55 protein-coding genes (2 of these 55 only partly in view) are annotated in these 56,300 nt (G+C 55.7%); 20 read left to right on the forward strand and 35 right to left on the reverse strand.

All coding sequences use genetic code 11. The features are described from left to right. A protein-coding gene (locus QHL1GM_RS10300) for an efflux RND transporter permease subunit (protein ID WP_071694399.1) crosses the window boundary here: on the reverse strand, positions 1 to 1,847 show its 5' portion. The gene continues 1,198 nt to the left of window position 1, outside the view; the window shows 1,847 of its 3,045 coding nt (coding positions 1-1,847); the start codon lies at positions 1,845 to 1,847; its stop codon lies beyond the left edge, outside the window. A gap of 1 nt (position 1,848) precedes the next feature. Then, positions 1,849 to 2,943 (reverse strand): efflux RND transporter periplasmic adaptor subunit, encoded by a 1,095-nt coding sequence (locus QHL1GM_RS10305; RefSeq protein WP_083571000.1) that lies wholly within the window; start codon positions 2,941 to 2,943, stop codon positions 1,849 to 1,851. A gap of 179 nt (positions 2,944 to 3,122) precedes the next feature. Here QHL1GM_RS10305 and QHL1GM_RS10310 point away from each other — a divergent pair, with 179 nt between their 5' ends. After that, positions 3,123 to 3,746, forward strand: coding sequence for a TetR family transcriptional regulator (locus QHL1GM_RS10310; protein ID WP_071694400.1), 624 nt, complete (start codon positions 3,123 to 3,125; stop codon positions 3,744 to 3,746). 14 nt (positions 3,747 to 3,760) lie between these two features. Here QHL1GM_RS10310 and QHL1GM_RS10315 read toward each other — a convergent pair whose 3' ends face one another. From QHL1GM_RS10315 to QHL1GM_RS10325, 3 genes are all read right to left on the reverse strand, one after another. Continuing rightward, positions 3,761 to 4,621, reverse strand: coding sequence for an amino acid ABC transporter substrate-binding protein (locus QHL1GM_RS10315; RefSeq protein ID WP_071694401.1), 861 nt, complete (start codon positions 4,619 to 4,621; stop codon positions 3,761 to 3,763). Between the two features lie 63 nt (positions 4,622 to 4,684). After that, complete coding sequence (locus QHL1GM_RS10320; RefSeq protein ID WP_071694402.1) at positions 4,685 to 5,599, reverse strand: amino acid ABC transporter substrate-binding protein; 915 nt, start codon at positions 5,597 to 5,599, stop codon at positions 4,685 to 4,687. Positions 5,600 to 5,602: 3 nt separating this feature from the next. After that, positions 5,603 to 7,051, reverse strand: coding sequence for a diguanylate cyclase (locus QHL1GM_RS10325; protein WP_071694403.1), 1,449 nt, complete (start codon positions 7,049 to 7,051; stop codon positions 5,603 to 5,605). A gap of 296 nt (positions 7,052 to 7,347) precedes the next feature. Between QHL1GM_RS10325 and codB the strand changes: the two genes are divergently transcribed. Then, positions 7,348 to 8,613, forward strand: a complete 1,266-nt coding sequence (gene codB, locus QHL1GM_RS10330) for a cytosine permease (protein ID WP_071694404.1) — start codon at positions 7,348 to 7,350, stop codon at positions 8,611 to 8,613. A 16-nt stretch (positions 8,614 to 8,629) separates the two neighbouring features. Next, positions 8,630 to 9,883: a cytosine deaminase gene (gene codA / locus QHL1GM_RS10335; RefSeq protein ID WP_071694405.1), complete on the forward strand. Its 1,254-nt coding sequence runs from the start codon at positions 8,630 to 8,632 to the stop codon at positions 9,881 to 9,883. 18 nt (positions 9,884 to 9,901) lie between these two features. Here the strand turns inward: codA and QHL1GM_RS10340 are convergent, their stop codons facing one another. Further along, entirely contained in the window at positions 9,902 to 10,351 is a 450-nt protein-coding gene (locus QHL1GM_RS10340) for a GNAT family N-acetyltransferase (RefSeq protein ID WP_071694406.1), read from the reverse strand. A 114-nt stretch (positions 10,352 to 10,465) separates the two neighbouring features. On the opposite strand from QHL1GM_RS10340, the gene QHL1GM_RS10345 reads away from it, so the two are divergent. After that, entirely contained in the window at positions 10,466 to 11,071 is a 606-nt protein-coding gene (locus QHL1GM_RS10345; RefSeq protein WP_071694407.1) for a DNA-3-methyladenine glycosylase I, read from the forward strand. Positions 11,072 to 11,241: 170 nt separating this feature from the next. Next, complete coding sequence (gene pcsA, locus QHL1GM_RS10350) at positions 11,242 to 11,964, forward strand: phosphatidylcholine synthase (protein WP_302847857.1); 723 nt, start codon at positions 11,242 to 11,244, stop codon at positions 11,962 to 11,964. Between the two features lie 21 nt (positions 11,965 to 11,985). Here the strand turns inward: pcsA and QHL1GM_RS10355 are convergent, their stop codons facing one another. Continuing rightward, a complete protein-coding gene (locus QHL1GM_RS10355; protein ID WP_071694408.1) occupies positions 11,986 to 13,428 on the reverse strand; it encodes a PLP-dependent aminotransferase family protein in 1,443 nt (480 codons plus the stop codon). 167 nt (positions 13,429 to 13,595) lie between these two features. On the opposite strand from QHL1GM_RS10355, the gene QHL1GM_RS10365 reads away from it, so the two are divergent. Next, a complete protein-coding gene (locus QHL1GM_RS10365; protein ID WP_071694410.1) occupies positions 13,596 to 13,808 on the forward strand; it encodes a DUF1127 domain-containing protein in 213 nt (70 codons plus the stop codon). 115 nt (positions 13,809 to 13,923) lie between these two features. Here the strand turns inward: QHL1GM_RS10365 and QHL1GM_RS10370 are convergent, their stop codons facing one another. The 7 genes from QHL1GM_RS10370 to QHL1GM_RS10395 form a co-directional block, all read right to left on the reverse strand. Beyond that, positions 13,924 to 14,328 (reverse strand): Hsp20/alpha crystallin family protein, encoded by a 405-nt coding sequence (locus QHL1GM_RS10370; protein ID WP_071694411.1) that lies wholly within the window; start codon positions 14,326 to 14,328, stop codon positions 13,924 to 13,926. 36 nt (positions 14,329 to 14,364) lie between these two features. Next, the gene (locus QHL1GM_RS10375) at positions 14,365 to 14,826 is read right to left on the reverse strand and encodes an Hsp20/alpha crystallin family protein (protein ID WP_071694412.1); all 462 of its coding nucleotides are present in this window, start codon (positions 14,824 to 14,826) and stop codon (positions 14,365 to 14,367) included. Further along, on the reverse strand, positions 14,819 to 14,944 hold the full coding sequence (locus QHL1GM_RS19825; RefSeq protein WP_302847858.1) for a hypothetical protein: 126 nt from the start codon (positions 14,942 to 14,944) through the stop codon (positions 14,819 to 14,821). Before QHL1GM_RS19825 ends, QHL1GM_RS10375 begins: the two co-directional genes overlap by 8 nt. A 70-nt stretch (positions 14,945 to 15,014) precedes the next feature. Beyond that, complete coding sequence (locus QHL1GM_RS10380) at positions 15,015 to 16,067, reverse strand: class I fructose-bisphosphate aldolase (protein WP_071694413.1); 1,053 nt, start codon at positions 16,065 to 16,067, stop codon at positions 15,015 to 15,017. A 193-nt stretch (positions 16,068 to 16,260) separates the two neighbouring features. Further along, complete coding sequence (locus QHL1GM_RS10385) at positions 16,261 to 16,881, reverse strand: TetR/AcrR family transcriptional regulator (protein WP_071694414.1); 621 nt, start codon at positions 16,879 to 16,881, stop codon at positions 16,261 to 16,263. A 95-nt stretch (positions 16,882 to 16,976) separates the two neighbouring features. Continuing rightward, positions 16,977 to 18,473: a CoA-acylating methylmalonate-semialdehyde dehydrogenase gene (locus tag QHL1GM_RS10390; protein ID WP_071694415.1), complete on the reverse strand. Its 1,497-nt coding sequence runs from the start codon at positions 18,471 to 18,473 to the stop codon at positions 16,977 to 16,979. A 16-nt stretch (positions 18,474 to 18,489) separates the two neighbouring features. After that, complete coding sequence (locus QHL1GM_RS10395) at positions 18,490 to 19,863, reverse strand: aspartate aminotransferase family protein (protein WP_071694416.1); 1,374 nt, start codon at positions 19,861 to 19,863, stop codon at positions 18,490 to 18,492. 194 nt (positions 19,864 to 20,057) lie between these two features. On the opposite strand from QHL1GM_RS10395, the gene QHL1GM_RS10400 reads away from it, so the two are divergent. After that, complete coding sequence (locus QHL1GM_RS10400; protein WP_071694417.1) at positions 20,058 to 21,326, forward strand: Zn-dependent hydrolase; 1,269 nt, start codon at positions 20,058 to 20,060, stop codon at positions 21,324 to 21,326. A 27-nt stretch (positions 21,327 to 21,353) separates the two neighbouring features. Here the strand turns inward: QHL1GM_RS10400 and QHL1GM_RS10405 are convergent, their stop codons facing one another. Genes QHL1GM_RS10405 through frdA form a run of 7 tightly spaced genes read right to left on the reverse strand, consistent with a single transcriptional unit; the run spans position 21,354 to position 27,957 of the window. Then, positions 21,354 to 22,751 (reverse strand): AMP-binding protein, encoded by a 1,398-nt coding sequence (locus QHL1GM_RS10405; protein ID WP_071694418.1) that lies wholly within the window; start codon positions 22,749 to 22,751, stop codon positions 21,354 to 21,356. Further along, positions 22,748 to 23,692, reverse strand: coding sequence for an o-succinylbenzoate synthase (gene menC / locus QHL1GM_RS10410; protein ID WP_071694419.1), 945 nt, complete (start codon positions 23,690 to 23,692; stop codon positions 22,748 to 22,750). The genes QHL1GM_RS10405 and menC overlap by 4 nt, the downstream gene beginning before the upstream one ends. Continuing rightward, positions 23,692 to 24,552 carry a 1,4-dihydroxy-2-naphthoyl-CoA synthase gene (gene menB / locus QHL1GM_RS10415; protein ID WP_071694420.1) on the reverse strand — a complete coding sequence of 287 codons (861 nt, stop codon included), beginning with the start codon at positions 24,550 to 24,552 and terminating at the stop codon, positions 23,692 to 23,694. The genes menC and menB overlap by 1 nt, the downstream gene beginning before the upstream one ends. A 47-nt stretch (positions 24,553 to 24,599) precedes the next feature. Further along, positions 24,600 to 24,995, reverse strand: coding sequence for a fumarate reductase subunit FrdD (gene frdD / locus QHL1GM_RS10420; protein WP_083571001.1), 396 nt, complete (start codon positions 24,993 to 24,995; stop codon positions 24,600 to 24,602). A gap of 2 nt (positions 24,996 to 24,997) precedes the next feature. After that, the gene (locus QHL1GM_RS10425) at positions 24,998 to 25,393 is read right to left on the reverse strand and encodes a fumarate reductase subunit C (RefSeq protein ID WP_071694421.1); all 396 of its coding nucleotides are present in this window, start codon (positions 25,391 to 25,393) and stop codon (positions 24,998 to 25,000) included. A gap of 12 nt (positions 25,394 to 25,405) precedes the next feature. After that, positions 25,406 to 26,173 carry a succinate dehydrogenase/fumarate reductase iron-sulfur subunit gene (locus QHL1GM_RS10430; RefSeq protein WP_217648537.1) on the reverse strand — a complete coding sequence of 256 codons (768 nt, stop codon included), beginning with the start codon at positions 26,171 to 26,173 and terminating at the stop codon, positions 25,406 to 25,408. Then, a complete protein-coding gene (frdA, locus tag QHL1GM_RS10435; RefSeq protein ID WP_071694422.1) occupies positions 26,170 to 27,957 on the reverse strand; it encodes a fumarate reductase (quinol) flavoprotein subunit in 1,788 nt (595 codons plus the stop codon). The genes QHL1GM_RS10430 and frdA overlap by 4 nt, the downstream gene beginning before the upstream one ends. Before the next feature lie 270 nt (positions 27,958 to 28,227). On the opposite strand from frdA, the gene QHL1GM_RS10440 reads away from it, so the two are divergent. Next, on the forward strand, positions 28,228 to 29,697 hold the full coding sequence (locus QHL1GM_RS10440) for an anion permease (protein WP_071694423.1): 1,470 nt from the start codon (positions 28,228 to 28,230) through the stop codon (positions 29,695 to 29,697). Positions 29,698 to 29,705: 8 nt separating this feature from the next. Here the strand turns inward: QHL1GM_RS10440 and menH are convergent, their stop codons facing one another. The 3 genes from menH to QHL1GM_RS10455 are packed head-to-tail and all read right to left on the reverse strand — an operon-like array spanning position 29,706 to position 33,536. Continuing rightward, a complete protein-coding gene (gene menH, locus QHL1GM_RS10445; protein WP_071694424.1) occupies positions 29,706 to 30,467 on the reverse strand; it encodes a 2-succinyl-6-hydroxy-2,4-cyclohexadiene-1-carboxylate synthase in 762 nt (253 codons plus the stop codon). Beyond that, entirely contained in the window at positions 30,457 to 32,205 is a 1,749-nt protein-coding gene (menD, locus tag QHL1GM_RS10450; protein ID WP_071695971.1) for a 2-succinyl-5-enolpyruvyl-6-hydroxy-3-cyclohexene-1-carboxylic-acid synthase, read from the reverse strand. Before menD ends, menH begins: the two co-directional genes overlap by 11 nt. Positions 32,206 to 32,210: 5 nt before the next feature. Then, entirely contained in the window at positions 32,211 to 33,536 is a 1,326-nt protein-coding gene (locus QHL1GM_RS10455) for an isochorismate synthase MenF (RefSeq protein WP_071694425.1), read from the reverse strand. A gap of 226 nt (positions 33,537 to 33,762) precedes the next feature. Here QHL1GM_RS10455 and QHL1GM_RS10460 point away from each other — a divergent pair, with 226 nt between their 5' ends. Next, entirely contained in the window at positions 33,763 to 34,689 is a 927-nt protein-coding gene (locus QHL1GM_RS10460; protein ID WP_071694426.1) for a 1,4-dihydroxy-2-naphthoate polyprenyltransferase, read from the forward strand. Positions 34,690 to 34,750: 61 nt separating this feature from the next. Here QHL1GM_RS10460 and QHL1GM_RS10465 read toward each other — a convergent pair whose 3' ends face one another. Then, complete coding sequence (locus tag QHL1GM_RS10465) at positions 34,751 to 35,053, reverse strand: antibiotic biosynthesis monooxygenase (protein ID WP_035560873.1); 303 nt, start codon at positions 35,051 to 35,053, stop codon at positions 34,751 to 34,753. 138 nt (positions 35,054 to 35,191) lie between these two features. Between QHL1GM_RS10465 and QHL1GM_RS10470 the strand changes: the two genes are divergently transcribed. Continuing rightward, the gene (locus QHL1GM_RS10470; RefSeq protein ID WP_071694427.1) at positions 35,192 to 36,772 is read left to right on the forward strand and encodes a cryptochrome/deoxyribodipyrimidine photo-lyase family protein; all 1,581 of its coding nucleotides are present in this window, start codon (positions 35,192 to 35,194) and stop codon (positions 36,770 to 36,772) included. A gap of 266 nt (positions 36,773 to 37,038) precedes the next feature. Here QHL1GM_RS10470 and QHL1GM_RS10475 read toward each other — a convergent pair whose 3' ends face one another. From QHL1GM_RS10475 to QHL1GM_RS10495, 5 genes are all read right to left on the reverse strand, one after another. Next, a complete protein-coding gene (locus QHL1GM_RS10475) occupies positions 37,039 to 37,512 on the reverse strand; it encodes a hypothetical protein (RefSeq protein WP_071694428.1) in 474 nt (157 codons plus the stop codon). Between the two features lie 93 nt (positions 37,513 to 37,605). Further along, positions 37,606 to 37,983, reverse strand: coding sequence for a DUF4160 domain-containing protein (locus QHL1GM_RS10480; protein ID WP_071694429.1), 378 nt, complete (start codon positions 37,981 to 37,983; stop codon positions 37,606 to 37,608). Positions 37,984 to 38,341: 358 nt separating this feature from the next. Then, the gene (gene gabT, locus QHL1GM_RS10485; RefSeq protein ID WP_071694430.1) at positions 38,342 to 39,613 is read right to left on the reverse strand and encodes a 4-aminobutyrate--2-oxoglutarate transaminase; all 1,272 of its coding nucleotides are present in this window, start codon (positions 39,611 to 39,613) and stop codon (positions 38,342 to 38,344) included. Between the two features lie 11 nt (positions 39,614 to 39,624). Then, on the reverse strand, positions 39,625 to 41,076 hold the full coding sequence (locus QHL1GM_RS10490) for an NAD-dependent succinate-semialdehyde dehydrogenase (protein WP_071694431.1): 1,452 nt from the start codon (positions 41,074 to 41,076) through the stop codon (positions 39,625 to 39,627). 37 nt (positions 41,077 to 41,113) lie between these two features. Then, complete coding sequence (locus QHL1GM_RS10495) at positions 41,114 to 42,526, reverse strand: APC family permease (RefSeq protein WP_071694432.1); 1,413 nt, start codon at positions 42,524 to 42,526, stop codon at positions 41,114 to 41,116. Positions 42,527 to 42,804: 278 nt separating this feature from the next. Between QHL1GM_RS10495 and QHL1GM_RS10500 the strand changes: the two genes are divergently transcribed. The 8 genes from QHL1GM_RS10500 (at position 42,805) to QHL1GM_RS10535 (ending at position 50,060) form a co-directional block, all read left to right on the forward strand. Then, positions 42,805 to 44,223 (forward strand): PLP-dependent aminotransferase family protein, encoded by a 1,419-nt coding sequence (locus tag QHL1GM_RS10500; RefSeq protein WP_071694433.1) that lies wholly within the window; start codon positions 42,805 to 42,807, stop codon positions 44,221 to 44,223. 125 nt (positions 44,224 to 44,348) lie between these two features. Beyond that, entirely contained in the window at positions 44,349 to 45,029 is a 681-nt protein-coding gene (locus QHL1GM_RS10505; RefSeq protein ID WP_071694434.1) for a lysozyme-like domain containing protein, read from the forward strand. A 10-nt stretch (positions 45,030 to 45,039) separates the two neighbouring features. Further along, positions 45,040 to 45,780 (forward strand): sulfite exporter TauE/SafE family protein, encoded by a 741-nt coding sequence (locus tag QHL1GM_RS10510; RefSeq protein ID WP_071694435.1) that lies wholly within the window; start codon positions 45,040 to 45,042, stop codon positions 45,778 to 45,780. Positions 45,781 to 45,849: 69 nt separating this feature from the next. Further along, the gene (locus tag QHL1GM_RS10515) at positions 45,850 to 47,037 is read left to right on the forward strand and encodes a Xaa-Pro peptidase family protein (protein WP_071694436.1); all 1,188 of its coding nucleotides are present in this window, start codon (positions 45,850 to 45,852) and stop codon (positions 47,035 to 47,037) included. 133 nt (positions 47,038 to 47,170) lie between these two features. Continuing rightward, a complete protein-coding gene (locus QHL1GM_RS10520) occupies positions 47,171 to 47,542 on the forward strand; it encodes a hypothetical protein (protein WP_071694437.1) in 372 nt (123 codons plus the stop codon). A gap of 166 nt (positions 47,543 to 47,708) precedes the next feature. Beyond that, positions 47,709 to 48,827, forward strand: coding sequence for an alkene reductase (locus QHL1GM_RS10525; protein WP_071694438.1), 1,119 nt, complete (start codon positions 47,709 to 47,711; stop codon positions 48,825 to 48,827). Positions 48,828 to 48,960: 133 nt separating this feature from the next. Further along, on the forward strand, positions 48,961 to 49,428 hold the full coding sequence (locus tag QHL1GM_RS10530) for a TspO/MBR family protein (RefSeq protein WP_071694439.1): 468 nt from the start codon (positions 48,961 to 48,963) through the stop codon (positions 49,426 to 49,428). A gap of 32 nt (positions 49,429 to 49,460) precedes the next feature. Next, positions 49,461 to 50,060 carry a cell division protein ZipA C-terminal FtsZ-binding domain-containing protein gene (locus QHL1GM_RS10535; RefSeq protein ID WP_071694440.1) on the forward strand — a complete coding sequence of 200 codons (600 nt, stop codon included), beginning with the start codon at positions 49,461 to 49,463 and terminating at the stop codon, positions 50,058 to 50,060. Between the two features lie 14 nt (positions 50,061 to 50,074). Here the strand turns inward: QHL1GM_RS10535 and QHL1GM_RS10540 are convergent, their stop codons facing one another. Both QHL1GM_RS10540 and QHL1GM_RS10545 read right to left on the reverse strand, forming a co-directional pair. Next, on the reverse strand, positions 50,075 to 51,661 hold the full coding sequence (locus QHL1GM_RS10540; RefSeq protein ID WP_071694441.1) for an ABC-F family ATPase: 1,587 nt from the start codon (positions 51,659 to 51,661) through the stop codon (positions 50,075 to 50,077). Positions 51,662 to 51,772: 111 nt separating this feature from the next. Then, positions 51,773 to 52,627 (reverse strand): sirohydrochlorin chelatase, encoded by an 855-nt coding sequence (locus QHL1GM_RS10545; protein WP_071694442.1) that lies wholly within the window; start codon positions 52,625 to 52,627, stop codon positions 51,773 to 51,775. A 137-nt stretch (positions 52,628 to 52,764) separates the two neighbouring features. On the opposite strand from QHL1GM_RS10545, the gene QHL1GM_RS10550 reads away from it, so the two are divergent. Further along, positions 52,765 to 53,337, forward strand: a complete 573-nt coding sequence (locus QHL1GM_RS10550; RefSeq protein WP_071694443.1) for a gamma-glutamylcyclotransferase — start codon at positions 52,765 to 52,767, stop codon at positions 53,335 to 53,337. A gap of 2 nt (positions 53,338 to 53,339) precedes the next feature. Here QHL1GM_RS10550 and QHL1GM_RS10555 read toward each other — a convergent pair whose 3' ends face one another. From QHL1GM_RS10555 to QHL1GM_RS10565, 3 genes are all read right to left on the reverse strand, one after another. Beyond that, the gene (locus QHL1GM_RS10555; RefSeq protein WP_022521653.1) at positions 53,340 to 53,867 is read right to left on the reverse strand and encodes an HPP family protein; all 528 of its coding nucleotides are present in this window, start codon (positions 53,865 to 53,867) and stop codon (positions 53,340 to 53,342) included. 207 nt (positions 53,868 to 54,074) lie between these two features. After that, entirely contained in the window at positions 54,075 to 54,371 is a 297-nt protein-coding gene (locus tag QHL1GM_RS10560; protein WP_071694444.1) for a YciI family protein, read from the reverse strand. Between the two features lie 21 nt (positions 54,372 to 54,392). After that, positions 54,393 to 54,686 (reverse strand): hypothetical protein, encoded by a 294-nt coding sequence (locus QHL1GM_RS10565; RefSeq protein ID WP_071695972.1) that lies wholly within the window; start codon positions 54,684 to 54,686, stop codon positions 54,393 to 54,395. A gap of 213 nt (positions 54,687 to 54,899) precedes the next feature. On the opposite strand from QHL1GM_RS10565, the gene QHL1GM_RS10570 reads away from it, so the two are divergent. Continuing rightward, on the forward strand, positions 54,900 to 56,300 hold the 5' portion of the coding sequence (locus QHL1GM_RS10570) for an isovaleryl-CoA dehydrogenase (protein ID WP_071694445.1). It continues 273 nt past the right edge of the window; only the first 1,401 of its 1,674 coding nucleotides appear in the window; the start codon lies at positions 54,900 to 54,902; the stop codon falls past the right edge of the window.

The following is a 56,300-nucleotide window of genomic DNA, read 5'->3' on the forward strand; positions in this document are numbered from 1 at the left end:
AACTGCGCATAGCTTGCGTAGCGGTCTTCCGGTGAGTAGGTGAGAGTAAAGCGCTGCGCCCCACCGCCCACGGTGGTGGTCAGGTGGCGAACGCCGTCCATCGCCATCACGCTTTCTTCTAGTTCGCTAACGCGCTGCTGGGTTTCGAGAATATCGGTCCCTTCCGGCGTGCGGTAATCGACAAAAAAGATCGGCGTATTCGAGGCTGGGAAAAAGGCATTTTTGACCGAACCAAAGCCGACCACCGCGCAGGCCAATATTGCCACCATCAGCGCCAAGGTTAACCAGCGCCAACGAATACCGGCGATAATGACACGGCCTACAAAACGGTAAACCACGCCTTTGTAGGGGTCTTCCTGTCCATCGCCGGGGGCCACGTTGCGGAAAAACAGCTTGAAGTAGAACGGCGTTAACGTCAGCGCCGTGATCCAGCTCAACAGCAGCGAGTAGAGCAGCACGAAAAATAGCGAGCCGATAAACTCACCGGTGGTATCTGGCGATAAACCGATGGGAGCAAAGGCGGCGATCGCAATCAGCGTGGCTGCCAGCAACGGCCAGGCGTTTTGGCGAATCACTTGGTGCGCAGAATCACGAATAGTGCCACCGCGTTTTAACCCCACCAGCATGCCTTCGGTGACCACAATGGCGTTATCCACCAACATGCCAAGGGCAATAATCAGCGCTCCCAGCGAGATTTTCTCCAGCTGCAAACCGTGAAAGCGCATCAGCATAAAGGTGCCGATAATGGTGATCAGCAGGATAAAACCCATTAACAGACCGCTGCGCCAACCCATAAACAGCATCAGCACCACGATCACGATGGCTACCGCTTGGATCAAGCTGACCAGGAAACCAGATACCGCGTCATCGACCACCTGGGGCTGGTTATAAACGACGTTCAACTCCATACCCAGTGGCGTGCGGGTTTGCAGTTCATCCAGACGCTGCTGTAGCCGTTCGCCCACTTCGACCACATTCACACCGCTTTCAAAGGAGACACCCAGTGAGATGGCTGGCCTGCCCATATCGCGGTAAAGCTGCTGGGGTTGCTCCGCCAGTTCGCGGCTCACATCGGCAATATCGCTCAGCCGCACTAGCTCGCCGTCGCCCTCGCTGACAATGAGGGCGCGCAGATCGTCAATATCTGCCGCACTGCCCGTCGGCGTGATGCGGAAGCGTTGACCATCCTGTTTAAGATGCCCAGAATCCGCCACCGCATTTTGGGTATCCAGCAGCTGCTGTAGCCGGGTTAATGGAATATTGAGTGCGCGCAGGCGTTCGCGATCAACTTCGATATAGATGCGCTCTTCGTGCTCACCGCTTAGCGACACCTTCGCGACGCCCTTCACCAAGGCGAGCTCGCGCTTGAGAAAATCAGCATGGTCAGCCAGGTCTGGCATGCTGTAGCCATCGCCCGTCAGGTTGACCATAAAACCAAATACATCGCCAAAGTCGTCATTAACGCGGGATTGACTCGCCCCTGGCGGAAGCGCGGCCTGGGCATCCTGTACTTTACGCCGCAGCGAATCCCATAATTGCTCCAACTCCTCGTTCTGCACCGTACTTTCGAGCTCAACGGTGATCTGCGATAGACCATCAGAACTCACCGAGCTTACCCGCTTGATCGATGGCATCGCCTGGATCGACTCTTCCAGTGTCGAAGTGACTTCCTGCTCTACCTCTTCAGGCGTCGCACCTGGGTACTGCGTGGTGATCAGTGCATTGCGGATGGTAAATTCGGGGAACTCCAGCTGGCCCATGCCTAAAAAAGACAGCGCGCCGCCCGCCAGCAGCACCACGGTCATTAAATAGCTGGCCGCTCGATGGCGTAGAAAGTAGTCGACCATTTTAAAGCCCCTGCTCTTTTTCCCACGGCGTCACCCTGGTTTCCGCTGTTAAACGGTGGGCTCCGGCAGCCACAATGCGGTCACCCGCCGCCAGCTCTCCACTGACTTCCAGGCCATTCGAGGTTAATCGACCCACATCTACCGGTACCGCTTCAACATTTCCCGGTTCGACGAATCGCCATACCTGGGCCTGTTCAGGATCATCACCGGCATAGCTCACCGCGTTAGCGGGCAGTATCCACAGCGGAGCGCTATTTTCGGTTTGCAGCGAGCTCAAATCCAACCCCACGTTGGCACTCATGCCGTCTAAAAGGGTGATATCGTCCGGCTGGGGTAGCGTTAGCGTGACTTCATACGCCAAACTCTGCGCGCTGGCTTGGGTGGTGTAAGAGGCTAGCTGGGCGAGGTAAGGTTTATCGCTATTGCCAAAGCGCACTTCAAACGCCAACGCATCTCCGAAGGGCGTTCCATTGCTTCGCGGTATGCGCTGCACGATCTGCTCAGGCAGATGAAACACCACGTCTAGCTGCCCTGGTTGCTGAATAACCGCAACCGTTTCCTGCACCTGAACAATCTGGCGGTTATCCACCGGTACTTGGGCAATCACACCATCGTAAGGGGCGCGCAGTTGGGTGTGCTCTACCTGTTCTTGGGCCTGCTCAAAGGTGGCCCGGGCGGCCCGCCACTCGCTTTCCGACTGATCAAACTGGGATTGGCTGACCGCCCCACGCTGCAGGGTATAGCGCATGCGTTCTAGCGTTGCCTCGGCTAGCTCCAAGCGCGAACGAGCGCTGTCCAGCTCGCTTTGCACATTGCGATCATCAATCCGCGCGATCACCTCGCCCTCGCTCACCTGCTGGCCGGGGCTGACATTAAGCGCCAATAATTCCCCGGCCATACGAAATGACAAATTGCTGCGCGTAGAGGCTTCCACCCGGGCAGGAAACTGCCGTAAGGCCGTAGCATTTGCCGACTCCAGTGCCATCAATTTCACCGGCCGTGTGGCCTCAGATGACTGCGCCTGGGGTTGCTCACAGCCTGTTAGCACGAGCAGGGCCAGTAAGATGGGCAGTGAACGGAGAAGAGTAACGGCCACGAGAGGCTCCTTTATAGCGGACAGCGCGGATTTCAAACCTGCATTCACAACATGAAGTGAGTAACATGGAAATTTCACTGACATTCATGAATGTCAGTGAAGCGTATAATAATCACCATGCGGCGACTTTGCTATCTATCAGTGCCAAAATACCGCTAATTCTATTAATAGGAGCCGCCATGTCCCGTCGTAAAGCTGACGCTGAACGTACCCGAGAAGCGATTCTCGACGCTGCGGAAACTACCTTTCTTGCTCAAGGCGTTTCGCGCACCACTCTGGCGCATATTGCTCAGGAGGCGGGAGTAACAAGGGGGGCCATTTATTGGCACTTTGAAGATAAAGCAGCGGTATTCGATGCGCTGCTGGAGCGTGTAAGACTCCCATTGGATGGCATTGTCGATGATGCAGTTCAGCGGCTCGGCACCACGCCGGTTGAATGCCTTCGCGATATAGCCCAACGCTCACTGGCAGGAATTTGTCATGATCTTCCGCTACAGCGGGCAGCCACTATTGTGCTCCACCGCTGTGAAAAACTGGAAGATGAGCACCCTCGAATTTGCATGATCACCCAGCTCCCCAAACATGCTGAAGCACAGGTGGAAGCACTATTTGAGAAAGCACAAGCAGACGGCAACTTACGCGCTGACCTAACCCCAGCCAGCGCACGCCGCCAATTTCATGGCTTTTTGATTGGTGTTTGCTTTGATTGGCTGCAAGACCCGCAACAGTACTCTCTGGCAGACGAGTGCGACGCCATCGTAGAGACATTAATGCGCGGTTTGTTAAACACCCAAAACGCTTAACGTGACTGACGACACTAGCGTGAAACCATGTTACGCAGGGCCGTAAAGTGTTCAGCTAATACCTCACTCATCGGCACATCGAGCGTAATATCTTTACCCGGCAACGGCTGTTGAAACCATTGATAGTAAAGCAGCGGCATCTTGGGGCTGGTATATATATGTTCGAGGGCTTTATTGACCTCTACGGCGAAGGCGTCATCCTCTAAGCGCATCATAAAACCGAGCGGCTCTGCCGAAGTTATGGCCTCTTCTGAAAGCACGTATGCATCAGGATCAGTTGACTCGGCAATCATCGTGCTAAGTAACACATCGTCCATCGCAAAGGCGGCTACGCGCCCCTCGGCCACCAAATCAAATGCGTCTTGCAGTGTTTCCACCGGCACCACCGATAAGTTTAGCTGCTGTTCACGGTTTGCTTGGTTGATCTGGCTGACATTAACGGTGCCCCGCGCCACGCTCACGCTTCGTCCGGACAAGTCTTCTAGTGTGGTAAAACCACTCGATTTCAGTGCAACATAGCGCACCGATACAAAGTAATGGCTAAGCGCAAACTGCGCGCTGCGCCGACGCTCTTCGGTGTTGGTACTGGCATTGCACTCAATATCGATTTCGCCACTATTAAGCAGTTGTATACGGTTGCTCGGCGTGCGCGCCACATAGGTGATATCAAGCGCTGGAATATCCAATTGCTTCTGCAATTGCCCGGCTAGCAGTTGGCAAATATCGATAGAGTAGCCGACCACATTGCCCTGATTATCTTGATACGAGAAAGGCGCCGTATCGCCATAGCCGACGCGCAACTCACCCGTTGCCTTTATTCGCTCAAGGGTATTTAAGGATTGCGCTGCATGGGCGGCGCCCCCAGCTACCAGCATTACTAGCAAGCTACACCACCCGAATAGTGACCTCCTGCACATTATCTCTCTCCTTTATTTTACCTACTGCTCTAGGCTCTGTTCTAAGTGATGTTCAGGATTGGCAAATATAGCGGCAAGTTCTGGCGCTAACGGCAAATTCAGCACGCGGTTATCCGGGGGAACCGGCTGTAAAAACCACTTAGCATAGAGGGCCTGGATGCCTTCACTTTGATAAAACTTGCTTAGCTGCTGATTGACCAGTTCAACAAAAACAGGGTCATCGGGCGGCATCATCAGGCCATAAGGTTCGGCACTACTGAGCGTTGCTTTAGATATATGAAAAGCGCCCGGATCTGTGGCTGAAGACACCAACCCCGCCAGCAAAATCTCATCCATCACAAACGCAGATGCCTGCCCAGAGGCCACCATCGCAAACGCTTCTTCATGATTTCGGCTTAGCATGACTGAAATATTCAGCCCTTCGGTACGATTGAGCTCGTTAAGCTGGCCGATATTAATGGTTCCCGTCGTTGATACCACGCTGCGGCCAGCTAAATCCTGCACGCTATCCATGTGCTGCTCGGCGAGCGATACATAGCGCGTAGCCGTTAAAAAATTCGGGTAGGAGAAAGCCGCTTGGCGGCGACGCTCAGGGGTGTTGGTGGTAACACCGCACTCGATATCCACATCGCCATTACGGATGAATATAAATCGATTGGCAGGGGTCACCGGCACATAGTTAACCTGGATATCTGTTAAACCCAACGCTTCCTCTAAACCTTCAATAACCTGTAGGCAAAGATCAACCGCATAGCCGGTTGGTTGACCGTCCACTTCGTAGGAAAAGGGTGCCTCGCTGGCTCGATGCCCAATCGTAATCTCGCCGGTTGACGCAATACGCGACAAGGTAGGCGAGGACGCTATCTGCTCACCACTAGCAGCGGCTGCGCTTTGCCAACTCAATGCGCCTACAACAAGAACGGCTAACCAGCGCATGGTTCATACCTCCCTAACAGTATTTGTTGTCATCTTCATCCCAGGGGTGAAGAGCATATAGCGATCGCGCCCTTTTGCCTTAGCGGCATACAGTGCAATATCTGCGTTACGCAACAGATCATAGCTATTGTCACCATCGGTGGGTGCTCTCGATATGCCAACACTCACGCCTATTTGGATTGCCTGATTATCGATTTGGAAAGGCTCATGTAGAGTGGCAACAATGGCGCCCGCCAGCACCTTGGCCTCTTCCTGCGCACTACGCGAAACGCGCTGAATGATGGCGAATTCATCGCCACCTAAGCGCGCCACTAGATCGTTTTCTGTCAGCAACCCTTGCACGCGCTGGCTAGCTTCAATCAACAGCGCATCGCCCGCCGCGTGACCCAAGCTATCGTTCACTTCTTTGAAGTGATCAAGATCAAACAGCATGACGTTAAATACGTCGCCTTGAAGTAGTGAGTGCACCGCAGCTTTTAAAGCATCATTAAGCTGTATACGGTTGGGTAATTTGGTTAACTCATCGTGGTGTGCAAGGTGTTGAAAACGCAGAGCCTCATCTTTTACTTCCAGCAAATGCTCACGCTCAATAACCTTCTTGCGCAGGGCATCTATGGCGTTTGCCATACGGCCAATTTCATCATTACGATGCTTATAAGGTGTGGTGCTTTGCGTTTGGTTTTTAGCGATATCTGTTAACGCCCTTACCAATACAGGCACGGGACGAAATAATTGCCGCATTAAAATACTTACCAGCAACGCTGTTGCGACCAGTACCGCTAGAAGCGCCAAAAACGCTTTATAGATTAGATCGTTGCGCATCTCATAAAGGGATTCTTTCTGGCCAATGGTCGATACCACAACACCCAATAGCCGGCCTTCAGAGGTCACAATCGGAAGTGAGCTAATAAAATGCTCTTCACTATCAATTCGGGCAAATCCCACGTAAAAGTCAGCTGACTCCGCGATTGATTGCCAAGAATTCACCTCCAGTTTAGCCGGTGTTTCTGTCGGCGTATTACGGGCATCTGCCATCATCTCAAGTGAGCCTTCCGGCGACTCTGCAAATAGCCAGACATTGTTGCGGGTTTGGGCACTGGCCAATGCTAATACATCAACCGGACTAAACCCTGTTTCAAGAACCGACTCCTCATCGCCAATCGCTCGCGGGGAGATAATATGAGTCACCTGCCCTGTATCGTCTGTTTTAACCGCCACAGAGGTATAGATACGTCGGATGGTGGCACTGACGATCTGGGTGTTCACCTGGGCTTCACGCCACCACTGTTCGCGCGCCCCCCGTTCCACCATAAAAAAACCCGATAACGCCCCCATCAAATATGCAAACAGCACGCCCAACAGCATAAAAATGACCACTTTTCCAACCAGCGAACGATGCCAGGAAAGTTTAGCGGTAGGCGATACAGCGTTCGCAAGCTGAGGTTCTTGCATTTAGTCGGGATCCTTATTGCTACTACGTGATGACTAAATTAGTAATCGCGCTAAGCAAGCTTCTTTTGTCAAAGCTTTATTTTGTACAAATCTGTTGTACGAGCCGTATTGAATACTGTTTATATCGGCAAATGAATAAAAATTATTAGCCTTTACTTAATAAAGTATCATTAAAAAGAGTGAGCATGTTTTAAAAATATATGCATTGCCTTTCTTCTTGGCTAATAATGTTTGGCACATCTTTTGCTAGTGAGTAGTTAGCTAATCACTTTACTTACCTACGTTAGGAGATTGTGATGCACCACTCTGACTACCCCCTTAGCGAAGTCCCGACCAGCGTCCGCAAGGGCTTGCTATCCTCCTCGGCAGTACTGCTCGGCTTTACCTTTTTCACCGCCACCATGTGGGCGGGTGGCACCTTAGGCCAGGCCTTTCCGATTGGCCAACTGCTATGGATCATACTGATTGGCAACCTGCTGCTGGGAGTTTACGCGGCAGCCCTCGCCTATATTGCGTGTAAAAGCGGGCTAAATTCGGTGCTGATGGGACGCTTCTGCTTTGGCGAGAAAGGCAGCAAACTTTCCGACTTTATTCTCGGTTTTACCCAGATTGGTTGGTACGCCTGGGGCACCGCGACGATTGCCTTAGTGTTAGTACGCACCACCGGGATGCCTGAATGGCTGGAAATCCCCTTAATGGTGCTATTTGGGTTTGGTTTCTGCGTGACGGCCATGATCGGCTACAAGGGTATGGACTGGCTGTCACGTTTTGCCGTCCCCGCCATGATGCTGTTTATATTGATCAGCCTGTTCACCGGGCTGGTGGATGTGCGCGGTTTTGCAGGATTAAGCCAGCAAACGCCCACGGAAAGCATGAGTGTGGCGGCAGCGATTACCGTCATTATCGGTACCTTTATTAGCGGCGGTACCCAAGCGACGAACTGGAGCCGCTTTGCCAAGACGCCCAAAATTGCGGTGATCGCGACCCTAGCAGCCTTTTTTGTTGGTAACGGCTTAATGGTGCTGACAGGCGCACTCGGTACCATGATTTACCAGCAGGCGGATATCGTGGATGTATTGATCGCCCAGGGCTTTGTCACCATCGCCGTGCTGATGCTATTTCTGAATATCTGGACGACCCAGGACAACACCATTTACAACTTCGCCGTGGCGGGCTGCAATTTACTGCGCACCGAAAAGCGCCGCTTGGTAACGGTAGGCGGCGCGGCGATTGGCGCCGTGCTGGCGGTGGGTGGGATGTACAATTTGCTTATTCCTTTTCTGGTCCTGCTCGGCACCTTTATCCCACCCATGGGCGGTGTAATCATGGCGGACTTCTGGCTTAAGCATAAAGGCCGCTACCCGTCGCTTGCGTCTGCGGCACTGCCCGATTTCAACCGCCGAGGTTTAGCTGCCTATGCCATCGGTGCAGGCGCGGCTTACTTTTCCCCATTACTTCCCCCGCTGGTGGGCGTGGCAGTGGCGGCAGGAAGCTACGCCGTGCTGCTTCGTTTAAACCACGCTACGCTAAGCGATACGCTTCCCTCTACTGCTAAGCAATAAGTGAGCCCCTTTTTATATGAGCATGCAGATTATTAACGCCCGCCTACGCCAGCGCCCTGAGCTTCACCGACTTGAGGTTGAGGACGGCACGTTCACGGCGATCACCGCCCAGGACGCGCCGCAAACGGCCATTGAAGGGCAGATTGATGCGGGCGCCAAGCTCGTTTGCGCGCCCTTTATCGAACCCCATATCCATTTAGACGCCGCCCTCACCGCGGGTGAGCCAAGCTGGAACCAGAGCGGCACGCTGTTTGAAGGCATTGAGCGCTGGAGCGAGCGGAAGCCCATGCTCACCGAAGCGGACATTCGCGAGCGAGCGCTCAAAACGCTGAATTTGTTGATTGGCAATGGCGTTCAGTTTGTACGCACCCACGCCGATACCAGTGATCCCAGCCTGATTGGGCTTAAAACCCTGTGCGCCTTGCGCGACGAGTTGAAAGATAAAATCGATATCCAGGTGGTCGCCTTTCCCCAAGACGGCCTGCTCTCTTACCCCGGCGGCGAAAAGCTAATGGAGGAGGCATTGGAGTTCGGTGCCGATGTGGTAGGTGGCATTCCCCACTTCGAATACACCCGCGAGCTGGGTGTCGCCTCCATGAAGCGGGTGATCGAGCTAGCGATTAAATACGACCGCTTAGTGGATGTGCACTGCGACGAGATCGATGACCCTAACTCTCGCTTTCTTGAGGTACTGGCCTGCGAAGCGCTGTTTAACGATTTAGGCAGCCGCGTTACCGCCAGCCACACCACGGCGATGCACTCTTACGATAACGCCTACTGCTCAAAGCTGTTTCTGCTGCTCAAGCGATCAGGCATCAACTTTGTTTCCTGCCCCACCGAAAGCATTCACCTGCAGGGACGCTTTGACACTTACCCAAAACGGCGCGGCGTGACCCGTGTGAAGGAGCTAAATGCAGCGGGCATAAATGTCTGCTTTGCCGAGGACTCTATTTTCGACCCCTGGTACTCACTGGGTAACGGCAAGCTACTGCGCACGCTGGATTTTGGCCTGCATATTTGCCAAATGATGGGCTATCAGGACTTCAGCCAGGCGCTTTCGTTGATTACTGATAACAGCGCCCGCACGCTCAATATTGAAGCGCGTTACGGCATCGAGGTCGGCAAACCCGCCAGCTTCAACCTGCTGGAGGGCGAGGATGACTACAGCGTGCTGCGCAATCAGGGCGAGGTGCTACTTTCAGTTCGCCACGGAGAGATCATCATGCAACGCGAGCCCGCGAAGATCACCACGCCCCAGTGGCTTGGCTAAACGGGTAAATAATGCGGCTTATTTCACATCTAACAAATAGCCATAAAACGCCGTATTACGCTGCCAGCCCAATGATTCATAAAGGTGCTGGGCGCGCTCGTTCTCGACCTGGGTCATTAGTATCAATCGTGCGACGCCGTGATCATGGGCCAGCTGGGTGGCGGCTTCCATTAGTGCCCTGCCGGTGCCTTTATCGCGACACTCCGGCAGCACAAACAGATCGTTTAGCGTCCAACGGGCATTTAGGCCCACCGTGGAAACGCCTGGGTAGAGCTGGACAAAACCGGTGAGGACGCCTTCGCTGTTCTCGCTAACCAGGATGCATGAATCACCCAACCCCATGCGTTGGCGCAGAAAGCTGCGCGCCGCGTCTGTATCACTCGGCTGCTGATAAAACTGGCGATAGCCATCCAACAGCCTGGTTAAAGCGTCAAGATCGTTAATAGTCGCTGAGCGAATCGTGGTCATGGTGGTGCCTCCTGACATGCTTACCTATTGAATTAACCGTCTAGGTCTAAACATTGAGTAAACAATGTTTAGACAATGGAATACAGTATAAACAACGCAATTTGAGACGTTACTATGCCCGATTTTATCGCCCCTGACGGACACCCCCGCTGCCAATGGTGTGGCGGCGCGGCGGAGTTTCTTCCCTACCACGACAACGAGTGGGGCTTTCCCGTAGACAATGACCAGCGGTTATTCGAGAAGCTGTGCTTGGAGAGCTTCCAATCGGGCTTAAGCTGGCGAACAATTCTCAATAAGCGCGAGAACTTCCGCGCCGCTTTTCACCACTTCGATTTCCATCGAGTTGCCCGCTTTGACGAAGACGATGTGCAGCGCTTGCTGCAAGATGCAGGGATTATTCGCCATCGCGGTAAAATCGAAGCGGTAATTAATAATGCCCAGCGGGCGCTGGAAATGGTCGAACAGGATAACTCGCTGGCCGCGTTCTTATGGCGTTTCGAGCCAGACGCTGATGCACTCGCCGCGCCGCAAACTCAGACCACCTCGCCTGAATCCATCGCCCTTGCCAAAGAGTTGAAAAAGCGCGGCTGGAAATTCGTCGGCCCGACGACCGCGTTTGCCTTTATGCAGGCGATGGGGCTGCTCAATGATCACTCGCTAACCTGCGTTACACGAGAGCGGGTGGAGCAATCGCGACAGCAATTTAAGCGGCCAGTATAAAAAAACAGCGGCAAGGAACTATACTTCTTGCACCCCTAGCAAGCAGTCGCGCCATGAATAGAGGCTGCCTGCGTATTCGCTGGGTGCCTTCTTGTAGTAGGGTATGGTTCTTTACACGCTTATTTCTAAATTGAACAGCACGGGGACACCATGTTCCCAACGGGGTTAATGTGGCTCAACCGCTCTCTTCGCACACAGAATCCCGCGCTTCGATATGTAAGGCATGGAGCGTCCATGTATTTACGGCCAGCGGAGTGCTGCTCGGCACGATGGCGTTGCTTTCACTGATCGACAATAATCCAGTCGCCTGTCTACTCTGGCTAGGCGCGGCGATGATGGTCGATGGTTTCGATGGCACCCTGGCACGCAAGTATGAAGTAAAAACTATCCTGCCCCACTTCGATGGCTCGACCCTTGATATGGTCATCGATTACCTTACCTGGTCTTTTATTCCCGCCCTATTCATCTACTTCTTTATTGAGTTGCCGCCCTATTTAGGGCTGATATCAGTCTTCATCATTTTGTTGTCGTCGATGTTCTGTTTCTGCAATGTGGATATGAAAAGCCAGGATAACTACTTCGTTGGCTTTCCTGCCGCTTGGAACATCGCTGCGGCCTATTTCTATATTCTCGATTTCCCGCCTTTCGTCACCTTTGCTGCTATCGTTTTTCTGGCCATCCTCACCGTCACTAAGATGAAATTCCTCCACCCATTTCGGGTGCGCCAGTTTATGCCGCTCAATATCGCTGTCACGTTAGCGTGGTGTGCATGTACAACGTCGTTATTACTCTCCAGCCCCGAGCATGCGGTTTGGGCACTATGGGGATGGGGCATTGCATCCGTTTACTTCATCGGCATGTGCGTATGGCGTACCGCTCAAGAAGCGTTTTGATTTGGCTGTAGCAGACGACGCTCACTTCATCGCCACCGCATGCGCCTGCGCTTCTTCCACCATCTCGGTGGCAAACTCGCCCACCGTGCGCACGGCGTCTTCGATGGCAGGTGTTAAAGTAAAGGCATAGTTCAGACGCAGGCACTGGCGGAACTTACCCGAGGCTGAAAATAGCGACCCTGGTGCCACATGGATCGCACGCTGTGCCAAGCACCCGTTAAGGCGCACGCAATCCACGGCGGCGGGTAACTCTACCCATAGCAAAAAACCGCCTTGCGGATAGCTAATTCCCGCGCCCTTAGGGAAGTAGCGCTGCACCCAACTGATCATGATATCGCGCTGGCGCTGATACTGGCGGGTAGCATAGCGAAGGTGACGCTCGTAATGCCCTTTGGCGACGAACTCTGCTACGGCCAGCTGCGGCAGCGTGGCCGAGGCGCCGGTTGAAACGTACTTCATATGCAGAGCCTGATCACGATAGCGGCCCGGCGCCAGCCAGCCCACCCGCAACCCAGGCCCCACCGTTTTGGAAAAGCCGCTGCACAGCATCACGCGCCCGTCGTCATCGAAGGATTTAATGGTGCGCGGCCTTGGCAGGGTAAAGGACAAATCGCCGTAGATATCATCTTCGATAATGGCCACATCGAAGCGTTGGGCAAGCTGAAACAGCGCCCGCTTGCGCGCTTCCGGCATGGTGTAGCCCAGCGGGTTGTTATAGGTCGGCGTAACCTGTATCGCGCGAATCGGCCACTGTTCCAGCGCGAGCTCCAGGGCTTCCAGACTGATGCCGGTTTGCGGGTCGGTGGGGATTTCCAGGGCTTTTAAGCCGTTGGCCTTAAGGATCTGCATGGTGCCGTAAAAGCTGGGCGAGTCAATGGCCACCACATCGCCGGGCTGGGTTAGCGTGCGCAGTGAGATAGCCAGCGCCTCCTGGCAGCCGGTGGTCACCATGATGTCATCCGGGTGCAGCAAGCAGCCAGAGGCGATAGCCAACCGCGCTACCTGTTGGCGCAGCTCGGGGCTGCCGCTCAGCTTGTCGTAGTTGAATCCGTGCAGATCAGTGCTGCGGTGTAGGCCAGCGAGTATTTTCGACAGCGGTTTCAGCGTCTCATAAGCGAGGTTCGGCACGCCACGCCCCAACAGCAGCCGCTCGTCATCTCGCTGGGTGGCGACAAGCTCGAGTACCTGATCCCATTGGGAAATATCCAGAGGGCGTTGCGCGGGTCGTGAGACCGACGGCAGTACCGACGGCGCGCGGCTTGGCAGTACGAAGTAGCCCGACTTGGGTCGCGACTCAATTAACGTCCCATCTACTAACTGCCGGTAGGCCTCCTGGGCCGTCGAGATGCTAACGTCTAGCTCCTGGCACACTGCGCGAATAGAGGGCAGACGGTCGCCTACACGGTAAATACCGTGCTCGATACGCTCCCGCAAAATAGTAGCAACCTCTTCATAGCGCGTCATGACACCCTCCTCCCCAAAGCTCGACAACAATACAGATATCATTTTCAACGACCATACAGAGGTATAACACGCCTTTCTGTATCCTGAAAATAATAAAGCCTATATCTGTATCTAAATAATGGCGCTGAGTAATCTGAATAGGCACACAGCACTTCAGGAGAGCCACCATGCCACGCTTCAGCCTTACACAGCTTCGCTATCAGCTAGGTCATCAGCTAAGCCATAAACTCAGCCAGTATCGTCACTACCGGCGTAGCCGTCGTCACTTACTGGCGCTCGATGACAGGCTACTTGATGATATCGGCATTGACCGTACACAGGCGCTCAAAGAGGGCCGCAAAGCTTTTTGGAAACAGACATCATTTAAAAAGGGTGAGTGATCACGCAACAGTGATGGGCAAGGGGGAGTTTTACCTTGAGCGCTAGCAAAAAGTTGGCAAAAACGAGTGTCCACGGTATCGCGGACACTCGGCTTTTTTAGTCAGTTGCCTGCTTTTATGCCGCCTGCACTTCGATACGGCGCGTGCGGTGGCTATCTTTCTTAGGCAGCATTAACGTCAGCACGCCGTTGACGAGAGTCGCGGAAATCGCATCACCGTCCACTTCGCGGCTTAGGTTAAAACGCCGCGCAAAGCGTTGACCACGCACCTCGGCATGCAGCGCACTCAGCCCTTCAGGCATATCCAAGGCTATCTCACCTTCTAAGCTAAGTACGTTGTTGTCGAGCTCTACTTTCAGCGTTTCATGAGTCACGCCGGGCATATCGGCCACCAGCTTGAGGGCATTGGGCTCCTCGATGATATCCACCGCTGGCAGCAGGGTTTCGGTTTGCAGTGGGCGTTGCTCCTCGCCACGCTGTGGAAGCGGGGAACGATTAGATGTACGAACGACGGTATTCATAGTTTATTCCTCCTTATCAAGGTTAATAAACAGTCATCAGGCCACTTGAACATCTATACGCCGCGGCTTGAGTTCCTCGCGCTTGGGCAGCACGATCTCAAACACGCCATGGTTATGGCGCGCCTCTGCCCGCTCGGCATCCAGGCCGTCAGGTAGTGCGATGGCACGCACGAACTCACCGCTGACACGTTCACGGCGGAATACCGGGGGCGTACTTCCATCGTCGTTACTGCCCATCACAGGCTCACGCTTGCCACGCAGGGTGAGCACATTGTCTTGAACATCGATGGTCAGATCCGAAGGCGCCAACCCCGCTGCAAACACATACACTCTGACCGTATCGTCACTGCGGGCGACATTGATCATGGGGAAGCTGCCCCGTGGCACCGCGCGAATATCCGCTGCATTGCCATCAGGTAAGAAGCCATCCAGTAGTTGACGGAACCAGTCCAACTGCTGAGGTGAACCGGTTTCGAAACGCTTAATATCGTCAAACATTGCGAACACCTCCTAGCTTAAACAGATGGTCGAAGGAGGCCACTACATCAGAGAGCAGCGCCTCCTTAATCTGCAAAATAGGAGCATTCAGACGGTTTTCAAGGGGTTCAATCGCCATTTTTTTGGCTTTTTTAAGCTGCCAATGGCGACATCAAACCCGGTTTAGAGGCCGGTGCTAAACGCGGCCATCAGGCAACCGTAATGTCTTTGGACAAATAAACATCCTGAATCGCATGCAGCAGTTCAACGCCTTCCTGCATCGGTTTCTGAAACGCCTTACGTCCCGAGATCAAGCCCATTCCGCCTGCTCTCTTATTGATCACCGCCGTACGAACCGCTTCGCCGAGATCGGAGTGGCCTTTCGAGCCTCCGCCGGAATTGATCAAACCTGCACGGCCCATAAAGCAGTTGGCGACCTGGTAGCGGGCCAAATCAATGGGGTGGTCAGTGGTCAGTTCGCTGTAGACGTTATCGTGGGTATGTCCAAAACCCACCGCTCGGTAGCCGCCATTATTCTCAGGCAATTTCTGTTTGACGATATCGGCCTTAAGGGTCGCGGCCATATGATTAGCTTGGCTGGTGAGGTCGGCTGCGACGTGATAATCGGTGCCATCCTGCTTGAAGGCAGGATTACGCAGGTAGGCCCAAAGCACCGTTACCATGCCCAACTGGTGGGCGCGCTCAAAGGCCTCGCTAATCTCCATGATTTGCCGACGGCTCTCATGGGAGCCAAAGTAAATCGTCGCCCCCACCGCCACGCATCCCATGTCGTGGGCCTGGTCTACATCGGCAAATAGCGTCTGATCGTATATCGCCGGATGGCTCAACGTCTCGTTATGGTTAAGCTTGAGCATCATCGGGATCTTGTGGGCATAGCGCCGCGCTACCGACGACAAAACCCCAAGCGTTGATGCCACGCCGTTGCAGCCACCTTCAAGCGCCAACTCAACGATATTGGCCGGGTCGAAGTAACGCGGATTAGGCGCGAAAGAGGCGCCCGCTGAGTGCTCAATGCCTTGATCTACGGGCAGCAGGCTGAGATAACCGGTGCCCCCTAAACGGCCGTGATTAAACAAGCTCTGCATATTGCGCAGCACCGCTGGGCTGCGGTCACTATCTGCCATAACACGGTCAATAAAGTCTGGGCCCGGCAGGTGCAAGCTATTGCGGGGTACGCCCTGGCAAGTGTGATTAAGCAAACTATCGGCGTCACTGCCGAGCAAGGCGGCTATATCGGTCATGATGAACTCCTTTATATTTGTATGTAACAAAAAGTAAGTGTATGCCAAATACTGCTTCAATGACGTTTATTGATTCAATAAAGCTTATCGGTTCAATAAAACCTAGCGCTTCAATAGAGCATAGCGGAAGCACGCGTGTAGTGGTTGGCAACCCGCTGGAAGTTAGCCTGAAGGCGTCCAGCTCTGCGACGTTTTAAGCCGTCAGCCCAATCCCACGCAAGATCACGGAAGTCACCGACTGGACGGCCTTTTCAAACTGTAGATCGTCCAGCGGTTGGTCGTCATTAAGCAGGTAGATTTGGTAGTCGAAGTCGGCGTAGTGCTGGGTGGAGGCCCAAATCATATAAAGGAGGTAGGAAGGCTCGACCGGGTTTATCTGCCCCGACTCGACCCATTCGCGAATTTTCGACTCTTTGAGCTTGGCCCATTCATAAAGATTGTCGCGCAGGCGATCTTTAAGAATGGGTGCGCCCTGCATGACTTCGGCGGCCCATACTTTCGAGCCATGGGCGCGATTGCGGGAGTGGTTCATCTTGGCGCGAATATAGGTGGAGAGCACCACCCGGGGGTCATCGTAGAGCTCAAAGCACAGCGCGTCCTGCTTCCACACCTCCAAAAGCTCCAGCAACACATCCTGGTAGAGCGCTTTTTTGGTCGAGAAGTAATAGTGCACGTTGGACTTGGGAATATCGGCTAGTTGGGCTATCTCCCCCATGGAGGCACCTGCGTAGCCTTTCTCGGCAAACAGCTGCTCGGCCGCGTGTAGAATCTTCTTAACGTTGGTCTGGCGAATTTCGTCCTGAGTTCTTGCCACGCTGTACTCGTCCCTTACGTCGAAGATAGGCACCAAAAAAAATGCACCGTCGCAGAACGACGGTGCTGAGAAGATCTCTTATTTACCCTAGGACGTCAACTCTGATTGGCAGGGAACGAGAACTCCGCCTGCGTCGCTTCGCTGACCGAAGGCCAGCGCTGGGAAACCGCTTTGCGGCGGGTGTAGAAGCGCACTGAGTCAGGGCCGTAAGCGTGCAGGTCACCAAACAGCGAGCGCTTCCAGCCACCAAAGCTGTGGTAGGCCACGGGCACGGGCAACGGTACGTTAACCCCCACCATGCCAACCTCGATAGCGTCGGTAAAGCGGCGGGCAGCTTCGCCATCGCGGGTGAACAGGCAGGTGCCGTTGCCGTACTCGTGGTCGTTGATCAGCTGCATGGCGTCGTCCAGACTGCCTACCCGCATGACGCAGAGCACTGGCCCGAAGATCTCCTCCTGATAAATGCGCATGTCAGCGGTGACATTATCGAACAGGCAGCCACCCACGAAATAGCCCTCTTCATAGCCAGGGACTTTCAGATCGCGGCCATCGGCGACCAGTGACGCTCCGGCCTTTACGCCATCTTCAATGTAGCCGAGGACTTTATCCCGGTGCTCCGCCGTCACCAGCGGCCCCATATCCAGATCCCGCTTGGTGCCGGGGCCGACTTTCAGTTGGGCGATTTTAGGGAGTAGGGTTTCGACTAGGCGGTCTGCGGTCTGGTCGCCCACGCAAACCGCTACTGAGATCGCCATGCAGCGCTCGCCGCAGCTACCAAACGCTGCGCCCATTAAGGTGTTAGCGGCATTTTCCAGGTCGGCATCCGGCAGCACCACGGCGTGGTTCTTCGCCCCACCCAGCGCCTGAACACGTTTACCCGCGGCGGAACCGCGCGAATAAATCGCTTCAGCCACCGGCGTTGAGCCAACAAAGGAAATGGCTTTAACCGCTTTGGCATCCAGCAACGTTTCCACCGCTTCGCGCCCGCCGTGAATCACGTTCATTATGCCTTTGGGTAGCCCGGCTTCTTGAAGCAGTTCGGCTACGGCCATGGCCGCCGAGGGGTCTTTTTCTGACGGTTTGAGAATGAAGGTATTACCGCAGGCAATTGCCATGGGGTACATCCACAGCGGCACCATGGCGGGAAAGTTAAACGGGGTGATACCCGCGACCACGCCCAACGGCTGGAAGTTAGACCAGGCATCGATGCCCGGCCCTACGTTGTGGGAGTACTCACCTTTTAACAGCTCCGGTACCCCGCAGGCGTACTCGACGTTCTCAATGCCGCGCTTGAGTTCACCCATGGCGTCTTCGGGGGTTTTACCATGCTCTTCACTGACCAGTTGCACCAGGCGGTTAGCATTATCCTCGAGCAATTGCTTAAAGCGGTACATCACCTGGGCACGCTTAGCGGGCGGCGTATCGCGCCAGGCGGGGAACGCCGCCTGGGCAGCAGCAATGGCACGCTCTACATCGGTGGCATTGGCATCCGCCACTTGGCGAATCACTTGGCCCGTGGAGGGATTGGTGACACCCAGCGTGCGCTTACTTTCAACTAACTCACCGTTAATCAGGTGGGAAACAACACTCATGTTTAAACTCCGAAAGTTATGCCAGCGAATCCAGGGTGGTCGCAACCGCGTCGAACAGGCGCTCTAGCTCCGCCTCGGTAGTGCCGAACGGAGGACCAAACTGCAGCGTGTCGCCGCCGTAGCGCACGTAGAAGCCCGCTTCCCACAGCGCCATGTGCGCATCCCGGGGGCGAATTGTGGGATCACCGTCGCGGGGGGCCAGCTGAACCGCCCCGGCCAGGCCGTAGTTACGAATATCGACAACGTGATTGTGGCCTTTCAGGGCGTGCAGCTTCTGCTCAAAGGTGGGCGCAATGGCGCTAACCTGGGCGGGGAAGTTTTCACGTTCCATCATCTCAAGCGCCGCCAGACCCGCCGCGCAGGCCACCGGATGGGCGCTGTAGGTGTAGCCGTGAGGAAACTCAACGGCGTGCTGAGGGCCGCCCGCGTGCATGAAGGTATCGAATATCTCGCTGGAAGCGATCACCGCGCCCATGGGGATCGCGCCGTTGGTGATCTGCTTCGCCACATTCATGATATCCGGCGTCACGCCAAAGGCTTCCGCACCTGTGGTTGCTCCACTGCGCCCAAAGGCGGTGATCACTTCGTCAAAAATCAGCAGAATGTCATGAGCCGTACAGATCTCGCGCAGCCGATCCAGGTAGCCTTTTGGCGGCACTATCACCCCCGCCGAGCCGGACATTGGCTCAACAATCACCGCCGCAATGGTGGAGGCATCGTGTAGGGCGATTTGATCGAGCAATGCACTGGCAAGCTCGGCGCCGGTTTCCGCTTGGCCACGGGTGAAGGCATGGCCCGCTTGAAGGGTGTGCGGCAGGTGGGTTACATCCATCAACTGGCCGTAGTGTTTACGGTTACCACCGATCCCCCCCAGGCTGGTGCCGCCAATGTTTACCCCGTGGTAGCCCTTGGCGCGGCCAATCATGCGGGTTTTTTCGGGCTTACCTTTTAGCCGCCAGTAAGCCTTGGCCATTTTGACCGAAGTATCCGCGGCTTCTGACCCAGAGTTGGTGAAAAACACATGATCAAGCCCAGCGGGCGTAAGGCTTGCGACCTTTTCCGCCAGCTTAAACGCCAACGGGTGACCAATTTGAAAGCCAGGAGCAAAGTCAAGGCTGCCTAACTGCGCCGCTACGGCTTTTTGGATCTCTTCGCGGTTATGGCCCGCGCCGCAGGTCCATAGCCCGGAAAGCGAATCGAACAACTTACGGCCCTGGTCATCAATGTAGTAACGCCCTTCCGCACCGGTGATCACACGCGGATTGGCATGGAAGTCGCGGTTGGCACTAAACGGCATCCAATAGTGGTGATTAAGTGCTGTTTTAGAAGCCGACTCCTGCATAGAAGAGCTCGATGCTTCAGGCTTCGTTTTGCTTTTTATTCCAAACATGCTGTCCAGCTCCATCGCTATGAGACTTGGATTCAGCATGCGCCAGCAAACACGTTTATAAAATTACGCTTTTCTTTTGTTCACGTTAGAGGATTTATACGTATCACTGGCTTGTTTATCTCTACTCTAGCAATGAGCCGAACAATAAACCGGGGAGACGCCAGCTTCGCCCGTGCTCAATAAAAGGAAGTCATATGAACTCGCTTACTGAACCGAAAATCGCCATAGCTGACTTACGCACTGACAGCGATCGACTTTGGGAATCGCTGATGGAGATGGCCAAGCTAGGCGCCACTGCCAAAGGCGGCGTCAATCGCCAGGCGCTTACCGTTTTAGAACGCCAGGGGCGTGACCTATTTATCCAGTGGTGCCGTGCCGAGGGCTGCACGATTCGGATTGATAATATCGGCAATATCTTTGCCCGCCGTGAAGGCAGCGACCCCAGCGCCAAAACGGTGATGGCAGGCAGTCACCTGGATAGCCAGCCTACCGGCGGCAAGTACGATGGCTGCTTCGGCGTGCTCTCCGGTCTGGAAGTGATTCGCACCCTTAACCAGCACAACGTCACCACCCAATCCCCTATCGAAGTCGTGGCCTGGACCAACGAAGAGGGCTGCCGCTTTCCGCCCTGCATGATGGGTTCCGGCGTATTTACCGGCGAGCTGGAATTTGACGCCATGATGGCGCGCACAGACACCGATGGCGTCACGGTAAGCGATGCTCTGGACGCCATTCACTACCGCGGCAGCGATAATGTCTCGCCAAGCGAGATCAAAGCCTACTTTGAACCGCACATTGAGCAGGGCCCGATTCTGGAGGATACCGATACCACCATTGGCGTGGTGATCGGCGGGCTTGGGCAGAAGTGGTTTGATTTAACCCTGACCGGGCTTGAAGCCCACGCGGGACCCACGCCGATGAATCTACGCCGCGACGCCATGATGGGTGCTGCGGAAGTTACCCAAGCGCTCAACCGGATTGCCTTTGATCATCAGCCCCACGGGCGAGGTACAGTCGGCTGTATGACGCTGCACCCCGGTTCGCGTAACGTTATTCCCGGCCAGGTCAAAATGACCTTGGATATGCGCCACTGGGAGCCTGAAGCACTCATTGCAATGGGCCAATCAGTCACCGCTGCCGTGGAAGAAATTTGCCAACGTCATGGCCTGGAGTATGAATTAACGCCCACGGCGGATTTTGCGCCGGAATACTTCGACAAAGCGTGCGTGGACGCAGTTCGCCAAAGTGCAGAGAAACTCAATCTATCTCACATGGATATCATCAGCGGCGCCGGTCACGATGCAATGTTTGTGGGCCGCGTAGCCCCTGCAGCGATGATCTTTATTCCCTGCAAAGATGGCATTAGCCATAACGAAGTTGAGAGCGCCACGCCGGCGCATGTTCATGCAGGCTGTAACGTTCTGCTTCATGCCATGCTGGACGCTGCTGGCCTAGCGGAATAGATATTAGGTCACCAATGGGTTGCGCCGCTAAACGGTAAAATTCACGTGTGCCCTCGCCAGCTCAGCGAACTGCTTGCGGGAGGGTTTAAAGCCCACTCCTGGCGGCCAGGCTAACCAAGCGTCAGGCACCATAAAGCCGGGGTGCGCCTCGCGTACCCAGGTGCTTAGCGCTTGTTCCGATACGGCCTCTCCGTGCCAATCGATAAACGCCACCGGGCGCTCCCCCCACTCGGGGTGGGGCACCGGCACCACCAACGCCTGGGCGACACAGGGGTTGTCGACCAAACGCTGCTCAATGGCTTCCGGCTGAATATTCTCGCCACCGGAGATAAAACCGTTATCGAGCCGCCCTTCCACCACCAGCGCGCCTTCCGTAGTAAAGTGCCCTTTGTCACGGGTGGCAAACCAACCCTCATCGTTGAGCGCTGGGTCAACCTCGCCGTCATTCAAATAACCACAGAACAGGGTTTCGCCGCGCAGCTGTATCTCTCCCTCGACTATTCTGACCTCACGACCCGGCAGCGGCCTACCGACAACGCCCGGCGCGGTGGGAATACCGGTGCAGACCTGGCTGGCCATCTCGGATAGTCCATAGCTAACCTTCGGCGTCAGCCCCAGTGATGTCATCTTCGACACCAGCGGCGCAGGAATCGCCGCGCCGCCTAGCAGCAGTTCCCGCAACTGCGTGCGCTTGGGCGTAAAGCCCGCCTTTAGCAGCCGCCAAAGCTGGGTGGGCACCAGTGAAAGGTGAGTGATTGACTGCTGTTCAAGACGCGCGGGAAGCGTGTGTGGGTCGTCATCAAGAATCACCCGTCCACCGGCGAGAAAAACGCGAAATGGAATAGCGTAGCCACCGATATGAAACAGCGGCAGCGAGAGCAGCCAGCCACTGTTTTGATCAACAGGAATAAACGACGCCGAGCCGCGTGCGGAGGCCAAATGATTGGCCACGCGATGCAGCACTGCTTTGGGTGTACCGCTAGAGCCGGAGGTAAAAATCGTGTTGCACAGCTGGCGACCATCGAGTGCCGGAGGTTCACCTGCCTCAACTTCCTCCACAAAATCGAGGGTAATCGGCGTTAGCTGTGCGGAGTAATCATTGTCGCTTTCCGTTTGGCAGACGCGGCCAGCCTGCAAGCGCTCAGCTAAATTGAGCTGCTGGGCAACGGGAAACGTAGGGTTAAGCGGGCAAAAAATCACCCCGGCCCGCAGGCAGGCCCAAGCCAGCAGCAAGGATTCAAGCGAGCCTTTCGCGGGAACCACTAGCCGATCACCTGGCACAAAACCTTTCCGAGCCAGTTGCTGCGCTAAAGACGCCAGGCGACGATTGAGCGTCCGGTAACTAAGCGTCACCGAGCCCGCCTCTATGGCGATATGCTGCGGGGTCTCTTTGGCCCAGTAGTGAATGGGGCAGGTGTCTATCACGCTGAACTTTCCATGTTAGAGAGGCAGTGCACGTTTTCTGTCATCACTTCGCCTGTGGCGGTGGTCACGCGCTCGGTAAGCCAGTGGCCAGTACCCAGCCCTGGCGGCTCATTGGGCGCCCACTCGCTGGCCAGCCGACTCAACAGCCCAAGACCCAGATCGGATTCGAAGCTGGAGGAGATCACCACGCAAAGATTACCCGCCCGTGCCCGTTGAACGAGTGCTTCACAGGCACTTAGCGAGCCGATCAGCGTGGGTTTGATTACTAGGGCTTTGAGCTGTGGATGGCAGTACCACTCTTCCCGGCGCGATAGCGTTTCATCCAGAGCAATAGCCACACCGGTGGCTTCCGCCACGGCGATGGTGTCAGCGAAGGTAGCGCAGGGCTCTTCCAGGTAGTCGATTTGATTTAGGTTTAGACGCTCGCAGAAACGTAGGGCTTCTTCCCGCGTCCAGCCGCCGTTGGCATCCAGAACCAGTTTGGTGAAGGGCAGCTTAGCGGCAAGCTGTTCGATCAGCGCCAGCTCCTCTGCGATAGCGTAGCGTGCCACTTTCAGCTTGAGCCGAGATGGCGACGACGCTTGCCAATCGGCAGTTGAAAGAGTCTCTATCAACTTCCTTGGTGCACCCTGGAGCAGTGGGTAGGGCGGCAAAGGCGCAGGAAGATGGTTTGGCCAAGGGCGCTGGGCGCAGTCGAACCCAAACTGCACCGACGGCAACTTTGGGGAGACTTTCTCGCCTCGGCTCAAAGCAACCAAACAGGCCAGACTTTCCGCTTCTGCTTCCGCCAGGGTTTCCGTTGAGAAGTCAGGTAGCGGGGCAATCTCGCCCCACTGCCCGTTGATGCAGACCAGCAGCCCCTCTCTACTCGCCAGTCGCTCGCCTTTAAACGTCAGCGGCTGGCGTAGCGGTAAAGAGTAGCCGTAGAGCGCCAACTGCATTAAGGGTTACGCGGGTAGCGGGAGAAGTCCGGGCGGCGCTTTTCGTTGAAGGCGTTACGGCCCTCCTGCCCCTCTTCGGTCATGTAGTAGAGCATGGTGGCATTACCCGCCAGCTCCTGCAGACCGGCCTGGCCGTCGCAGTCGGCATTGAGCGCGGCTTTTAGGCAACGCAGCGCCATAGGGCTGTGCTGCAGCATTTCCCGGCACCAGCGCACGCTTTCTTTTTCCAGCTCTTCCAATGGCACCACGTGGTTGACCAGCCCCATTTCCAGCGCTTGGGCGGCGCTATATTGGCGGCACAAAAACCAGATCTCCCGGGCCTTTTTCTGGCCCACAATGCGCGCCATATAAGAGGCGCCGTAGCCGCCATCGAAGGAGCCTACTTTGGGGCCTGTTTGACCGAAGACAGCGTTTTCGGCCGCAATGGTTAGGTCACACATTAGATGCAGCACGTGGCCGCCGCCGATGGCGTAGCCCGCCACCATGGCGACCACCGGTTTGGGGCAGGTACGAATATCGCGCTGGAAGTCCAGCACGTTGAGGTGGTGGGTGCCCTCTTCATCCTGGTAGCCGCCATAGTCTCCGCGAATGCGCTGGTCACCGCCGGAACAGAACGCTTTATCGCCTACACCCGTAAGCAGAATGGCACCAATGGCGCTGTCGTGGCGGGCGCGGTTAAGCGCTTGGGCCATCTCGCTAACCGTCAGCGGGCGAAAGGCGTTACGTACCTCTGGCCGGTTGATGGTGATACGCGCAATGCCATCGGCAGTGGTGTGGTACAAAATATCCTGATAGCCATCGGAGCGATCCTGCCACTCTACCGGCGCATAGAGTTCCGTTTCAGTGAGTCCGTTGATCATGCCACTCTCTTTTTATCTGTTGGAGCGAAATGCTGACAGCGAGCCGTTTAACCCGGCATACCTGTGACGACTAGACCCAGCGCCACAATGCTTAACAGCGCAGCCCCACCGTACATCAGTTTTTTGTTAAGTGCGTCATTGCCCACGCTGATATCAAACAGTCCATGGCGTAGGCGATGAGCGGCATGAAATAGCGGCAAGCAAACTACTGCCCCAACAAACAGAAAACCCGGTACGCTAAACAGCAGCGTTGAGGCCCGCTCATAGCTCAGCGCCTCGGCGGGCAACAGGCCAAGGGGCAGCAGAACCGCAATAAAGAGAATAACGGCGGGTAGCAAGACGGCAAAACAGACGCCGCCCGCGCTAAACAGCCCCCACCAGAGCGGTTCATCAAAGGCCTGTTTGTGCTGAGTGCGGTGTTTGTTCATGGCTATTTTTTCCATGTTTATGCCCTCCCCAATAGCCAGAAAAACAGCAGCGTGACCGCTACGACTCCTGCCCACTGCCCGGCAACAATGGCCTGATCAGGCAGGCTATGCCCGGCGATACGAATCGGCATTACCCGTGGAAACAGCACAAAGAAAGTGGCGGCGTGAAACAGGCTAGCGGCCAGGGCTAGAAGATTCAGCAACAGCACAATGGGGGAGCCCATAAAGGCGATCCAACCCTGCCAGCTATCCGCCCCTCGAAGAAGAGCAACCATGCCAGCGAGTAAACAGAGCGTGAAAAACACCAGCGGCAGTACCGTGGCTTCGCGCAGCATATAGAGCTTAAAAAAGCGATGTTTCAGCCACCAGTTGCGTTTCAGCGGCGGCAGGCGTTGCGATGATAATTTATCCATGACGTTCCTCCCCTACCCTTTGAACAGCGCAATGAGTGTGTGCTTGGCCGCTTCGACCTTGCTCTGATTCACAGCAGCGGCTGGGTCAACGTGTTTGGGGCACACCTTGGAGCAGAAGCCCACAAACGTGCAGCTCCACACCCCCTCATGACGGTTAAGTTCGGCCATACGCTGCTTCTTACCATGGTCGCGGCTATCCAGGTTGTAACGATGGGCCAGCGTTAGCGCCGCCGGGCCAAGGAACTCAGGATTAAGCCCGAACTGCGGGCAGGCCGAGTAGCAGAGGCCACAATTAATGCAGTTCGCGAACTGCTTATAGCGGGCGAGCTGTTCGGGTGACTGCTGATAGGTTTCCGGCGCCTGGGGGTCGTATGGTTTTACTGGGTTGTCATCGATCAGGTAGGGCTTAACCGCCGCCAGGTGCTCAAGGAATATCTCCATATCCACCACCAGGTCCCGCTGCACGGGGAAGTGGGATAGCGGCTCGATGCGAATCTCACCTTCATAATCGCGCAGGAAGGTTTTGCAGCCGAGCTTGGGAATGCCGTTAACCATCACGCCACAAGAGCCGCAAATCGCCATCCGGCACGACCAGCGGTAGCTCAAGGTGCTATCGAGCTGCTCTTTGATATGGTTGAGGGCATCCAACAGAGAAGTGCTGTCGTCCACCGGCAGTTCGTACTGCTGCCAATAGGGTTCTGCCGAGCTGTCGGGCATGTAGCGTTTGACGCTGATGTGCTTGGTGCTGACGTTCTTAGCATTGATCTGCTCGGTATTCATGCCTTGCCCCCTTTGCCTGCATCGCCATAGGCCCGCTCAGCTGGTACAGAAAACCGCACATCGACGTCCTGCCAGTGCAGTTCGGCCGGAGCTTCGCCTTGATAGAACACCTGGCTGTGCTTGAGGTAATTAACGTCGTCGCGTTTCTGCATGCCTTCATCCAGGCGCTGATGAGCACCGCGGGATTCACGGCGCTCCAGGGCACTTAAGCAAGAAGCTTCGGCGATATCCAAGCCATAGCCAAGCTCGATGCACTCCAGTAGCTCGGTGTTAAATATCTTGCTGGTGTCTTTAACGCGTATTTCATTGAAGCGAGCGCGCAGCTGGCGCATGGTCTCCAGAGAGTGGCGCATGCCCTCTTCAGTTCGGTAAATACCGCAGCCACTCTCCATGGCCTGCACCATGGCGTGCTTGAGATCGACCCAGTTTTCCCCACTTCCAGTTCCATCACAGAGGCGCAGCAGCTTGGCTTGCTGACGGTCACCCTGGGCTTCCAGCAGCCGTTCATCGGCCCACTCGGTTTGCGATGCGCGCTTGCTGGCTTGCTCACCGGCCAAGCGGCCAAATACCAGCAGCTCAGTTAGCGAATTGGAACCTAGGCGGTTAGCGCCGTGCAGCCCCACCGAGGCGCACTCCCCGGCGGCGTAGAGCCCCGCGATAGAGGTTTCGCACTGGGGGTTGGTTTCAATCCCGCCCATGGTGTAGTGCACCGCCGGGCGAATAGGAATGGGTTCTTTCACCGGATCAACATTGATATAGGCTTTGGCCAGCTCGCAGATAAACGGCAGGCGCTCCAAAATATACTTTTCACCCAAGTGACGCAGGTCGAGATAAACCACATCGCTGTCACCAAACTTGCCTGTGCGTCCCGCCTGCTGCTCCTGCCAGAAGGCTTGGGAGAGTTTGTCTCGCGGCCCCAGCTCCATGTATTTGTTTTCCGGCTTGCCCAGCGGGGTTTCCGGTCCAAGGCCGTAATCCTGCAGGTAGCGGTAGCCATCTTTATTGAGCAAAATACCCCCTTCGCCCCGGCACGCTTCGGTAATCAAAATGCCGGAGCCGGGCAGGCCAGTAGGGTGGTATTGAACAAATTCCATATCCCGCAGCGCCACGCCGTGCCGATAGGCCATCGCCATGCCGTCGCCGGTGACAATGCCCGCGTTGGTATTGAAGCGGAACAAACGCCCTGCGCCGCCGGTAGCGAGAATGACCGCTTTAGCGCGCAGCAGAGTCAGTTCACCGGTGGCTATCTGCAGGGCAATCACGCCGATTACAGCGCCCTCGTGAACGGCCAGGTCGAGCACAAAGAACTCATCAAAGCGCTCGATTTCTGGGTACTTCAGCGAGGTCTGAAACAGGGTATGGAGCATATGGAAGCCGGTTTTGTCGGCCGCGAACCAGGTGCGGGCGGTTTTCATGCCGCCAAAGCGGCGCACCTGTACCTGGCCATCGTCTTTGCGGCTCCAGGGGCAGCCCCAACGCTCCATCTGCACCAGTTCTTGATAAGCGTGATGGACAAAGTAGTCGACGACGCCTTGCTCAACCAGCCAGTCACCGCCTGACACCGTGTCGTCAAAATGCGCCTGATGGGAATCCTCGGCACTGGTAACGGCGGCGGCGCCGCCTTCAGCGGCCACGGTATGGGATCGCATGGGATACACCTTGGACAGCAGCGCAATGCGCTGGGGGGTGCCCTGCTCCTTGGCCTGCTCGGCAGCACCAATAGCAGCGCGCAAACCTGCTCCACCCCCACCTACAATGACGATATCGAAATCTCGCTGCTGCATGACAACCCCTTCCGTTAGCCAGGTCAAAGGTGTTACTGGCGGCAATCTTCGCTGCCGTCTTGTTTATTCGAACTTACCACGCCCGTTGCAGACCTTGCTCATTAGTCGAAAAGACTATTGACGCACATCAAGTAAGCAGTGAATCGAGTGGGTATTACTGTTCCCCTCGTGTCGCAACCCCTACTCTTCAAGCCACTCACTGCAGGCAGATGGCTGCCTACCAAGCGACAAAGAAAACCTTACTGCAAAAATTGAAGAGAGAGGTGCCGCATGACGTCCAATGCCCAACCCTCACCGCGATGGAAACTGTTAGCGCCGCTAGCAGTCGCTATCATCGTCGCGCTGATACCCACTCCCCTGGGGCTTGCGCCTCATGCGTGGTTCTTTTTCGCCATTTTCCTCGGCTGTGTCGTTGGCCTTATTCTTGAACCCTTACCGGGTGCAGTGGTGGGCCTGGTCGGCGTTACCCTGGTGGCACTGCTTTCTCGGTGGGTGCTGTTCTCTCCGGAGCAACTGGCGACTGACGGATTTAATGCCGCGGGCCAAGCCTTCTCATGGGCGGTGTCAGGCTTTACCAACTCCACCGTCTGGCTAATTTTTGGCGCCTTTATGTTTGCCCTGGGCTATGAAAAAACCGGCTTGGGCAGGCGAATATCGCTTTGGCTGGTCAAGGCAATGGGGAAGCGCACCTTGACCCTTGGCTACGCAGTGATGATTGCCGATGGCATTCTAGCGCCGTTTACGCCCTCGAACACCGCGCGCAGTGCGGGCACGATCTATCCAGTCATTCGCAATCTACCGCCGCTTTACGATTCACACCCCAACGACCCCAGCATGAAGCGCATGGGTAGCTTTCTAATGTGGACGGCGCTGGCCTCTACCTGTGTGACCAGCTCGCTATTTTTGACCGCCCTGGCACCCAATCTATTGGCTATCGCGCTAACCGAGAGCGCGACAGGTATTAATATCAACTGGGGGCAGTGGTTTATGGCGGTAGCACCTGCCGGCATTGTGCTGCTTATGCTGGTGCCGCTGCTGAGCTACTGGCTATGCGCGCCCGAAGTGAAAGCGGGTAATGAAATCTCCGACTGGGCGGGACAGGAGTTAACCAAGCTAGGGGCACTGACCCGCCATGAAATAATGCTGGTCGTTATGGTGGTCACTGCGCTGCTGCTATGGATTTTTGCGGGCGACATTATTTCTGGATCGCTGGTGGGTCTACTGGTGATCTGCGGCATGCTGTTAACTGGCATTGTGTCCTGGAGCGATATTCTCGATAACCGAGCAGCCTGGAATACCTTTGTGTGGTTTGCCACCCTGGTGGCGCTAGCGGGCGGGCTTAGCCAAGTAGGCTTCGTTAACTGGTTTGGCAGTGTGGTCGGCGGACAGATAAGCCACTTCGACCCGCTGATGGCCATGGTGGCGCTGGTGGTGATTTTCTATCTACTGCACTACTTCTTTGCTAGCGTGACGGCCCACGTTACCGCCCTGCTGCCAGTGATTCTGGCGGCAGCTACCGGGATTGCCGGACTGGATATGCAGATGTTTATTCTGCTGCTGCTACCCACACTTGGCTTTATGGGCATTCTCACCCCCTACGGTACAGGGCCAAGCCCGGTCTACTACGGCAGCGGCTATCTGCCCAGCGCCCTCTTTTGGCGGCTGGGGGCGATCTTCGGACTGCTATTCCTGGTGGTCTGGCTAGCGATTGGCCTGCCCTGGTTAATGCTAATCAGCTGACCGGTGAGTTAGCCAAGCGTCTGATACCAGGCGTTGAGGTTATGTGAGATGTCATCCGGCTGCTCGGAATGGAGATTGTGGCCCCCCTCTAGCGTGATATGACGCAAACGGGGGGCCAGGCTGGCTAAACGGGATGCCAAGTGATGAAACTTGGCATCCCGCCGACCTGAAAAATACCCCACCGGTAGCGAGGTATCTTCCAGCCACTGCCAAAGCGAGGGCTGATGACCGAGGGAGGTCGCCCGCAGCATTTTGGCGACAGCAGGCCCGTGATTAGCGCCGAGACGACGTTGAATCTGCCGAGTCCGCTGGACCTCCGTTAGATCGGCGAACACCGGCTGCTGATACCAGTCGGCAAGCACATCCTCTAATGGCTCCTGCTCGAAACGTGTTGCCCAGCGTTCATCGTGGGCAATACGTGCAGAGCGCTCGTTTGCAGGCAGCCCTGGGTGAGCGCTCTCCAGCCAGAGCGCTTCCAGCCCCGATGGCTGACGGCTGGCATGATAAAGCGCCAAACGCCCGCCCAGGGAGTAGCCCAGCAGGCAGTAGCGACTAACGCCTCGATCTATCAATGTGTCGCAAAGCCAGTGGTGAAACGCCTCAAACGAGGCTACCCGTACTCGGTGATTCTGGCCGTGCCCTGGCAAGTCCAGCGCCAGGCAATCTACCCCATCCAAGCCAGCACTCACCTCCGCCCAGTCGTGGCGGTCGCCCAGCAAGCCATGCAGCAGTACCAGAGTTGGCGCCTGCGTCTGAAATTTACTGCTCACGCGTCTCCCCTCGAATCTCTTCACCAAGATCCTTGAGATCATCGGCGACCTGCTGATGGGGTACGTTAACCTCGATCAACGTAACGCCCGCCTGCAGTGCCTGGGTGTAGGCCGCCGAGAAGGCATCCAATGAGCTGGGCGCTGAATAGCCAAGCCCAAACATCTTCGCCGCATGCTCGAAGTGTAAGCCATGGGGCTGGCGGTAATAGCGCTCCAGCAGTTCGCCCTCTTTGGGCACCGGCAGCATATGGAAAATACTGCCGCCATCGTTATTGAGGATAACCACCACCAGGGGCTGGGAGGCCCGTTTCAGCAACGCCAAGCTGTTGAGGTCATGTAGCGCGCTGGTATCCCCCAACACGATAGTCGTGGGTTCCGAGCATGTGCAGCTGAGGCCATAGGCCGTTGCGATCAGGCCATCGATACCCGACGCGCCACGATTAGCCAATACCCGCAGCGGCTTTTGGCGATGCTTCCCCAGCATATTCATTAGCCGCGCAGGCAGGCTGTTGCCTATAAACAGCTGCCCTTCAGCCAACTGTGCTAAAAGGTGGCAAACACCCACTTCTGAGAATGCCGTACACCGCTCTTCCACAAGCAGGCTGGTGCGGTGTTGGAGACTACCCAACTGATGCCAAGGCGATTGTTCTGAGTGCGTTGGCAAATCAGCGACAAAGTCGGCAGGCGAGCATATCAAACGGCGCTTAACGCAGTAGTCAGGATCCAGCCGCTGGGGCAGCGGATCAACCAACCAGACATCCTGCCAGGGCTGCTGGGCAATAAATTGGCTTAACCGCTTGGAGATTAACCGACCGCCAAACTGGAGCAGCACTTCTGCCTTGGCGAGTTCAGCGCTGAAACGCTCATCATGCAGCGCCAGATCAAAGTGAATCAGGTTGTAAGGGTCAAACCGAACCTGGCTCTGTATGTCGGCTAGCAGCGGCCAGCCGAGTTGCTTGGATAGCTCAACAGCATACTGCGCCTGATGGGAATCATCAACACTGTCTTCAACCCTGCCAACCACAATCAGGCCCCGCTGCTGGGCAAACGTTTCCCACTCGTTGTTGAGCGCTGGAACCACCGTACTGGATGACCAATTACTCCACGGCTTTGAAGTCGTCAGCCAATCCCCCAGCGGTGCGAGATAGTCACTAGCATCCATAGGGCAACTGCCAGGATAAAGCGGTTCGCGATAACGGCAGTTAATATGGATGGGCCCAGGGGTGCGACGCTGCTGGTCGACGGCTTGGTCAAGGGTGCTGAGTAGAAACGCTGCTTTTATCTCAGCATCTGGCGGCGGCAGGTCGTGGTGAACAGTGGTGTGTCGGGAGAAAATATCCCGCTGGTCAATCGCCTGGTTGCTGCCGTTATCCAGCAGCTCAATGGGGCGGTCGGCAGAGAGGACGATAAGCGGCACGCCGAGCAGTTTGGCTTCCACCACTGCCGGGTAGAGGTTCGCGACGGCAGTGCCCGAAGTGGTGATAACCGCCACCGGGCGCTGACTGCCACGGGCAATACCGAGCGCCATAAAGCCTAGCCCACGCTCATCAAAGTGGCAGTGGCAGCGCAGCCCGGCGTGTTCGCTGGCGGCCATGGTTAACGGCGATGAGCGAGAGCCCGGCGCCAGCACTACGTCGCGCACGCCTAAGCGGTAGAGTTCTTCCAGCATCAGCGCCGCCCACACATGATTAAAGGTGGCGTGCTCTTTCGCAATACCGCTCGATGTTAGTGCCGTCATATGCATTATCCCATCCCAAGCAGCGACATAATGTCAGCGATTTTAGTATCCAGCTCGCGCCACTCCTCGCCCGGCTGGGAGCCTGCCACAATGCCTGCACCGGCATAAAGACGAATCGCTTCTGGGCCGATATGGGCACAGCGAATAGCCACCGACAGATCGCTACTGGTGTGGCTGATTCGGCCGAACACGCCCGCATACCAGCCGCGGCGATGGCGCTCATGGTGGCGAATAAATGCCAGCGCCGACTCGCGGGGAACACCGCCTACCGCCGGGGTAGGCGGCAGCACTGAAAGCAGTTGCTGGTCGGAGACGTCACTGCGAAGCTCGGCGTGAATCAGACGACGGATATGCTGCACGGAGCGCAGCTTAACAATATGCGCCTCGCCCATATGAAAGTGAGAAGAAAGCGGCTCAAGCTGGGTCAAAAGCTGCTGATAGACGCACTGGTTTTCCAGGCTGTTTTTCTTATCGGCCAGCAGTTCATTGGCAAGCCCTTGATCTTGCTGGGCATCCCGCCCGCGGCGCGTGGTGCCCGCCAGTGCTTCGGTCGTTAAATGCCTACCTTCACGCTTATAGAGTTGCTCCGGTGGGCAGCCGATAAACGCCTCATGCGGGGTCAATTGGACGCCAAAGTGAAAACAGTCGGCGGCACCAGCCTGCCAGCGCGCAAGCAGCGCCCAAGGGCTGGGCGTTTCAGATGTCGTCAGGTACGTCTCCCGGGAAAGCACTACCTTGGGCGTGTGAGCCAGATGGTCTGGATTAGTGATTTGCACCACCGACGCCGCCCACTCTTGCTGGGAAGGGCGGTCTTCACGCTGATAAATATGCGGCAGCAAGTGAGGCAGCGGTTGCTCCGCTTCCAGCGCAGCCAAACAGCTGCGAGCCTGGGCTATTTCGGCCTCTGGGCAGCGGTCGTCAAAGCGCAGATTGAGTGATAGCGTCACCCCAGTTTGTTGGCGCCTAAGCTCTATACGCGGCAGCAAAAAATGGCAGCCAGGAAAGTGCTGCCACCCAGGCGTATTGGTGTCGAAAGCCATGCCGCCGAAGTAGTCCGGCTGCTCGCCACCCAAATCAGCCAGCGTAGCAAGGTCAGCCTGCAGCGCGGCTAGTGAACCAAACGCCTTAACAGCCCCCAACGCCGCATACTCAACGGCACCAGCTTCACGGGATTGCCAATAGAGGCGGGGATAAACGCTCTGCACGTTTAACCACCCCATCAGGTTACCGACCTGACAGGGCGTACTTAGACGTATAAACCCTTTTTGTGCGCTATCACTAAGCGCATCAAGCTGCTGCTTAAGTGCTTCAATAGGGTGTATAGAGTACATAATTCGCCTTTTAGGCAAGCGTGACTAGCGCCGCATATTTGTATTGTCTAAATAAGTTGCCAATCATCGCGTAAACTCCTGACACAGAACACCCACAGTGTGGGGTAAGGCGACACGAATAGCTTTGACTTAAGTCTACTTTTTAGCACTTAATCATACATTGCTGAATGTTTGGTAATTGCCACGCCAGCCACTGTTGAAACGAGAACAGAGGAATATCGACATAATGGAACGACTCGCTAAGCGCCGCCACTACCAAGCCTGGTTGCTAGCCGCTCGCCCCCGAACACTTCCGCTGGCGTGCGCGTCGATTCTGCTGGGCAGTGGGCTAGCGGCGAGTGCGGATGCTTTTAATGCTGGGGTGCTGTTGCTTGCCCTGCTGACCGCGATTGCCCTCCAGGTACTCTCCAACCTGGCCAACGATTATGGTGATGCCGCGTCTGGTGCCGATGATCAGGCGCGCATTGGGCCGGTGCGGGCGGTCTCTTCAGGCTTGCTAAGCCCACAGGCTATGCGCAGAGGGATGGTGGTAACGGGCATTGTTGCAGCGTTATTAGGACTGTTGTTACTGGTGACCGCCTTTGGCAACCAGTGGGGGCAAATTGCCACCTTTGTACTCCTAGGCGCTGCCGCTTTATTAGCAGCGGTGACCTATACCGTTGGGCTGGGGCACACACCCTATGGGTATCGGGGATTAGGCGATATTTCAGTCTTTGTGTTTTTTGGACTGCTCGGCGTATTGGGCACCTACTATCTACATGTACAGCAACTAAGTTGGTTGCCCTTTCTGCCCGCGGCGGCGTGTGGGCTGCTGGCAACCGCGGTGCTCAATGTCAATAACGTACGCGATATAGAAAGCGACGCGCGCAACGGCAAAATCACCCTTGCAGTGCGGTTAGGCCGCGCTAACGCGATTAACTACCACTGGGCATTGCTGGGCATGGCGCTGCTGCTAACCTTGATCTATTTGGTTGCCCTGCCGGTACCGCTGTTGGGGTGGAGCTGCCTGCTGGTGGCCAAACCGCTTTCTGATGCTGCCAGAACATTAAACCTTAGCCGCGATGGCGAGACTCTGACCGCCATGCTGAAGAAAACAGCCATTTCAACACTGCTTTACAGCGTGCTGCTGTCTATTGGCTTGGCGCTGTTTTAGTGAACGCTAACAGCGGGGCAGCCACCCCGCTGACAGTCGGCTAACGTTAACGACGCGAGCCTTACAGCACTACTTCATAACCCTCAAACTTGGGCGGGCCAAGGTAAATGCCTTCGGGCGCTTTGGCGTTGGCGTGAGCTTTGCGGAACGCATCTGACTTGGTCCAGTCGCGGAAGGCTTCTTCCGACTCCCACACGCTGTGGGAGATAAACACGGTGTGATCTTCCTGGCTTTCACCCTGCAGCATCTTAAATTGCTTGAAGCCCGGCACTTCATCCAGGTGAGAGTCACGGTTGCGCCACACTTCTAAAAAGTCCTCTTCGCGGCCTGGGGCAATCCGAAAACGGTTCATGGCGATATACATAATGACGCTCCTGTTCAACGGGTTCTGCTAGGTAAGTGACGCAAATAGTGGCTTGATGGTAACGTTCTGGGGTTATGACGAATAGCTCCCATCACGAATAAGCTTCCCGGCGAATAGCCCGCATCGCCCAGGTAACAAATGGCTAAGGCACCCATTCAGGTCGTTTGGTTCAAACGCGATTTACGCATTCATGATCACGCGCCGCTTTTTAACGCAGCCGCGGCTGGCCCCGTGCTGCCCGTATTCGCGATAGAACCTGACCAGTGGCAAGCACCGGACAGCGCGCTGCGCCACTGGCAATTTGCTGCCGACTCGCTGGCTGATCTTTCTCAAGCGCTGATAACGCTGGGTTTGCCGCTGTGCCTATGGCAAGGCAGCATGCTTGAGCTGCTGGCCGCGTTTAAAACGCACTATGGCGAGCTTGTCCTTCACTCCCACGAGGAGACCGGTAACGCCTGGAGCTTTGCCCGTGACCTCGACGTCAAAGCATGGTGCCAGCAGCACGACACGCCATGGCATGAAGTGCGCCAGCACGGCGTAGTGCGTGGTTTAACGTCGAGAGTGGCCGACCGCAACGCATGGGAAAAACAGTGGGAAACGTTAATGACGGCTCCCACCCCCACTGCCCCGCAAAACGCCCAGGCGGCCGAGGGCTGGCAAGCCTTTCACCATATTGATGTCGAACAGCTTCACAGCCTGACGCTAGGGTTTGATACCACGCCCTGCCCCGAGCGCCAGCCAGGGGGGCGAAGCGAAGGGCGCGCAGTATGGCGCAGCTTTGTAAGCCAGCGCGGGCGGCGCTATCGCGGCTCGCTTTCCAAACCGCTGCTGGCCTGGGAATTTGGCTCACGGCTTTCGCCTCACTTGGCCTGGGGCACGCTCTCCATGCGCGAAGTGGTGCAGTCGCTGCGCCGCCAGCGGAAAAAGCATACAGAAGACACACCCTGGTCACGCTCACTGCGCGCCTTTGCCTCCCGGCTTCACTGGCACTGCCACTTTATTCAAAAGCTCGAAAGTGAGCCGAGCATAGAGTCACAAACGCTGCACCCCGCGCTGCGTGACCTGCGGGAGCGCGACCCCGAACACCCCAACCTGATTGCTTGGAAGCGTGGCCAAACCGGCGTGCCATTGGTGGATGCCTGCATGCGCAGCCTGATCGCTACCGGTTGGATCAACTTTCGCATGCGCGCCATGTTGCTCTCCCATGCCACCTTTGGCCTTGGGCTGCATTGGTACGAACCTGCCCTGCACTTGGCGCGGCTGTTTACCGATTTTGAGCCCGGCATTCACTACTCCCAAGTGCAGATGCAGGCAGGCGCCACGGGCACCAATGCCCTGCGGGTGTATAACCCCATCAAACAGGCGGAGGATAACGACCCTACCGGAGAGTTTGTCGCCCGCTGGGTGCCGGAATTAACGACACTGCCGTTAGAGTGGCGCGCCAAGCCCTGGGCGGTACCGGAAAGTTTGCGCCAACGATTTGGTTTTCAGCCCGGCGAGCACTACCCGCTGCCCAACGACTTTGAAACCGAAGCTCGGCATTGGAAGAAGATGCTGTATGAGCTTCGCCGCACGCCAGAGGCCAGAGAAGCCAGCCAAGCCATTGTGGATAAGCTTGCTAGCCAGCGAAGACCACCCACTCAGCGCGCTAAAAAAGCAAAACCCGCCAATCGCCAGCAGCTTTCGCTGTTTGATAATGGCGGGTTGGAGGATTTGTAGCGGTTATGCTTGGATATGGCTAACTAAGCTCTTCGCCATAAGGCGTGGCCGCATCGGGGGAGATCACGGCATAGAATCTGCGATATGAGAAAGCCCTGTCATTCTTCATATTGCTGATGTTCTCAGCGAAATGATTTAGCAATGCCGCCAGGCGTTACCCGTCCTGCGTCTCGCTTGAAGAGCAGCCGACATGTGCTTCCTCAACTGACAGGAAAGTACCTAACGTTTGGTTAAGGGGCGAGCTTTAGACCGTCCCAGCGAGCGATTTATATTTTCTGGTACAAGCTTGTAACTTCCAGCTGGGCTAGCTTTTGAAAAACTGAGACCTTATTCCTAACAGCCTGCACCATGCGATCTACTTGCTCAATGTCCTGTTCATTTTTCCTAAGAAACATAAAGGAGCCCACATCAGACATGACATTAAATACTGAAATTCTTAACTCATCGTTAGATATGATTTGCACTTCATTAAAAGCCCGCATGTAGCTTTTATATTCTTCTGCATCAGGTGAGCCGCTTTTGAATAAATGACACTGTATAAGTTCTTGAGACCGAGCAAGAAACTCTACATATTTAGACTTCTTTTCTTCTTGAAGGCTATAAAAGCGATTTTTAGCGTCTTTGCTTTCTTCATGGGACTGAGTTTTTACTAAAACAAAGTATCCTGAAACTGCAGAGATCAAGGCTCCAAGGCCAATCTTTACAGCAGTATCAAGCACTGAAACTAAAGTTAAGTCCATCCTTGGTTCCTGATTCGGGATAAAATATAGTGCCTCAATAACCGGCGCAGCTTTACTGCGTCCGGCGCCGTAGGCGCGAAGTTAATTGAATTGTTACGCGTCACCTGACAATTCCGCTACTAGTGGCTCATGCGGCGCACCAGCTTGCAATGCATTCCAGATTTCTAAAACCTTTTCACGATTTCGCTCTAGCCAACTAGAGACATCGCTATCATATTTTTTAGATAAACTACCTTCAATTCGCTCGCTTGACCCTATGGCATAGCTAGCGGCATGTTGCTGTCTTCCGTAGTCAATATGAATATGGGGAAGGCTGTGCCCTTTTTCTTGGTAAATTTTGATCTTCATGTTCTTTCTCTTCGCCAAGAGAATTTCCATGAATCCATTACCTGCCGAGCGGCTTGGCTCAGTTAATAGGTCTTTCTGAGCAAAGAGTCTTTGCAACTCATTAAATTCTTCATCAAGACTCATGCATCACCCATAGACGTGTAACAGGTATTAGACAGCGCTTTCTATGATTGGATGAACGCGCCGACATGATTATTCACACAATGCAGCCTAAAAAACCCTTCCAACCCTATGATTCTTTTAATTATTAACAGGCTGCATATCCAAAACACACATGCCTGCTGCATTTCTTGGCACCGCCGCCTTGGGCGGCTAACTATCTTTCTGCTTCTCTCATCCGCCGTACCGAACCCAGCTTAGCACAGGGCGCTTAGGGCGCCTGACTATCTCAACTTCGGGCTTTCAACGCCTATAAAAAAACCCGCCATCGTCAACAGCTTTCACTGTTGACGATGGCGGGTTAGGTGATGCTTTGAAGGTATTAGCTAAGCGCTTCCAAAGACTGCTCGATAATACTCAAGCCTTCTTCCAGTACCGCAGAAGAAACCGTCAGCGGTACCAGAATACGAATGCTGTTGCCGTAGAAGCCACAGGAAAGCAGGATCAAGCCTTTCTCGCGGGCTTTGGCACAGAGCGCACCGGTGAGCGCTGTATCGGGTTTCCCTTCGCTATCAAGCAGTTCGAACGCTGCCATGGCACCGAGCTGGCGGCCGTGGGCCACGGCGGGGAAGCGCTCTTCCCACACCGCGAAACGCTCTGCCAGCATTTTGCCCATCTGCTCGCTGCGGGCCAGGATGTTCTCTTCTTCGATCGCTTCGATCACCGCCAGGGCCGCCGCGCAAGAAAGCGGGTTGCCGCTGTAGGTGCCGCCTAGTGAGTTAGGGCCAGAGGCGTCCATCACCTTGGCGCTACCCACCACCGCCGAAAGCGGCATGCCGTTGGCCAGGCTTTTGGCGGTGGTCAGAATATTCGCCTCAATGCCGCTGTGTTCGAGGGCAAACAGCTTGCCGGTGCGGGCAAAGCCGGACTGCACTTCGTCGGCAATCAGCAGAATACCGTGCTCGTCACACAGCGCGCGCAGCGCTTTCAGGTAATCCGGTGACGCAATATAGAAGCCGCCTTCGCCTTGTACCGGCTCAATCACGATGGCCGCCGTGCGGTGGGGGGCGATATCGGTTTTGAACAGCGTGCGAATGGCGTTCAGCGAGGCTTCTTCGCTAATGCCGTGCAGCGGATTCGGGAACGGTGCGCGGAACACGTCGCCCGGCATCGGGCCGAAGTCGTTCTTGTAGGGCAGCACTTTGCCGGTCATCGCCAGGGTCATCATGGTACGACCATGGAAGGCACCGTCGAAGGTGATGATGCCGGTGCGGCCAGTGGCGGCGCGGGCAATCTTCACGGCGTTTTCTAGCGCTTCGGCACCGGTATTCACCAGCATCGCCTTGCGCTCTGAGCCGCGCACGGGGCTTAGTTCGCAGAGTTTTTGGCACAGCTGCACGTAGGGCGCGTAGGAGATGACCGCGGCGCTGGTGTGCATAACTTTCTTGAGCTGCGCTTCAACGGCGGCGACAATTTTAGGGTGACGGTGGCCCAGGTTTAGCACACCGATACCGCCGGCGAAATCGATCCAGCGGTTGCCGTCGGCATCCCACAGCTCAGCGTTTTCAGCGCGCTCGGCAAACTGGGTCGTCGGCGTGGCGGCACCGTTGGCCACATAGCGGTTTTTCAGGTCATTCAGTTCTTGGTTAGTCATCATCGTTCTCTTTATAAGCCGCCAACGCAGACGTATTTCAGTTCAGTAAATTCATCAAGACCGTGGTGTGAGCCTTCACGGCCCAGACCGGACTCTTTTACACCGCCAAACGGCGCCAGCTCGGTGGAGATCAACCCTTCATTCACGCCGACCATGCCGTACTCTAACTGCTCCATGGTGTGCCAAATGCGGCGATAATCCGTGGCATAGAAGTAGGCTGCCAAGCCAAATGGCGTATCGTTAGCCATCGCGATGGCTTCTTCATCGCGATGGAAGCGGAACACTGGTGCTACCGGGCCGAAGGTCTCCTCATCGGCCACGGCCATCTTGGTGGTGACATCGGCCAGCACTGTAGGTGTATAGAAGCGCTCGCCCGCCGCGTGAGGTTTACCGCCGCATAGCAACCGCGCGCCCTGATTCAACGCGTCGTCCACATGGCGCTGAACCTTATCGACCGCCGCTTGGTTGATCAGCGGGCCGATGATGCTACCTTCCGCAAGGCCATCACCGACTTTTAGCGCGTTCACTCGCTCGGTCAGCTTGCTGACGAATGCGTCGTAAATACCGTCCTGAACCAGGAAGCGGTTGGTGCAGACGCAGGTTTGCCCGGCATTACGGAATTTGGAGGCGATGGCGCCATCAACCGCGGCATCCACATCGGCGTCGTCAAACACAATAAAGGGCGCGTTGCCACCCAGCTCCATGGCGGTTTTCTTCACCGTGCTGGCGCACTGTGCGAGCAAGTGCTTACCCACTGGGGTAGAGCCAGTAAACGAAACTTTGCGCACCCGTGAATCAGTGGTGAGCACTTCACCCACGGCGGCCGGTTTTGAGGCGGTAATGACGTTAATGGTGCCCGCAGGCAGGCCCGCTTCCAGAGCTAGGTAGGCAGCGGCAAGCGCGGTGAGCGGCGTGGCTTCAGCAGGCTTGATAACCACGGTGCAGCCAGCGGCCAGGGCCGGGGCGCACTTACGGGTAATCATCGCCAGCGGGAAGTTCCACGGGGTAATCGCCGCGACAACTCCCACCGGCTCGCGCAGCACCAGCAGGCGCTTATCCGCGCCGTGGCTGGGCAGGGTTTCCCCGGCCATGCGCTTGGCTTCTTCAGCGAAGAACTCAATAAACGAGGCGCCGTAGGTGACTTCGCCTTTGGCTTCCGCCAGCGGTTTGCCCTGTTCCAGGGTCATCAAGCGGGCCAGGTCATCGGCGTGCTCATTAATCAGTTCAAACCAGCGACGCAGCAGCGCTGAGCGCTGTTTCACTGGGGTGGCGCGCCAGTCAGCGCCAGCATTGTAGGCGGCGGCCACAGCATCGCGGGTATCGTCGGCGCCCATATCGGCCACCCGGGCAATGGTTTCACCGGTAGCGGGATTATCCACCGCAAAGGTTTGTTGGCCTTTACGCCACTCGCTGCCTACCAAGGCAGGAACCGCATCGTGCAACCACTGTTCGATAAAGCTCATGGCTATCTCCTCAATTATGTATGTGGGCGATGATTGACTAGTCGATCTTCATATGACGGTCGCTGTAATCACGCCCGTAGGTGCGCAGTGCATGCACATAAAGCACGATGCCCAGCGCCGCCCAGCCAGCAAAGATGGTCCACTCCGCGCCACTAAGCGCCGCGGGGCTACCCGGTAGGTAAAGGCACGCCATAGCAAAGGAAAGAATGATCGCCAAGGTGCCGCACAGCTTGCCGTTGCTGACTTTGAACGGGCGTGGCATATCCGGCTCGCGCACCCGCAGTACCACGAAAGAGATCGCCACAAACAGGTAGGCAATCACAATGCCTAAGCCACCGGCGTTAACGATCCACACCAGTGCTGGGCGGCCAAAGAAGGGTGCCAAGCAAGAGAGAAAGCCCATCATAAAGATGGCATTGGTTGGGGTTCTGTAGCGAGGATGCAGCTTGGCGAACGGCGCAGGCAGCATGCCCGCTTTAGCGAGGGCATAAATCGCCCGGGAGCCGCCAATATAGAAGGCGTTCCAGCTAGTAATGATGCCTGCAATACCCGCTATGACCATTAAGTTGCTGGCCCACCCGGCATTGAATAGGCTGCCCATGGCATCCGGCACGCTGAGCGAGCTTGCCGCCAATTCCTCACTGTTCAGCGCAAGGCTGGTCGCTAGAATAATCAGCGCGTACCACACCACCGCCAGAATGACTGACATCATCAGTACTTTGCCGATGGCTTTATAAGGTAGGTTGATCTCTTCGGCGGCCTGGGGAATAACGTCAAAACCCACAAACAGGAACGGCACCATGACCAGCACGGCGACAATACCTGCGAATACGCCGGAGTCGGCCTGGGTGAACAGCGGCATCATGTTGATGGTTTCGCCTTCAAACAGCGAACCGGTCACAAACATCACCCCCACCACCAGAATCAACCCAGTCACTACCTTTTGCAGCAGCGCAGCAGTGGTTACGCCGAAGTAGTTAATAATCATCATGGCCAGCGAGCCGCCCACGCCTACCGCAACCCAGGTGGCTTTCACTTCCCACCCGGCAATTGTCCAGAGGTGGCCAACAGCATAGTTGGGCGCTAGGTGTTCGATCACCGTGGGAAGTGCGACGGCTTCAAAGGCCACTACGCTTAAGTAGCCTAAAATAATCGCCCAGGTACACAAGAAAGAGGATAAGTGACCCAGGGCACGGTAGCTGTAGACGTGCTCGCCACCCACTTTAGGCATCGCAGCGGCAAGCTCCGCATAAGTAAGGCCGACCAAGACAATCGCTAAGCCGCCGATAATAAAGGCTATAATGGCGCCCAGGCTGCCAGCGGATTGAATCGCGGTACCGGTAAGCACAATCCAGCCCCAGCCGATCATCGCGCCGAAAGCCAGCGCTAGTACATCGCCACGGGCAAGTACCCGGACGAGCCCTTCCTGTTCTGATGTGGGTGTGGTCATTGTAAATTGTCCTGCGAGTTATTGGATGTTGTCGTAGGCGCTCAGGGGCGCAGTATCCTGATCCTGTTTTAGCCGTCTCGCTTTAAGCAGGCGCGTTTTAAACGGTCTTGCTAAATAGGATAGCCACAAGCTAGCAGGCGGGAGAGAAAACACGAATGCACCACTTTTGTGTTTAACTAGACCACTTTTTATATGCACCGAAAGGGTGCATTATTTTCATATGGCTTTCGTCTAAGTACCCGCCGTTAGCGGGTTAAGCGTGATTAAGGGGTGTCCAGATGGATCGCAAGGAGGTCGTGCACCAACTTGTACAACTTTATGCACTCCAGCCGGAACGGTTGAGTAAGCAGGTTCGTATAGAGCAAGCATTGCGCCAGGCCATTACCCAGCAGTGGCCTTCCGGCCTGCGGCTGCCCTCCCATCGCCAGTTGGCGGATGCCCTCGGCGTTGCCCGCCAGACCCTGGCGCTGGCGATTCATACGCTACTCGAAGAGGCACTGCTGAAAACCGCCCATGGCCAAGGCACCTGGACGTGCCGGCCCGTGACCACAAGCCTTTCCCCACGTGGCAATGCCCAGCTCTCTTCACGCGCCCAGCGAGTGCTGGAGGGCCCTGGCGCTAGCATGATCCAAAGCGGCGCCTTCGTGCCCGGCATTCCCGATATCGCCCAGTTTCCGATGCGTAAATGGCGGCAGCTCTACGCCAGTGTGACGGTGCCGCAAAACGCCCTGCTGCTCTCCTACTCCACCGGTGGCTACGGCCCGTTGAAGCGCGCGATACGCGATTTTTTGGCGCGCTGGCGCAATATCAATTGCGACACGGAGCAGATCATCATCACCGACGGCACCCATAACGGCATTGAGCTATGCGCCGTGGCGCTGGCCGATGTGGGCGACACCGTTGCCATGGAGTCGCCCTGCTACTGGGGAGCGCGCAATGTCTTTACCGCCGCAGGTTTGGAAATTAAGCCAGTGCCGTGGCTGCCAGGTCAGGGGCACGTCCTTCCGCCTGCTCCTGAACCGGTAAAACTGGCCTACTTAACCGGCTCGCACCACTACCCACTCAGCGTGCCTACCAGCGCGGTGGATAAACAGCGCTTATGCGTTGCCTTAGCGCCTGCTTATATTGTCGAAGATGATTACGAGTTTAACCGCGACGACCACCCCAACCTGCTTTTCGACCCACACTCGGAGCGCCACTTGCTGGTGGGCTCGTTTTCCAAGATGATGTTTCCAGGACTGCGCTTAGGCTATTTAGTGGTACCGCGTCATTTAGCCGGGCCAATGAACCGCCTGCGCAGTGAGCTTTTTCGTGAAGGTCGCATGCTGGATCAGGCCGTGCTGGCGCAGTTTATTTTTGATGGTGATCTAGATGCCTGGTGTCGGCGCATTCAGCGCGACTACTTAGGGCGCCAGCAGGTGCTGCATGATCAACTACGCTCGCTGCCGCAGGTACGTAGCGTTTCGCCGCCGAGCAGCGCCATTAGTCTGTGCGTGGAATTTGAACCGGACGTTAACGATGTAGGGATCGCTCAATCACTGCTGAAAGAGCATTTGATCGTGCGCCCATTAAGCCCAGTGTGTGCACCAACAGATCCGCGGGTTGGCTTGGTGATGGGTGTTGGGATGCTGTCAGGAGAAACGCTGGTGCGTGAAGCGCAGCGCCTGCGTCGCAGCCTGGAAGCGCTGCTGCGCTAGGCGCTACTGATAGAACATGGGTAATGGCTCATTTGTTACTAATTTGTCATACGGAAGCTCTTCTCAACACCTTACCCACAAGCTTTCCATGACTTATCCACAAGAATATATTCACAAGGACTTTTATGCGTTCCCCTGTTGATGATTTTGGCGTTGTCTCTTCGGTCGCTTTTTCTAGGCTACGTCTGTGGGTATCGCTAGCGTTCGTGCTACTGCTCTCTGGCTGCGCCACCTTTGCCCCTAACCCGCCCCAGGATCAAAGCAACATCTGCGAGATATTCCGCGAACAGCCTAGCTGGTACGACTACGCCCAGGAGTCAGAAGAGAAGTGGGGCACACCAATTGCCACCCAGATGTCGTTTATTCAGCAGGAGTCTTCGTTTCGTAGCCATATCCGCCCAGACCGCAAATATTACCTAGGCTTTATCCCCGGCCCACGCCCCTCCTCCGCCAAAGGCTACGCCCAGGCCCAAGACCCGGTGTGGGGCGAGTACCAAGACCAGGCGGGCAGCCTGTTTGCCCGGCGAACCCATATGAAGCACGCCACGGACTTTATTGGCTGGTATAACCGGCGCTCCCAGCAGCAGGCGGGTATATCGCTAAGCAATCCTGAGCACCTCTACTACGCCTATCACGAAGGCGCAGGCGGCTACCAGCGAGGCACTTACCGCGGCAAGCCTCAGGTATTGAGTGCGGGCAGACAAGTGGCGTCGCGCGCTAATCGTTACCAATCCCAGCTCAACGCTTGCGAAGCGGAGTTCCAGTGCCGCAAGTTTTACCAGGTCTGGCCATTCTGCCGTAGTTAAGGGATAGACGATGTCACTATGGATTGGTGTAGCCCTGGTTAGCGTGGTGTTTTTTACCTCCATGCTCTCTGGGGTATTTGGTATGGCAGGCGGCTTGGTACTGCTATGGTTTTTGCTGCTGATCTTTCCCGCGGGTACGGCGATGGCCGTGCACGGAGTGATACAGCTCACGGCGAATGGTTCGCGAGCCTGGCTATCACGGCGCTACATTGTCTGGCGCATTGTCGCTTTTATGACGCTAGGTGTAGTAAGCGCCGCAGGTCTACTGCTGCTATTCAACTACAGCCCTAATGCCGCTAGCGTATCGATTTTGATCGGTTTGATGCCCATCTTGGTGTGGATGCCCAAGCGCTGGTTTCACCTGGACGCTAACCGCGCCAGCCACGCACTGTGCTGCGGTATCGCGTCTGGTGGTTTAACGATAGCGGCAGGGGTTTCCGGGCCGCTGATTGATATCTTCTTTGTGCGCTCACGTATGGATCGCCGCCAAGTCGTGGCGACCAAGGCGATGATTCAGGTAGTCGCCCACAGCATTAAAATTATTTTCTATCTGGGCGCTGCGATGGCACTGAGCGCCGGAGAATGGGGCATCGTCTTGCTGGCAGCCCCCTTTGCCATGCTCGGCACTCAAGCGGGGAACCGCATTTTACATCGCCTCACAGATGCCAATTTCCGCACCTGGACCCGCTGGATCGTAACCGGCATTGGTATTTTCTACCTTGCGCAAGGGATCTTCCTGCTCACCCGCTAGCGTTGAGTGAGATAAACGCGGGCTTCCCGTTGATGCCTATACTGACCGTAGCCATCAACGGAGGTCGCTATGGATTATCATCACTACCGAGAAGCCCTTACTGAAACTCTTGCCCAGAGTGAAGTGCCCTTTCCCGCTGCCGAATATGAGGCGCGTCTAGATAAGGTGCGCCATGCCATGGCTCAGGGCGAACTGGAGGCGCTGCTGCTGACCGACCCCGCCGATATTAATTACCTCACTGGCTACCACACCTTTGAAGTCTCGGTGCACGCCTGTTTGGTCTGCACGCAAGAGAAACTAGTGCTGCAAGTTGCCTCAATTGAAACCGGCGCGGCGGTGGTCACCGCCCGAGTCGATGAGATTATCGGCTACCGCTGGGAAAACCTGGATGAAATCATCACGCCGCTGGCAGATCTGCTGACCCACTGCCAGCAAATCGGTATAGATGGCTGGAGCAGCGGGCTGCGCTTCGGCGTTATTGATGCACTGATGCAGACCATTGGCCGCGAACGCTTCAGCGAAGCAGGCGCGTTAGTCGACGCCATTCGAATTGTGAAAAGCCCTGCCGAACTGAAGATGCTGCAGGAGAGCGCGCGAATTACCGCCCTAGGCTTAGAAACCGCAATTCAGAGCATTCGCCCCGGTATGACCGATAACGATGTTGCCGCTGTGGGAGCCAAAGCGCTGCTCGAAAACGGCAGCGAGTTTATGAGCCTGCAGCCGATTGTGACCAGCGGGCACCGTATTGGCGTGATACACGTTAATCATAAGCGGCGTGTCATTCAGCCTAACGAGCCAGTGTTCTTAGAGTTTGGATCCACTTATCAACGCTACACGGCCCCCATGATGCGCACTGCGGTGACGGGCGCTCCCAACACGGCCCTCGCAGCCACCCGCGACCTTTGTCGTTCGATATTTGAAGCCCTTTGCGACGCCATGCGGCCCGGCAATAGCTTTGATGCTGCCGCTCAAGCCGCCGATGCTGTTCTCTCCCCGCATCGTGACCAGTATTTCTTCTCTGGCGTGTTTGGCTACGCCGTAGGGGCGCAGTTTCCGCCTAGCTGGGTCGAGGGCACCGGGTTTATCGCCAAAGGCCAGGCCCGCACCTTTGAAGCTAATATGGTCTTTCACCTACCGCTCTGCCTGCGGGTACCCGGTCAGTGGGGCATCGGAATAAGCGACACCGTGGTGGTAACCGAACAGGGGGCCAAGCCGCTGACCAATAACGACTGGCAGCTGTTTGAGGCGCCCTCATAGCGATTGCATTGACACTTCTATTGAGTAGCGCTATCGTCATCACAGATGCAAATGAGAAACACTCTCTTTATTTTATCGAGTAGATGATGGGATCTGTGCCCATCGGTAGCCACCAGTGTGAGGTATCAGTGGGATGACTAGCGAACAGCGACAACTTCGCCAAACGGTCATGTTTTTGCGCACCTCTTTTGAAGCGGTTCAGCACTCTATTGCTGGCCGCCTGGAAGACCCGCTGCCCTGCTGGCTCGATACCAGTATGCTCAATATGCTATCGCGGGAGCTCACTCGCTGCTGCCAACAAGCCAAGCCGCTGTTCGCCCCACCGGTCACCGAACAGCTGTTTATCGCCTCCCAGCAGTGCGAGCTGCTGCTCAAACAGTGCCCCGGTGTACTCAGTAGCGCCGTTTGCCACCGCCAGCTAGCCGCTATTATGTTGCCGCTCGCCACCGCGCTTCAGCAGATCGACACCCCTGCCAAGCGGCGTTGGCCCTGGCAGCGGCGCTAGCAACAAGCCGATTTAACTTCCCCCGCTTTTTCTAAAGCGGGGGTTTTGCTTTTAGGGCTAGGCACACAGAGTAACGGCCTGAAAATACTAGGGTTGGCGTTAACTAGTAAACTGGTCTATTCTGGTGCGTACTATTTCATCGAAGCATTCAAAAGGAGCTTAATTGATGGCTTTCGAAACACTGTTTAACCCCATCCAAGTGGGTAGCCTATCGATTCCTAACCGCGTGATTATGGCGCCGCTGACGCGTGCGCGTACACCCGATAGCGTTCCGGGTAAGATGCAAGAAGCTTATTACGGTCAACGCGCTGGCTCGGGACTAATCATCAGCGAAGCTACCAACATCTCTCCTACTGCCCGTGGTTATGTGTATACGCCCGGCATTTGGACGGATGAGCAGGAAGCCGGCTGGGAAGGCGTGGTCAATGCGGTACACGCTAAAGGTGGCCGTATTGCCTTACAGCTTTGGCACGTTGGGCGTGTTTCTCATGAAATGGTTCAACCTGACGGCCAACAGCCCGTTGCGCCGAGTGCGCTGAAAGGTGAAGGCGCCCAGTGTTTCGTAGAGTTCGAAGATGGCACCGCCGGTCAGCATCCCACCAGCACACCACGCGCGCTGGAAACCGACGAGATCCCCGGCATTGTCGAAGACTACCGCCAAGCGGCCGAGCGTGCCAAGCGTGCCGGTTTCGATATGGTCGAAGTACACGCGGCAAACGCCTATCTGCTTAACCAGTTCCTGGCGACCGGCACCAATCAGCGTACCGACCAATACGGCGGCTCGCTGGAAAATCGTGCACGCTTCCCGCTGGAAGTGGTCGACGCCGTGATTGGCGTCTATGGCGCTGATCGAGTGGGCATCCGCATGACGCCGTTTATCGAACTGTTTGGCTTGACCGACGACGAGCCTGAAGCGATGGCGTTCTACATGGCCGAACAGCTTTCCAAGCGTGGCCTCGCCTACCTCCACCTGAACGAACCCAACTGGGCCGGTGGCGATATCACCTTCCCTGACGGTTTCCGCGAGCAGATGCGTGAGCGCTTTAGCGGCAGCCTCATCTACTGCGGTAACTACGATGCAGAGCGCGCTGAAGCACGCATTGGTGAAAACACCACCGACGCTGTTGCCTTTGGCCGCCCCTATATCGCTAACCCGGATCTACCGGAACGCTTCCGTGTTAATGCGACGCTCACCGAGCCGAACTACGAAACGTTCTACGGCGGTGATGAAAAGGGCTATACCGACTATCCATTTATGGATAACGGCCATGATCGTAGAAGTTAAGACACGGTTCATTTAGCGGATTGCTAAGTCCTTAAGACTAAAAAGCATCACTTCGGTGATGCTTTTTTTATACCTACTTATAGCAAAACGCTGCTAGGCTATTGATTCTTTCGTTTGAACGAAAAGGTGTTGAATGCTTAGTTCGTTATTTGCACTAATGGTATCTCTTCTGCTGGTTGGCCTTACCGCCACAACTGGCGCACGCTTTCGGCCCGATAGTTGGTACCGCGAACTAAGTAAACCAAACTGGACACCACCGGATATCGCTTTCCCTATCGCCTGGGGCATACTTTATTTATTGATGGCGATAGCGGCGTGGCGTATCTATATGGCCGATGACTCAGCATTGCGCACGGCAAGCTTATTGGCTTATGCGCTACAGCTTTTGGCCAATGCCGCCTGGTCGTGGCTTTTCTTTGGGCGTAAACAAATTGTCGCTGCACTGGCAGATATCATGGTGTTACTGGCATTAATTACTATCGCCATTGCACTGTTTTTCCAGGTTAGCACGCTAGCCGCGTGGCTTATGGTGCCCTACTGGCTCTGGGTAGCACTTGCACTAGCCCTTAATGCGACTATTTTACGGTTAAATAAAGCCTGAGCGCTGATTAATAAAAAAAGGGTTTTGAGAGTATGGATCGCACCACCACTATAATAGTACTCGCCTTCGCTTCACTGGTGTTAGGCGCGATGGCAACAGCGATATTTATTTACATCATTGTGCCCTGGCGTCGACGACGGCGTGCAGAGAAAGCCGAAGCCGCTACCCCTCGTCCGGTACAAACAGGCAACTCTGACAAAGAGCAGGAACCTGAGCCCCCCGTATCGTCCAAGAAAACTAAAAACGTTAAGCAGCACTCGCTATTTATTATCTTTGATCAGCCAAGTGAAGATTCAGACGAGCGCCTTACCCATTGGCTACGGGAAAAAGGCGCCCGCTACGACGCTCTCAAAAAGATATTGTTAATCGACGGTCAGCAGCCATCTAACCCCGTCACGGTCGCCAATGCCTTTCCACCTGGGGAAATGCCTGACCTACTGCGTGGGGAAACCCATGAACCCATCAGGGGTATTAGCCTGTTAGTGAAACCACCGCTACGTAAGCGACGTAATCAACAAATGCATGTCTATGTAGAACTCGCCAAAGAAATGCAGACACTGTTTAGCGGTAAAATGCTCGATGCCGAACGAGAATCTACTACGGACGACACCTTTGAACGAATTATTGGCTAGCGAATTGAGTCTCGCTACACAACGCCTTGGCTGCGCAGGTAGTCGTCATAGCTGCCGCTGAAATCGACAATACCTTCCGGCTGCATATCAATAATGCGCGTGGCCAGTGAAGAGACGAATTCGCGGTCGTGGCTAACGAACAGCAGCGTGCCAGGGTAATTCTCCAGCGCCAGGTTCAACGCCTCGATGGACTCCATATCCAAGTGGTTCGTCGGCTCATCCATCAGCATCACGTTGGGCTGAGTAAGGATTAACTTACCGAACAGCATACGCCCCTGCTCGCCGCCGGAAATCACCTTCACCGACTTACCGATATCATCGCTGGAAAACAGCATCCGCCCCAGGGCACCACGAACCACCTGCTCGCCACCTTGAGTCCATGCCGACATCCACTCAAACAGAGTGGCATCGACGGCAAAATCATCGCTGTGATCCTGGGCGAAAACCCCGATCTCCGCGGCTTCGGTCCACTTCACTTCGCCAGCGTCTGGGTGCAACTCGCCCGCCAAGGTTTTAAGCAGCGTGGTTTTGCCGATGCCGTTGGGGCCGATGATGGCAATACGCTCGCCGGCTTCCACGGTCATGGAGAGGCGTTCGAACAACGACGGGCCATCGTAGGCTTTGGTAATGCCATCCACATTGACGGCATTACGGTGAATTTTCTTGTTCTGGTCGAAGCGGATAAACGGACTGACACGGCTGGAAGGCTTGATGTCTTCCAACTTGATTTTGTCGATCTGACGCGCCCGCGAAGTAGCCTGCTTGGCCTTCGAGGCGTTGGCAGAGAAGCGGCTTACGAACTGCTGCAGCTCAGCAATCTGGGCTTTTTTCTTGGCGTTATCCGAGTGCTGACGCTCGCGAACCGCAGTGGCGGCGGTCATGTAATCATCGTAGTTACCCGGGAACAGGGTAATTTCGCCGTAATCCAGATCCGCCATATGGGTGCAGACGCTATTTAGGAAATGGCGGTCGTGGGAGATGATGATCATGGTGCTGCTGCGCGCTTTGAGAATATCTTCCAGCCAGCGGATGGTGTTGATATCCAGGTGGTTGGTGGGCTCATCCAGCAGCAGTACATCCGGGTCAGAGAACAGCGCTTGGGCCAGCAGCACGCGCAATTTCCAACCGGGAGACACTTCGCTCATCGGTCCGGTGTGCTGCTCGATGGGGATACCCAAGCCGAGCAGCAGCTCGCCCGCGCGGGACTCAGCGGTGTAGCCATCCAGCTCGGCAAAGCGTACTTCCAGATCAGCAACGGCCATGCCGTCCTCTTCGCTCATTTCTGCCAGCGAGTAAATACGCTCGCGCTCGGCAGCCACCGACCAGAGCTCTACATTGCCCATGATCACGGTGTCGATGACGCGCTCGTTTTCAAACGCAAACTGATCCTGACGCAGCTTACCCAACCGCGTACTGCTATCCAGCATCACCTGGCCGGAAGAGGGCTCCAAATCGCCACCGAGAATTTTCATAAAGGTGGATTTGCCACAGCCGTTCGCACCGATCAGGCCGTAACGGTTGCCGTTATTGAATTTAACGGAGACATTTTCAAACAGGGGCTTAGCCCCAAACTGCATGGTGATATTGGCGGTAGCGATCACGGAAGAGCCCTGGTTAGCGCACTGTCTGTAATGACAGTTTTACAATAAATAGAAAGGCTCGCGATTCTACGCGCTATTGGGCGTGTATTCACCCATCAAACCCTGGTGGCGTCAGGCGATTGCCGGGATATCGAGCAGAAAGCGTTGATCATCAAACGATTGGCGTAGCCGAGTGGCAAGAATATCGACAGTACCGGGATGCTCACCGACAAGTGCGGTGGTCTCCACGCTAAGGTCTGGGTAGCGCTGTTCAGCGGCCGCGCAAATTTCGGCAATATCGCCGCCCTCCCCGGCGTGGCGCCCCGGCGAAAGAAACAGCATCGCCAAGATAACCGGACCTCTCTTGAACTCGGGCGATACCAGCAAGTTTTCCAGCAGCGGCTCGTTAAAGCGGTACTCATCACCCTCGCGGCGCTCCATGGAGGCCGCAGCAACACACGCTACGTCATCGCCTAACAGCACGCTAAGCTGTCCCGCCAAGCGGTTACGTACGGCAGTAACTTCAGGAATCGGACTGCCGTGATCCACCAGCGCCACGTGAGGCTTAGTATCTGGCTGAAGCTTGTCTCGCACGTTGTCGGCCAGCAGATGAGCTAACCGCAGGTCGTTATCACCAAACTCATCCACCAAGGGCTGGGCCACCCGCACCTTAACGTGGGGAAAGCGCGCTTGCATCGCTGTCATTCGTTCAGGCAGGTAGCCGGTGAGTGCTTTGCTCGGACCGAAAAAGAACGGCAGCACGATAATCTCCGTTGCCCCCTGTTCGGCACTGCGCTCAGCGGCGGGGCCAAGGGTAGTGGCAGGGATTCCACCCACCTCTTCCGCAGGAATCTTGTTGGAGTGCAGCAGCGAGGCCGCCTGTACGGTTTCGCCTAACAACTCGCTAAGCGAAGCCGCCACGTGGCGTAAATTCAGCGTTGCCTGCGCTCGTAGCGAGCCGTTATCCACTAGAAAAATCGCGCGCATGCTTGCCTCTACTAATTAGGGTTGAGTGGGCCGTGTGAGCTGTCGGGTCAGAGATCACCAGTGACATGGTAAGATGGCTGCTTTACCACGGGTGTCGCCCACAATGCTATTTGATGACGATATGTTGCTTGATAACGATGATTGATACCACCGCGCTTAACCAGCAAAGAAACTTCTTCGAAGGCCATGCGGCGATATGGTTATTCGGCTACGGCTCGCTGATTTGGAAGGCTGACTTTACCTACCTGGAGCGCCGCCCGGCCTATATACACGGCTGGGAGCGGCGCTTTTGGCAGGGCTCCCATGATCACCGCGGCACGCCTGAAGCGCCTGGGCGGGTGGCAACGCTAATCCGCGCCAAAGATTCGATTTGCCACGGCATGGCCTATCGCATTACGCCGGAAGTGCTCGCACCGCTGGATGTGCGGGAGAAGAACGGCTATCTGCGGGAAAAAGTACCGCTGACGTTTGTTGATGAGAAAGGCAATGGGATCGAACAGAGCGAAGGGCTTATTTATCTGGCCAGCGATGACAACCCGGCCTTTTTGGGCGACGCACCACTTGTGGAGATCGCCCAGCAAATTGCCAATGCCCATGGCCCCAGCGGCCCCAACCGCGACTACTTGGTCAACCTAGCCAAGGCGCTGCGGGAGCTTGGCGCCAAAGACGCTCATATTTTTGCCCTGGAGCAGCAGCTGAGCCGTTTTTAACATCACCAGTAGCGTGGATATCGGCGATGCCGGGCAAGGTTATTGACCAGAATAGCGATTACCAGCATCACTATACTGCCCGCACCGATTGGCAACAGCGGATACCACCACCCCAGCTGATGAACGCTGGCGCCCCCGCCGACCGCAATCAGGGCCGCCGCGGCTCCCGGTGGGTGAACCGTATGGGTTAGCTGCATACCCAGCACCGACAGTGATACGGCCAAAGCCATTGAGAGGGGTGTCGCCCCCAGCAGTTGATAGCAAGCAACGCCAATACCCGCGGAGAGCACGCTGCCAAACAGCACGTGACTGGGCTGGGCAAAAGGGCTTTCAGGAGCTGCATAGATGAGCACCGAAGTTGCGCCGAAGGAGCCTACGATAAGCAGTTGTTGTGACAGCCACGCCGAGCTTAACCAGCAAATAACCGCCATACCGGTAAAGGCCCCGACCCAAGACCAAAAAGCATCCTGCCAGCCTACCCGGGCGCGCTTAACTGGCTGCCCCCGCATCTTGCCAAGATAAGTTTTCATGGCACTCGCTTTGCACAAAATGAGTGCAAATGATGACAAGATGCACCAAATAAGCAAATGACAATCCATCATGCCCTTGATGAAACTGACTCAAGGGCAAAACAATTGAGCATCATTAGCGCATAGAAGATCTAATCAAGGTTAGAAATTGGGCGGGTCATTATTTATGAACAATTTTATAAACAATCACATGGATCGATCGTCATACTATGTAGTGGGATCAAACAGTTTAACTTCGCGTATATCGACCTGCTCCCAGACACGCTCAGTCATATAAGGCTCTTGCGCCAGCCAAGCCTCTAAATCTTCTCGAGTGGCAAATCTGAAATGTGCATTAGAACCGATCATTTTGCCTCCATCGTTCAGCAGCACCCCACCACTGACGAAGTTACCCGACTGATAGAGCTTGCGTATGCCTTCCAGGTGAAGCTCCCGACAAGACAAACGTCGATCTAAGGCACCCTCATCGGTGTAATCGTAGGCTACCAATGCATATTGCTTCATTTGCCACTCCTCTTGATATGTCTACATCATCAACCAAGAAAGAATAAACAGCCCCAATATCGTGCGCAAAATACCGCCGATCAAAGAGCCGCGCAGAAACGCGCGCAAACCGCCCCACAGGATCAGCAGTCCGATTACTAAGACGGCAATGCTGAAAAACGAATCATTGATCCCTAGCGAACGAGTTAAGCCGTCGATGAAATCGCCGAACGCCCCAAAGAAGTTGGTAAAAATGCCTAACAGAAACTCCACTACCACGCGGATGGCTTCGCCGATCGTTTCGCCGATTTCGTCAAAAAAGCCGTTTGTCTGCATTGCGTATGGCTGCATCGATAGTACCCAAGAATGAGAAGAATAAGCGGCATTGTCGGTTAAATACGCTGACTGAGCAAAGCAGGAGACATTCTCCTACTCTCTCCCTCACTTTTTCGCGCCTTCCACGCCAAGCAACTACTCTCTCATAAGCGTTACAAAATATAAGAGCTATCAATAAACACCATTAACGTCGCTACGCGCTAGGTTCTTGCCATGCCCAACCACTATCCTCTTGCCGATCAACTTCAAGCTACCACCCATCAAGTGGAAAACCAGCCGCCGACGCTTGAAAACTACAATAGTTACACAGCTGATCGCGCGCTTCAGGAAGGCGTTAAACGTGAAAGCGGCTCTGACGACGACACCTCGCTCATGACATTTGGTCAGTGGGCGGGCTCCGTCGAGGCGATTGCCTTGGGATTTGACGCCAACCGTTACTCACCCCAGTTGGTGACTCATGACCGGCAAGGCCATCGAGTCGATTTGATCGAGTTTCATTCCGCCTATCATCAGTTGATGCAAACGGCGATAGAGCATGGTCTGCACGCCAGCCCCTGGCGAAACCCTCGGCCCGGTGCGCATGTTAATCGGGCCGCCAACTACTTTTTACAAGCCCAGGTAGAAGCAGGTCATGGCTGCCCGATCACCATGACCTTTGCTGCCCTGCCCCCACTGCGCCATCAACCCAGCCTGCTTGAGAGCTGGGGCGATAAAATCACCGCGCCCCATTACGACCCGCGCAACGTCCCCTATTTCGAGAAACAGGGCCTCACTCTCGGGATGGCAATGACCGAAAAGCAGGGCGGCTCCGATGTGCGTTTGAACACCACTCGCGCCTACCCGATTGATCAAGGTGGGCCAGGCGAAGCCTACGAACTGGTGGGGCATAAATGGTTTGTCTCCGCGCCAATGTGCGATGCCTTTTTGGTACTCGCCCAGGCCCCAGGCGGCTTAAGCTGTTTTTTGCTGCCGCGCTGGCGGCCCGACGGCAGCAAGAACCCGCTCCACATCCAGCAGCTAAAGCGCAAAATGGGCAACGTATCGAATGCCTCCAGCGAGACAGAGCTACGGGGTGCCTTTGCCTGGATGGTGGGCGATGAAGGCCGCGGCGTGCGCACCATTATTGAGATGGTCGCCATGACCCGCTACGACTGCATGATTGGCTCCGCTGCCGGGATGCGCCAAGCCACCGCCCAGGCAATTCACCACGCCTCTCATCGGTATGCCTTTGGGGCGCGCCTAAGCGAGCAGCCGCTGATGCAAAATGTGCTCGCTGATTTGGCCATTGAGAGCGAAGCCGCCACCACCTTAATGCTGCGCATGGCCCGGGCCATGGATCATCAGGACAACGAGCATGAGCGCCTGCTTTCGCGCATCGCCACCCCCGTCGGCAAGTACTGGATCTGTAAGCGCACGCCCCACCACGCTTACGAAGCAATGGAGGTGATTGGCGGTAGCGGCGTAATGGAAACCCACATAATGGCGCGCCTGTTCCGCGAGTCGCCCATCAACGCCATTTGGGAAGGCAGCGGTAACGTGCAGTGTTTGGATATCCTACGCGCGATTGAAAAACAGCCCGAAGTGCTCGACGCCTACTTCGCCGAGCTTGCCAAA

Source organism: Halomonas sp. QHL1 (assembly GCF_001882345.1).
Taxonomy (GTDB): Bacteria; Pseudomonadota; Gammaproteobacteria; order Pseudomonadales; family Halomonadaceae; genus Vreelandella.

Excerpts from the sequence above, each read along its gene's own strand:
- QHL1GM_RS10310 (WP_071694400.1), top strand. The coding sequence starts at position 3,123 with ATGTCCCGTCGTAAAGCTGACGCTGAACGTACCCGAGAAGCGATTCTC.
- QHL1GM_RS10315 (WP_071694401.1), bottom strand. The coding sequence starts at position 4,621 with ATGCTGGTAGCTGGGGGCGCCGCCCATGCAGCGCAATCCTTAAATACC.
- QHL1GM_RS10320 (WP_071694402.1), bottom strand. The coding sequence starts at position 5,599 with ATGCGCTGGTTAGCCGTTCTTGTTGTAGGCGCATTGAGTTGGCAAAGC.
- QHL1GM_RS10325 (WP_071694403.1), bottom strand. The coding sequence starts at position 7,051 with ATGCAAGAACCTCAGCTTGCGAACGCTGTATCGCCTACCGCTAAACTT.
- codB (WP_071694404.1), top strand. The coding sequence starts at position 7,348 with ATGCACCACTCTGACTACCCCCTTAGCGAAGTCCCGACCAGCGTCCGC.
- codA (WP_071694405.1), top strand. The coding sequence starts at position 8,630 with ATGAGCATGCAGATTATTAACGCCCGCCTACGCCAGCGCCCTGAGCTT.
- QHL1GM_RS10340 (WP_071694406.1), bottom strand. The coding sequence starts at position 10,351 with ATGACCACGATTCGCTCAGCGACTATTAACGATCTTGACGCTTTAACC.
- QHL1GM_RS10345 (WP_071694407.1), top strand. The coding sequence starts at position 10,466 with ATGCCCGATTTTATCGCCCCTGACGGACACCCCCGCTGCCAATGGTGT.
- QHL1GM_RS10355 (WP_071694408.1), bottom strand. The coding sequence starts at position 13,428 with ATGACGCGCTATGAAGAGGTTGCTACTATTTTGCGGGAGCGTATCGAG.
- QHL1GM_RS10365 (WP_071694410.1), top strand. The coding sequence starts at position 13,596 with ATGCCACGCTTCAGCCTTACACAGCTTCGCTATCAGCTAGGTCATCAG.
- QHL1GM_RS10370 (WP_071694411.1), bottom strand. The coding sequence starts at position 14,328 with ATGAATACCGTCGTTCGTACATCTAATCGTTCCCCGCTTCCACAGCGT.
- QHL1GM_RS10375 (WP_071694412.1), bottom strand. The coding sequence starts at position 14,826 with ATGTTTGACGATATTAAGCGTTTCGAAACCGGTTCACCTCAGCAGTTG.
- QHL1GM_RS19825 (WP_302847858.1), bottom strand. The coding sequence starts at position 14,944 with ATGGCGATTGAACCCCTTGAAAACCGTCTGAATGCTCCTATTTTGCAG.
- QHL1GM_RS10380 (WP_071694413.1), bottom strand. The coding sequence starts at position 16,067 with ATGACCGATATAGCCGCCTTGCTCGGCAGTGACGCCGATAGTTTGCTT.
- QHL1GM_RS10390 (WP_071694415.1), bottom strand. The coding sequence starts at position 18,473 with ATGAGTGTTGTTTCCCACCTGATTAACGGTGAGTTAGTTGAAAGTAAG.
- QHL1GM_RS10395 (WP_071694416.1), bottom strand. The coding sequence starts at position 19,863 with ATGTTTGGAATAAAAAGCAAAACGAAGCCTGAAGCATCGAGCTCTTCT.
- QHL1GM_RS10400 (WP_071694417.1), top strand. The coding sequence starts at position 20,058 with ATGAACTCGCTTACTGAACCGAAAATCGCCATAGCTGACTTACGCACT.
- menC (WP_071694419.1), bottom strand. The coding sequence starts at position 23,692 with ATGCAGTTGGCGCTCTACGGCTACTCTTTACCGCTACGCCAGCCGCTG.
- menB (WP_071694420.1), bottom strand. The coding sequence starts at position 24,552 with ATGATCAACGGACTCACTGAAACGGAACTCTATGCGCCGGTAGAGTGG.
- frdD (WP_083571001.1), bottom strand. The coding sequence starts at position 24,995 with ATGGAAAAAATAGCCATGAACAAACACCGCACTCAGCACAAACAGGCC.
- QHL1GM_RS10425 (WP_071694421.1), bottom strand. The coding sequence starts at position 25,393 with ATGGATAAATTATCATCGCAACGCCTGCCGCCGCTGAAACGCAACTGG.
- QHL1GM_RS10430 (WP_217648537.1), bottom strand. The coding sequence starts at position 26,173 with ATGAATACCGAGCAGATCAATGCTAAGAACGTCAGCACCAAGCACATC.
- frdA (WP_071694422.1), bottom strand. The coding sequence starts at position 27,957 with ATGCAGCAGCGAGATTTCGATATCGTCATTGTAGGTGGGGGTGGAGCA.
- QHL1GM_RS10440 (WP_071694423.1), top strand. The coding sequence starts at position 28,228 with ATGACGTCCAATGCCCAACCCTCACCGCGATGGAAACTGTTAGCGCCG.
- menD (WP_071695971.1), bottom strand. The coding sequence starts at position 32,205 with ATGACGGCACTAACATCGAGCGGTATTGCGAAAGAGCACGCCACCTTT.
- QHL1GM_RS10455 (WP_071694425.1), bottom strand. The coding sequence starts at position 33,536 with ATGTACTCTATACACCCTATTGAAGCACTTAAGCAGCAGCTTGATGCG.
- QHL1GM_RS10460 (WP_071694426.1), top strand. The coding sequence starts at position 33,763 with ATGGAACGACTCGCTAAGCGCCGCCACTACCAAGCCTGGTTGCTAGCC.
- QHL1GM_RS10465 (WP_035560873.1), bottom strand. The coding sequence starts at position 35,053 with ATGTATATCGCCATGAACCGTTTTCGGATTGCCCCAGGCCGCGAAGAG.
- QHL1GM_RS10470 (WP_071694427.1), top strand. The coding sequence starts at position 35,192 with ATGGCTAAGGCACCCATTCAGGTCGTTTGGTTCAAACGCGATTTACGC.
- QHL1GM_RS10475 (WP_071694428.1), bottom strand. The coding sequence starts at position 37,512 with ATGGACTTAACTTTAGTTTCAGTGCTTGATACTGCTGTAAAGATTGGC.
- QHL1GM_RS10480 (WP_071694429.1), bottom strand. The coding sequence starts at position 37,983 with ATGAGTCTTGATGAAGAATTTAATGAGTTGCAAAGACTCTTTGCTCAG.
- gabT (WP_071694430.1), bottom strand. The coding sequence starts at position 39,613 with ATGACTAACCAAGAACTGAATGACCTGAAAAACCGCTATGTGGCCAAC.
- QHL1GM_RS10490 (WP_071694431.1), bottom strand. The coding sequence starts at position 41,076 with ATGAGCTTTATCGAACAGTGGTTGCACGATGCGGTTCCTGCCTTGGTA.
- QHL1GM_RS10495 (WP_071694432.1), bottom strand. The coding sequence starts at position 42,526 with ATGACCACACCCACATCAGAACAGGAAGGGCTCGTCCGGGTACTTGCC.
- QHL1GM_RS10500 (WP_071694433.1), top strand. The coding sequence starts at position 42,805 with ATGGATCGCAAGGAGGTCGTGCACCAACTTGTACAACTTTATGCACTC.
- QHL1GM_RS10505 (WP_071694434.1), top strand. The coding sequence starts at position 44,349 with ATGCGTTCCCCTGTTGATGATTTTGGCGTTGTCTCTTCGGTCGCTTTT.
- QHL1GM_RS10510 (WP_071694435.1), top strand. The coding sequence starts at position 45,040 with ATGTCACTATGGATTGGTGTAGCCCTGGTTAGCGTGGTGTTTTTTACC.
- QHL1GM_RS10515 (WP_071694436.1), top strand. The coding sequence starts at position 45,850 with ATGGATTATCATCACTACCGAGAAGCCCTTACTGAAACTCTTGCCCAG.
- QHL1GM_RS10520 (WP_071694437.1), top strand. The coding sequence starts at position 47,171 with ATGACTAGCGAACAGCGACAACTTCGCCAAACGGTCATGTTTTTGCGC.
- QHL1GM_RS10525 (WP_071694438.1), top strand. The coding sequence starts at position 47,709 with ATGGCTTTCGAAACACTGTTTAACCCCATCCAAGTGGGTAGCCTATCG.
- QHL1GM_RS10530 (WP_071694439.1), top strand. The coding sequence starts at position 48,961 with ATGCTTAGTTCGTTATTTGCACTAATGGTATCTCTTCTGCTGGTTGGC.
- QHL1GM_RS10535 (WP_071694440.1), top strand. The coding sequence starts at position 49,461 with ATGGATCGCACCACCACTATAATAGTACTCGCCTTCGCTTCACTGGTG.
- QHL1GM_RS10545 (WP_071694442.1), bottom strand. The coding sequence starts at position 52,627 with ATGCGCGCGATTTTTCTAGTGGATAACGGCTCGCTACGAGCGCAGGCA.
- QHL1GM_RS10550 (WP_071694443.1), top strand. The coding sequence starts at position 52,765 with ATGATTGATACCACCGCGCTTAACCAGCAAAGAAACTTCTTCGAAGGC.
- QHL1GM_RS10555 (WP_022521653.1), bottom strand. The coding sequence starts at position 53,867 with ATGAAAACTTATCTTGGCAAGATGCGGGGGCAGCCAGTTAAGCGCGCC.
- QHL1GM_RS10560 (WP_071694444.1), bottom strand. The coding sequence starts at position 54,371 with ATGAAGCAATATGCATTGGTAGCCTACGATTACACCGATGAGGGTGCC.
- QHL1GM_RS10565 (WP_071695972.1), bottom strand. The coding sequence starts at position 54,686 with ATGCAGACAAACGGCTTTTTTGACGAAATCGGCGAAACGATCGGCGAA.